General features: G+C 39.3%; 53 protein-coding genes, 1 tRNA gene and 1 pseudogene (1 of these 55 running past the window's edge). 29 read left to right on the forward strand and 26 right to left on the reverse strand.

Annotated features, from left to right (window positions below):
• Positions 1 to 131: 131 nt before the first annotated feature.
• Complete coding sequence (gene bcp / locus ACOB82_RS03145; RefSeq protein WP_448211489.1) at positions 132 to 593, reverse strand: thioredoxin-dependent thiol peroxidase; 462 nt, start codon at positions 591 to 593, stop codon at positions 132 to 134.
• Positions 594 to 669: 76 nt separating this feature from the next.
• Positions 670 to 1,188 carry a glycine cleavage system protein R gene (locus ACOB82_RS03150; protein WP_448211490.1) on the reverse strand — a complete coding sequence of 173 codons (519 nt, stop codon included), beginning with the start codon at positions 1,186 to 1,188 and terminating at the stop codon, positions 670 to 672.
• A 685-nt stretch (positions 1,189 to 1,873) separates the two neighbouring features.
• On the opposite strand from ACOB82_RS03150, the gene bamC reads away from it, so the two are divergent.
• Positions 1,874 to 2,953 (forward strand): outer membrane protein assembly factor BamC, encoded by a 1,080-nt coding sequence (bamC, locus tag ACOB82_RS03155; protein ID WP_448211491.1) that lies wholly within the window; start codon positions 1,874 to 1,876, stop codon positions 2,951 to 2,953.
• Positions 2,954 to 3,035: 82 nt separating this feature from the next.
• Here bamC and ACOB82_RS03160 read toward each other — a convergent pair whose 3' ends face one another.
• The 7 genes from ACOB82_RS03160 to ACOB82_RS03190 all read right to left on the reverse strand — a co-directional run bounded on the left by ACOB82_RS03160 (position 3,036) and on the right by ACOB82_RS03190 (position 9,637).
• A complete protein-coding gene (locus ACOB82_RS03160; RefSeq protein WP_448211492.1) occupies positions 3,036 to 3,248 on the reverse strand; it encodes a hypothetical protein in 213 nt (70 codons plus the stop codon).
• Complete coding sequence (locus tag ACOB82_RS03165; RefSeq protein ID WP_448211493.1) at positions 3,241 to 3,945, reverse strand: M15 family metallopeptidase; 705 nt, start codon at positions 3,943 to 3,945, stop codon at positions 3,241 to 3,243. The genes ACOB82_RS03160 and ACOB82_RS03165 overlap by 8 nt, the downstream gene beginning before the upstream one ends.
• A 58-nt stretch (positions 3,946 to 4,003) precedes the next feature.
• Positions 4,004 to 5,137 (reverse strand): succinyl-diaminopimelate desuccinylase, encoded by a 1,134-nt coding sequence (gene dapE, locus ACOB82_RS03170; RefSeq protein ID WP_448211494.1) that lies wholly within the window; start codon positions 5,135 to 5,137, stop codon positions 4,004 to 4,006.
• Position 5,138: 1 nt separating this feature from the next.
• The gene (locus ACOB82_RS03175; protein WP_448211495.1) at positions 5,139 to 5,483 is read right to left on the reverse strand and encodes an ArsC family reductase; all 345 of its coding nucleotides are present in this window, start codon (positions 5,481 to 5,483) and stop codon (positions 5,139 to 5,141) included.
• Positions 5,480 to 5,878: an ACT domain-containing protein gene (locus tag ACOB82_RS03180; protein ID WP_448211496.1), complete on the reverse strand. Its 399-nt coding sequence runs from the start codon at positions 5,876 to 5,878 to the stop codon at positions 5,480 to 5,482. The genes ACOB82_RS03175 and ACOB82_RS03180 overlap by 4 nt, the downstream gene beginning before the upstream one ends.
• 425 nt (positions 5,879 to 6,303) lie before the next feature.
• Complete coding sequence (gene pta / locus ACOB82_RS03185; protein WP_448211497.1) at positions 6,304 to 8,415, reverse strand: phosphate acetyltransferase; 2,112 nt, start codon at positions 8,413 to 8,415, stop codon at positions 6,304 to 6,306.
• Between the two features lie 22 nt (positions 8,416 to 8,437).
• Positions 8,438 to 9,637, reverse strand: a complete 1,200-nt coding sequence (locus ACOB82_RS03190) for an acetate kinase (RefSeq protein ID WP_448211498.1) — start codon at positions 9,635 to 9,637, stop codon at positions 8,438 to 8,440.
• A gap of 157 nt (positions 9,638 to 9,794) precedes the next feature.
• Between ACOB82_RS03190 and yfbV the strand changes: the two genes are divergently transcribed.
• Positions 9,795 to 10,220, forward strand: a complete 426-nt coding sequence (gene yfbV, locus ACOB82_RS03195) for a terminus macrodomain insulation protein YfbV (protein ID WP_448211499.1) — start codon at positions 9,795 to 9,797, stop codon at positions 10,218 to 10,220.
• Positions 10,221 to 10,282: 62 nt separating this feature from the next.
• On the opposite strand, the gene rlmA is transcribed toward yfbV, so the two are convergent.
• From rlmA to ACOB82_RS03210, 3 genes are read right to left on the reverse strand one after another with little or no spacing between them, the layout of a single operon-like run.
• Complete coding sequence (rlmA, locus tag ACOB82_RS03200) at positions 10,283 to 11,137, reverse strand: 23S rRNA (guanine(745)-N(1))-methyltransferase (protein ID WP_448211500.1); 855 nt, start codon at positions 11,135 to 11,137, stop codon at positions 10,283 to 10,285.
• Positions 11,109 to 11,915 (reverse strand): exodeoxyribonuclease III, encoded by an 807-nt coding sequence (gene xthA, locus ACOB82_RS03205; protein WP_448211501.1) that lies wholly within the window; start codon positions 11,913 to 11,915, stop codon positions 11,109 to 11,111. Before xthA ends, rlmA begins: the two co-directional genes overlap by 29 nt.
• On the reverse strand, positions 11,916 to 13,196 hold the full coding sequence (locus ACOB82_RS03210) for an MFS transporter (RefSeq protein ID WP_448211502.1): 1,281 nt from the start codon (positions 13,194 to 13,196) through the stop codon (positions 11,916 to 11,918).
• Between the two features lie 276 nt (positions 13,197 to 13,472).
• Here ACOB82_RS03210 and ACOB82_RS03215 point away from each other — a divergent pair, with 276 nt between their 5' ends.
• The 4 genes from ACOB82_RS03215 to ACOB82_RS03230 all read left to right on the forward strand — a co-directional run bounded on the left by ACOB82_RS03215 (position 13,473) and on the right by ACOB82_RS03230 (position 17,320).
• Entirely contained in the window at positions 13,473 to 14,189 is a 717-nt protein-coding gene (locus tag ACOB82_RS03215; protein ID WP_448211503.1) for a winged helix-turn-helix domain-containing protein, read from the forward strand.
• Between the two features lie 126 nt (positions 14,190 to 14,315).
• Positions 14,316 to 15,620, forward strand: a complete 1,305-nt coding sequence (locus ACOB82_RS03220) for a HAMP domain-containing sensor histidine kinase (protein WP_448211504.1) — start codon at positions 14,316 to 14,318, stop codon at positions 15,618 to 15,620.
• Between the two features lie 119 nt (positions 15,621 to 15,739).
• Positions 15,740 to 16,282 (forward strand): VC2046/SO_2500 family protein, encoded by a 543-nt coding sequence (locus tag ACOB82_RS03225; RefSeq protein ID WP_448211505.1) that lies wholly within the window; start codon positions 15,740 to 15,742, stop codon positions 16,280 to 16,282.
• Positions 16,283 to 16,480: 198 nt separating this feature from the next.
• Positions 16,481 to 17,320: a hypothetical protein gene (locus ACOB82_RS03230; protein WP_448211506.1), complete on the forward strand. Its 840-nt coding sequence runs from the start codon at positions 16,481 to 16,483 to the stop codon at positions 17,318 to 17,320.
• Positions 17,321 to 17,458: 138 nt separating this feature from the next.
• Here the strand turns inward: ACOB82_RS03230 and ACOB82_RS03235 are convergent, their stop codons facing one another.
• Complete coding sequence (locus tag ACOB82_RS03235) at positions 17,459 to 17,929, reverse strand: YchJ family protein (protein ID WP_448211507.1); 471 nt, start codon at positions 17,927 to 17,929, stop codon at positions 17,459 to 17,461.
• A gap of 33 nt (positions 17,930 to 17,962) precedes the next feature.
• Entirely contained in the window at positions 17,963 to 18,403 is a 441-nt protein-coding gene (locus ACOB82_RS03240; protein WP_448211508.1) for a hypothetical protein, read from the reverse strand.
• Positions 18,404 to 18,616: 213 nt separating this feature from the next.
• On the opposite strand from ACOB82_RS03240, the gene ACOB82_RS03245 reads away from it, so the two are divergent.
• From ACOB82_RS03245 to cobA, 11 genes are all read left to right on the forward strand, one after another.
• Positions 18,617 to 20,701 (forward strand): trypsin-like serine protease, encoded by a 2,085-nt coding sequence (locus ACOB82_RS03245; RefSeq protein ID WP_448211509.1) that lies wholly within the window; start codon positions 18,617 to 18,619, stop codon positions 20,699 to 20,701.
• Between the two features lie 236 nt (positions 20,702 to 20,937).
• Complete coding sequence (locus ACOB82_RS03250) at positions 20,938 to 21,543, forward strand: ANTAR domain-containing response regulator (RefSeq protein WP_448211510.1); 606 nt, start codon at positions 20,938 to 20,940, stop codon at positions 21,541 to 21,543.
• Positions 21,540 to 22,706: a CmpA/NrtA family ABC transporter substrate-binding protein gene (locus tag ACOB82_RS03255; RefSeq protein ID WP_448211511.1), complete on the forward strand. Its 1,167-nt coding sequence runs from the start codon at positions 21,540 to 21,542 to the stop codon at positions 22,704 to 22,706. The genes ACOB82_RS03250 and ACOB82_RS03255 overlap by 4 nt, the downstream gene beginning before the upstream one ends.
• A gap of 478 nt (positions 22,707 to 23,184) precedes the next feature.
• Positions 23,185 to 24,579 (forward strand): CmpA/NrtA family ABC transporter substrate-binding protein, encoded by a 1,395-nt coding sequence (locus tag ACOB82_RS03260; RefSeq protein ID WP_448211512.1) that lies wholly within the window; start codon positions 23,185 to 23,187, stop codon positions 24,577 to 24,579.
• A 42-nt stretch (positions 24,580 to 24,621) separates the two neighbouring features.
• Positions 24,622 to 25,620, forward strand: a complete 999-nt coding sequence (locus tag ACOB82_RS03265; protein ID WP_448211513.1) for an ABC transporter permease — start codon at positions 24,622 to 24,624, stop codon at positions 25,618 to 25,620.
• A gap of 34 nt (positions 25,621 to 25,654) precedes the next feature.
• Entirely contained in the window at positions 25,655 to 26,500 is an 846-nt protein-coding gene (locus tag ACOB82_RS03270; protein ID WP_448211514.1) for an ABC transporter ATP-binding protein, read from the forward strand.
• A 73-nt stretch (positions 26,501 to 26,573) separates the two neighbouring features.
• Positions 26,574 to 27,776, forward strand: coding sequence for an alginate export family protein (locus ACOB82_RS03275; RefSeq protein ID WP_448211515.1), 1,203 nt, complete (start codon positions 26,574 to 26,576; stop codon positions 27,774 to 27,776).
• A gap of 27 nt (positions 27,777 to 27,803) precedes the next feature.
• Positions 27,804 to 30,425: a nitrite reductase large subunit NirB gene (gene nirB / locus ACOB82_RS03280; protein WP_448211516.1), complete on the forward strand. Its 2,622-nt coding sequence runs from the start codon at positions 27,804 to 27,806 to the stop codon at positions 30,423 to 30,425.
• Positions 30,425 to 30,778: a nitrite reductase small subunit NirD gene (gene nirD / locus ACOB82_RS03285; RefSeq protein WP_448211517.1), complete on the forward strand. Its 354-nt coding sequence runs from the start codon at positions 30,425 to 30,427 to the stop codon at positions 30,776 to 30,778. Before nirB ends, nirD begins: the two co-directional genes overlap by 1 nt.
• Before the next feature lie 4 nt (positions 30,779 to 30,782).
• Positions 30,783 to 33,626: a nitrate reductase gene (locus ACOB82_RS03290; protein ID WP_448211518.1), complete on the forward strand. Its 2,844-nt coding sequence runs from the start codon at positions 30,783 to 30,785 to the stop codon at positions 33,624 to 33,626.
• Between the two features lie 34 nt (positions 33,627 to 33,660).
• Positions 33,661 to 34,611 carry a uroporphyrinogen-III C-methyltransferase gene (cobA, locus tag ACOB82_RS03295; RefSeq protein ID WP_448211519.1) on the forward strand — a complete coding sequence of 317 codons (951 nt, stop codon included), beginning with the start codon at positions 33,661 to 33,663 and terminating at the stop codon, positions 34,609 to 34,611.
• 99 nt (positions 34,612 to 34,710) lie between these two features.
• Here cobA and ACOB82_RS03300 read toward each other — a convergent pair.
• Positions 34,711 to 34,787: transfer RNA gene (locus ACOB82_RS03300), tRNA-Val, on the reverse strand.
• Between the two features lie 252 nt (positions 34,788 to 35,039).
• On the opposite strand from ACOB82_RS03300, the gene ACOB82_RS03305 reads away from it, so the two are divergent.
• Complete coding sequence (locus tag ACOB82_RS03305) at positions 35,040 to 36,143, forward strand: OmpA family protein (protein ID WP_448211520.1); 1,104 nt, start codon at positions 35,040 to 35,042, stop codon at positions 36,141 to 36,143.
• A gap of 41 nt (positions 36,144 to 36,184) precedes the next feature.
• Here the strand turns inward: ACOB82_RS03305 and ACOB82_RS03310 are convergent, their stop codons facing one another.
• A complete protein-coding gene (locus ACOB82_RS03310) occupies positions 36,185 to 37,543 on the reverse strand; it encodes an MATE family efflux transporter (protein WP_448211521.1) in 1,359 nt (452 codons plus the stop codon).
• Positions 37,544 to 37,600: 57 nt separating this feature from the next.
• On the opposite strand from ACOB82_RS03310, the gene ACOB82_RS03315 reads away from it, so the two are divergent.
• Positions 37,601 to 38,224, forward strand: coding sequence for a riboflavin synthase subunit alpha (locus tag ACOB82_RS03315; RefSeq protein ID WP_448211522.1), 624 nt, complete (start codon positions 37,601 to 37,603; stop codon positions 38,222 to 38,224).
• A gap of 25 nt (positions 38,225 to 38,249) precedes the next feature.
• Here the strand turns inward: ACOB82_RS03315 and ACOB82_RS03320 are convergent, their stop codons facing one another.
• Together ACOB82_RS03320 and ACOB82_RS03325 are read right to left on the reverse strand one after the other, a co-directional pair.
• Positions 38,250 to 38,456 (reverse strand): CPXCG motif-containing cysteine-rich protein, encoded by a 207-nt coding sequence (locus ACOB82_RS03320; protein WP_448211523.1) that lies wholly within the window; start codon positions 38,454 to 38,456, stop codon positions 38,250 to 38,252.
• Positions 38,457 to 38,576: 120 nt separating this feature from the next.
• A complete protein-coding gene (locus ACOB82_RS03325; protein WP_448211524.1) occupies positions 38,577 to 39,206 on the reverse strand; it encodes an START domain-containing protein in 630 nt (209 codons plus the stop codon).
• 205 nt (positions 39,207 to 39,411) lie between these two features.
• On the opposite strand from ACOB82_RS03325, the gene thrS reads away from it, so the two are divergent.
• The 6 genes and pseudogenes from thrS to ACOB82_RS03355 form a co-directional block, all read left to right on the forward strand.
• Positions 39,412 to 41,322 (forward strand): threonine--tRNA ligase, encoded by a 1,911-nt coding sequence (thrS, locus tag ACOB82_RS03330; protein ID WP_448211525.1) that lies wholly within the window; start codon positions 39,412 to 39,414, stop codon positions 41,320 to 41,322.
• A 55-nt stretch (positions 41,323 to 41,377) separates the two neighbouring features.
• Entirely contained in the window at positions 41,378 to 41,935 is a 558-nt protein-coding gene (gene infC, locus ACOB82_RS03335) for a translation initiation factor IF-3 (protein ID WP_448211526.1), read from the forward strand.
• Between the two features lie 154 nt (positions 41,936 to 42,089).
• Positions 42,090 to 42,284: a 50S ribosomal protein L35 gene (gene rpmI / locus ACOB82_RS03340; RefSeq protein ID WP_448211527.1), complete on the forward strand. Its 195-nt coding sequence runs from the start codon at positions 42,090 to 42,092 to the stop codon at positions 42,282 to 42,284.
• A gap of 15 nt (positions 42,285 to 42,299) precedes the next feature.
• Positions 42,300 to 42,659, forward strand: a complete 360-nt coding sequence (gene rplT, locus ACOB82_RS03345; protein WP_448211528.1) for a 50S ribosomal protein L20 — start codon at positions 42,300 to 42,302, stop codon at positions 42,657 to 42,659.
• A 265-nt stretch (positions 42,660 to 42,924) separates the two neighbouring features.
• Positions 42,925 to 44,028, forward strand: a complete 1,104-nt coding sequence (locus tag ACOB82_RS03350; RefSeq protein ID WP_448211529.1) for a phosphoribosylaminoimidazolesuccinocarboxamide synthase — start codon at positions 42,925 to 42,927, stop codon at positions 44,026 to 44,028.
• 228 nt (positions 44,029 to 44,256) lie between these two features.
• Positions 44,257 to 45,490: pseudogene (locus ACOB82_RS03355) on the forward strand (methyl-accepting chemotaxis protein); the annotation flags it as partial.
• A gap of 143 nt (positions 45,491 to 45,633) precedes the next feature.
• Here the strand turns inward: ACOB82_RS03355 and ACOB82_RS03360 are convergent.
• From ACOB82_RS03360 to ACOB82_RS03370, 3 genes are all read right to left on the reverse strand, one after another.
• Positions 45,634 to 46,194, reverse strand: coding sequence for a hypothetical protein (locus ACOB82_RS03360; protein WP_448211530.1), 561 nt, complete (start codon positions 46,192 to 46,194; stop codon positions 45,634 to 45,636).
• Between the two features lie 237 nt (positions 46,195 to 46,431).
• Positions 46,432 to 47,061: a hypothetical protein gene (locus tag ACOB82_RS03365; protein ID WP_448211531.1), complete on the reverse strand. Its 630-nt coding sequence runs from the start codon at positions 47,059 to 47,061 to the stop codon at positions 46,432 to 46,434.
• 77 nt (positions 47,062 to 47,138) lie between these two features.
• Entirely contained in the window at positions 47,139 to 47,792 is a 654-nt protein-coding gene (locus ACOB82_RS03370) for a DUF1456 family protein (RefSeq protein ID WP_448211532.1), read from the reverse strand.
• Between the two features lie 243 nt (positions 47,793 to 48,035).
• Between ACOB82_RS03370 and pheS the strand changes: the two genes are divergently transcribed.
• The 3 genes from pheS to ACOB82_RS03385 are packed head-to-tail and all read left to right on the forward strand — an operon-like array spanning position 48,036 to position 51,722.
• Entirely contained in the window at positions 48,036 to 49,016 is a 981-nt protein-coding gene (pheS, locus tag ACOB82_RS03375; protein ID WP_448211533.1) for a phenylalanine--tRNA ligase subunit alpha, read from the forward strand.
• A 12-nt stretch (positions 49,017 to 49,028) separates the two neighbouring features.
• Positions 49,029 to 51,428 (forward strand): phenylalanine--tRNA ligase subunit beta, encoded by a 2,400-nt coding sequence (gene pheT, locus ACOB82_RS03380; protein ID WP_448211534.1) that lies wholly within the window; start codon positions 49,029 to 49,031, stop codon positions 51,426 to 51,428.
• 3 nt (positions 51,429 to 51,431) lie between these two features.
• Positions 51,432 to 51,722, forward strand: a complete 291-nt coding sequence (locus ACOB82_RS03385; RefSeq protein WP_448211535.1) for an integration host factor subunit alpha — start codon at positions 51,432 to 51,434, stop codon at positions 51,720 to 51,722.
• A gap of 112 nt (positions 51,723 to 51,834) precedes the next feature.
• Here the strand turns inward: ACOB82_RS03385 and ACOB82_RS03390 are convergent, their stop codons facing one another.
• The 4 genes from ACOB82_RS03390 to queC all read right to left on the reverse strand — a co-directional run bounded on the left by ACOB82_RS03390 (position 51,835) and on the right by queC (position 55,797).
• Positions 51,835 to 52,599, reverse strand: coding sequence for a hypothetical protein (locus tag ACOB82_RS03390; RefSeq protein WP_448211536.1), 765 nt, complete (start codon positions 52,597 to 52,599; stop codon positions 51,835 to 51,837).
• 302 nt (positions 52,600 to 52,901) lie between these two features.
• Positions 52,902 to 53,432, reverse strand: coding sequence for a DUF2937 family protein (locus tag ACOB82_RS03395; RefSeq protein ID WP_448211537.1), 531 nt, complete (start codon positions 53,430 to 53,432; stop codon positions 52,902 to 52,904).
• Between the two features lie 3 nt (positions 53,433 to 53,435).
• Positions 53,436 to 54,878, reverse strand: a complete 1,443-nt coding sequence (locus ACOB82_RS03400; protein WP_448211538.1) for an HDOD domain-containing protein — start codon at positions 54,876 to 54,878, stop codon at positions 53,436 to 53,438.
• A gap of 262 nt (positions 54,879 to 55,140) precedes the next feature.
• Positions 55,141 to 55,797, reverse strand: coding sequence for a 7-cyano-7-deazaguanine synthase QueC (gene queC / locus ACOB82_RS03405; protein ID WP_448211539.1), 657 nt, complete (start codon positions 55,795 to 55,797; stop codon positions 55,141 to 55,143).
• 75 nt (positions 55,798 to 55,872) lie between these two features.
• Between queC and queE the strand changes: the two genes are divergently transcribed.
• Positions 55,873 to 56,547: a 7-carboxy-7-deazaguanine synthase QueE gene (queE, locus tag ACOB82_RS03410; RefSeq protein WP_448211540.1), complete on the forward strand. Its 675-nt coding sequence runs from the start codon at positions 55,873 to 55,875 to the stop codon at positions 56,545 to 56,547.
• 62 nt (positions 56,548 to 56,609) lie between these two features.
• On the opposite strand, the gene pdsS is transcribed toward queE, so the two are convergent.
• Positions 56,610 to 57,671, reverse strand: partial view of a proteobacterial dedicated sortase system histidine kinase gene (pdsS, locus tag ACOB82_RS03415; RefSeq protein ID WP_448211541.1) — the final stretch only. The gene runs 1,128 nt beyond the window's last position; only the last 1,062 of its 2,190 coding nucleotides appear in the window; its start codon lies beyond the right edge, outside the window; it ends in the stop codon at positions 56,610 to 56,612.

Below are 57,671 nucleotides of genomic sequence, written 5' to 3' on the forward strand. Positions count from 1 at the left end.
GGGCTTGGCTATCCGTTAAGTTTTCTAACTCGGTTATCAGCTTTGTAAATTGTGCTGGGATCATGAGTAAACCCTCGTTAACTGTATCTACATACAGTATAGCAACAATTTACGGGAACATAGCCTTTCTATTAATGCTGATTCAAGTAATTCAACACAACTTCATGGTGATCTTTTGTTTTAAATTTATTGAAAACATGTTCGATATCACCATTTTCATCAATGAGAAATGAGGTGCGTACTACACCCATATTTTCACGGCCCATAAATTTTTTGAGCTGCCATACGCCGTAAGCTTCACAAACAGCGTGGTCTTCATCTACTAGAAGCGTAAAGTTTAGTGCTTGTTTGTTCGTAAAGTTAGTCAGTTTTTTTGGCGTGTCAGGGCTAATACCTAAGATCACGACATTAAGTTGTTCTAGTTCAGATTTTATATCTCTTAACGCACACGCTTGAACGGTACATCCTGGAGTTGAGGCTCGCGGGTAAAAGTAGACAAGTACCTTTTTGCCTTTAAATTCAGCTAATGATACCGATTCATCATTTTGATTTTTTAAGGTAAATTCTGGGGCTTTTTGGCCTGCTTCAATCATACTTTATCCTTATATAAATGCTTAAACTTGACGACATGTGTTTTTGTTACGGTAGAAAAAACATCGTTTATCTCTATTATAAATGTTGTTTAGTAATGCAGCCTTGAACATCAATTTGCTGACATAACTCTAAAAAGTCATGTTCAATAATTTCAATACTGGTGTCATTATTTACGGTAAATTCAATACTGGCACTTAAATTATTTGTTTGCGGATCGCTGTTTGATTTCAGCGAAAAGATATCAATTTTTCGGCAAGCAAAAAACGCGGTAACTGCTTTTAAAATACCCGGCTGATCGATACCAGTATACTCTGCAACATAGTGCTGTTTTTCTTCTATCGTAGTGTATCCAGATGTTCGCTTCATCATGGTAATAAGCTCAAGCTCTACTGCGACCTTGGGTAAACGCGCTTCAATTTGATTAATTGCTCTGGCATCACCCTGCAAAAGCATAATTAAGGTAAATTCTTTACCAAATATTGCCATGCGACTATCTAAAATATTGCATTCGCATTCACAAGCTAGGTTTATTAGCTCACTAACGCAGCCCGTTCTGTCTGCGCCCATTGCGTTAAGTACTAAGTACTGAGACATGCTGTTAGATTCCAAATAACGGAAAAGGCGCGCATTGTAGCGTAAATCTGATAATAATTTTAGCGCTGGCAGAAAATAATCTATGGTTGAGCGAAATATATGCACTTGGCATAGTGAAACTTGTATTGATTGATGGTGCTCAGTACTATGTTAAAATTGCAAATTATCGCTGCTTAAGTAATGTTTTAAGTGAGTATAGTAGGGCTTTTTACCGTACAACTGGAACTAAACTTTGTTGTTGGACTCAAAGAAGCCACAATTGAATTGCTGTAAATAGTGCACATATAAAAAAGTGACTCAGCGTTAAGCGCGTACTGTCTGGACTAAATTAGATATAGAGTTTTGTAAACTTGGCAATGACGGTGTAATATCTGTGGCCGAGAATATGTGGTTGACACAAAGGCCAGTGATTGGCACTAAAGCTTAGCGTTTAAGTTAGCCATATCAATATAAGAATATAAGTAAAAGAACAAAAGTAACATAAGTAGAAGTTATAACCCTTCAACTTATTAATTAACATTAAAATTTGTTATTGGTGTCAAATCCGAACTCAGTAAATGGGTCAATACCTAAATTAGTACAATTTTTATGAGCTAATTTACTATTAACACAACTGTCGGAGACCAAGGTATAACTCGTTGAAGCTTAACCTTAGGCCAGTTAACAAAAACCTTCAGGAGTATTAATGAATCGTCGTAGTATTTGTCTTTCCATTTTGGCGCTAAGCGTAGCCTCTTGTAGCAGCGTACGTAATAACCAAGCGTCTGGCGATTTTGATTACGCAACGGCTGAAGACCCTAAACCATTAACGGTACCATCAGCATTAGCGAAGCCTAATTATCATGATGAATATCAAGTTGATGGCAATAAAGTGATTGATGGCCCTATAGGCAAAGATGTTGATGTTAGAGCTCCTTCTTTAGTGTTGCCAATTGCCGCTTCTTCTCGAATTGAAACTGGCAGCGACCAAGCGATCATTTGGTTTGATAAAGTGTTAGAAGATAGAGACTTAAAAACCTTTATTAATGAAGCAGTCAAAGAGTTTTTAACCGAGCAACAGGTTGCTGTTATCAGCGAAAGTGACGATGGTTTAACTTTAGTTAGTGATTGGTTTCATGATGAAGAGTCATCAGGCATTATTTTTGAAAATATTGATGTAGCTGAGAGTAAACGTTTTCAGTTTAATTTAACCACTAAGCCGCATGGGCGCAGTGTTTCTTTGCAAGTCACTATGATTGACTACATGAAAACAGATGCACTAGGCGCTACTAAAAAAGCCGATATTATTGATCAGCACCGTGCTGAAATGGCACTGCTAAATGCGGTAACTGCGAAAGTTGATGAAAAATATCGTAAGCAGCAACGAGATAATCGTTTGTTAAGAGCGAGCCAGAAACTCGTGTCTATTGGCGAAAACCCAGAAGCTGAAGCGGCTTATATAATAGAAATGGAATCGAGCTTGCTGTGGTCAAATTTACCTATTTTCTTTGAGCGTTATGGGTTTACTATTTATGACTTAAATGAAGATAAACAAATTTATTATGTCGAATTTGCCAAACCAAGTGTTAGCTTATGGGATAAGATTTGGGGTGAGGACACACCAATTGTTGAGTTAGAAAACCAACGTTATCAATTTGTTCTATCAGAGCTTGAACAACAAACGGCGCTAACTATTTATGATGAAGAGGGCGCAGCGTTAACCCAAGAAACGCTAGAGTTTATTTTCCCAGTGATGGAGCCGGCGTTATCTTTTAGAGATCTATAACGTTAGAATTTCCCTTGCTTACAATAAAAAACACCGCATATTCGCGGTGTTTTTTATTGGTTAATGAATATTGGTTAAAATGTTAATGTTTGCTGCTGTCGTCATTAGCGCTTTTAAAACTCGCCAATTTACGATCTTCAGGTTTTTTATGAGTACGCGGCAATGTCTCTTTTAAATCGTTTAAGCCTTGTTTACGTAAGGGCTTTTTCGCGGTTTTCTGGACATTACTAAAATTGCCGATAACAAATAAAAATACCGCGACGATAATTAAAATGACAATCCATTCTTTATCCATGACTAAACTCTCTAATATTTAAAATAAATTGCTCAAATAGCTCTGGTAAATACTCAAGAATTGCTTTTTTCCCGGCAATATCAATGTGTGCTAAGTGTTTTGCTAATAATGGTTCAGTTAATACTTGTTGGAAATTCGCTGCAATTTTACCAGAAGATAAGTGCCAAGGCTCCTCAGATATACCGCCACGATATTTATCGTATGGGCGATAAAAGCCGTAATCTTTTGCATATTGATTGAGCCATTGGTTAAGTGGCGCCATCGGACCATTTTCTTGGTATTCCCAAACTTGTAATTGCAGCTTTTCATCGGCTTGAAGAAGATTCGGGGCATAAACATCAATATCAGTGCCCCAATGATGTCGGCTTGCTCCAGGCAATGCCGAAAATAGCATAATTGCTTGAACAATTTCGATTTCGGTCAGGTTAGCAATGTCGACAACTTGTTCATCCAAATTATAAATTGGTAACTCACCGCTAAACTTTTTGTTCCAAATAGCCAGTTGTCGTTTAAAAGAGCGGTAGCTGCTAGCAAGTTCAAGGTTAAGCCCATCTTGTAATGCATGGGCTTTCATTGCGTGCCATTGCGGTATCACTTTGAGATGTAAAAAGTGACCATTCTCGACAGCTTGTACATGATCAGCATGAATACCGAGGACTTGAGCTGAACTAGGGGCGGAAATTGTCGCTTTTGACATAAGTTACTTTTTTTTAAGGTACTAGTTTTAAGTAAATGGCTTTAGTTACTGATAAAAGTTATTTGCATAACACGTTAACCAAGCATTGATAGTAAATATCAGCCAATTTAACTAAGTCATCGCAAGATACACATTCGTTAATTTGATGAATAGTCGCGTTACAAGGACCTAACTCCACAACTTCTGCACCAGTAGGAGCAATAAATCGACCATCTGACGTACCACCTGATGTTGAAAGTTGCGTGGTTTGCTTAGTAGTCTTAAGAATGGCGTTCACGACACCATCAAGTAATATGCCAGGCTCGGTAATAAAAGGCTTGCCGTTATATGTCCACTTGAGCTCGTAATCTAGCTGATGACTATCGAGTATTTGACAAACACGGGCAACAATTATTTCATCAGTTAACTCAGTGCTGTAGCGCAAGTTAAAAAAAGCAGTTAAATGCGCCGGTACAACATTGGTTGCACCAGTGCCTGAGTGAATATTGGTTAACTGGAAACTGGTTGGCGGAAAATAGTCGTTGCCATTGTCCCAGTGAGTGGCACTTAACTCTGCTAATGCTGGTGCTGCAAGGTGAATGGGGTTATTTACATGCTCAGGGTAGGCAACATGGCCTTGCTTGCCTTTAATTAATAATTCACCTGAAATAGAGCCTCGTCGGCCATTTTTAACAACATCGCCAACTTGATGAGAACTTGAAGGTTCACCCACTATACAATAATCAATTTTTTCATTTCTGGCTTCAAGGGTATCTATCACTCTGGTGGTGCCATTAATAAACGGACCTTCTTCATCACTAGTGATCAAATAGGCAATAGAACCTTTATGGTTTGGGTGATCCTTCACAAAGCGTTCGGTTGCCACTAGCATTGCGGCTAACGAACCTTTCATATCGGCAGCGCCACGGCCAAATAACATGTTATTGTGAATAACTGGGGTAAATGGATCGGTATGCCAAAGGCTTAAATCGCCCGCTGGTACAACATCGGTATGGCCAGCAAAGCAAAATACTGGCGAGCTGTTGCCTCTGCGCGCCCATAAATTGGTGGTATCTTCAAATACCATAGGTTCAATGGAAAAATCATGTGACCGTAAACGATTGGCCATCAATTCTTGGCAGCCGGCATCTTCTGGCGTAACCGATTTTCTAGCGATTAAAGCCTGTGCTAGTGCAATAACGTCATGGTTCATATTATTGGAATAACTCAGTATAAAGTTTATCACTAAAACCAACAGATGCTTTATCGCTACTTATGGTGACTGGGCGTTTGATTAGCGTAGGCTCATTTAACATAGCTTCACTTGCTGTTGCTAACGTTAAGTTATTTTTAATATCGTCAGGTAAATTGCGATAGCTAGTGCTGCGCTTATTAATTAACTGTTCCCAAGGCACCTGAGTTAAAAAGTTATCAAGTAACTCTTGGTTAAAACCATCTTTACGAAAATCATGAAATTGATAGGGAATTTGTTGGTTATCCAACCACTTTTGTGCTTTTTTAACTGTATCGCAATTGGGAATGCCATAAAGGGTGATCATAGTGAGTCTCTTAAAATTTTATATTGGTTTGCTCGCAGCGCGCTAATTGCTTGTTCCATATTATTTTCTTTGACTAAGATATAGTCAGTGTCAAAGGTGGAAATAGCGAAAATACTGATTTTTTCATTGGCTAATATTGATGAAATTCTTGATAAAATGCCAGTTAAAGTAAAATCTAATGGCCCAACAACTTCTAAGGCTTGCCAATCGCGTTCTACATCGTCACTTGGCAATTCAAATTCTTGTGGCAACACTACAGATATTTCTTCAAATGTTTTGGCAATAAAATAAATTGGTGCTTCAAAAACAGCTGCTGGCAACTGATTGTCAGGAGCTAGACTATGAATGGCAAAGGTTTGATTAAGCAACTGTAAAGTTAGTGCGTTATTAGTCATAGATTCTCTTAAGGGTAGCGAGCCTTAGCTTTATGTTAGCAAGTTTTAGGTTAAATCTCTAACTAGGGTGTTGACCTTGATAATAACTAAATTACATTTTTAACCGCTTTACTATGAAATTTAGGTTAAAGCGCTATTTATTACTGTCATTTTAGGGGGATAATTCACTAAATGGTAGCAAGTAGCTCTATTTTAGCGAAAAATACTATCCACAAAACCTGTGGGCAACTTTGTTAGCAACACTAGCACAAGCCAGTAACTTATTATATTTTAAGAAAAATAAAGATGGCTTGTTTTTTGATTAGTTTATCTTCATTAAAAAGCCCAATAAAACCGTTAAAAATAACTAATAACTTGCTGGTTCAATCAGTGAATAACAAAAGCACAAATTAACTGTGTTAATTTGTGCTTTGAAAGCGCTTTCGTTATGGATTCGCTTGAATAGCGGTTAACGCTATCGTGTAGACAATATCATCGACTAGAGCACCGCGCGAAAGATCATTCACTGGTTTTGCCATACCTTGTAGCATAGGACCAATACTGATCAGATCTGCAGAACGTTGCACCGCTTTGTAAGTCGTATTACCCGTATTTAAGTCTGGGAAAATAAATACCGTAGCCTTACCAGCAACAGGGCTATTTGGCGCTTTTTTACGGGCAACATTTTCCATAATTGCAGCGTCGTATTGTAAAGGACCATCGATGATCAGATCTGGACGTTTGGCCTTGGCAATCTCAGTTGCTTTAACAACCTTTTCAACATCCGCACCGTGACCTGAACTGCCCGTGCTGTAGCTAATCATTGCTACTTTAGCATCAATACCAAACTTAGTCGCAGAATCTGCTGATTGTATCGCAATATCAGCCAACTGCTCAGCAGTTGGGTCTGGGTTAATAGCACAGTCACCGTAGACTAATACTTGGTCAGGTAACAACATAAAGAATATAGATGAAACTAGGCTAGTACCTTCTGCGGTTTTAATTAATTGCAGGGCAGGTCGAATGGTATTGGCGGTGGTATGCACAGCGCCAGAAACTAAGCCATCAACTTGGCCCAGTTTTAACATCATGGTGCCTAACACCACATTATCTTTCAATTCTTCCCGAGCAACTACGTCAGTGAGTCCTTTATGTTTTCTTAATTCGACTAGCGGTTTAACATAATTTTCAATAATTTCTTTTGGCTCGGTAATCATCAAGCCAGCGGGTAAGTTAATACCTTGTTGCTCAGCAATACGCAGTATTTCTTCTTTATCGCCTAGCAACTGGCAACGGGCAATTTTACGTTCGGCACAAATAGCCGCAGCCTTGATGGTGCGAATATCATTACCTTCAGGTAAAACAATCAACTTATCTGCTCTGCGTGCTAATGCCGTTAGCTTGTGTCTAAATGCCGGTGGCGATAATAAATTATTCTTGCTGATATTGGAGGTAAATTGCTGGAGCCAATGCTCGTCTAAGTGATCGGCAATAAACTGTTTAACCTTTTCTTGACGTTGAATATCATCTTCAGGAATTTCAGGGTTAAAATTCATAATATAACGTGAAGTTTGCCAAGTATCTGATTTTACTGATAATACCGGCAATCCGCCATCTAGCGCTTGCTTACATAGGGTTAACACATGATCGTTGGGCATATAGCCATTGGTTAATAGCAGCGCGCCAACTTTGGTACCATTTAATGCCGATAAGCAGGTGGCAATAATAATATCGATACGATCGCCCGGGGTTACAATTAAGCGGCCTGGCACTAGGTGGCTAACTAAGTTTGCAACCGAACGAGCACAAAAGGTTACGCTGCGAATACGTCTGTGTTCAATATCACCTGCGTTGATAATATCGGCATCTAAATAGTGTGCTATATCTTGCACGCGTGGGGCTATTAAATCATGCTCCCATGGTATAGCACCGAGTAATCTAAAGCTGTCGTATTTAAAAATATCTAATGAATGCCAAATTTGTTCACCGACAGGTGGTAATATTTCATTTTCTCGGGGCAATAACCCGTATTCGTCTTTATCAGGAGAGTTAAACTTATTGATAATACAACCAATGACGCGCCTGTGTTTTATGCCGCCAAATGACTCAGCAGACACTTCAATGCGATCTTCAAATTCACTAATTGAGTCATTATCAGGCGAGGCAACTAATACAATATCAATCGACAATGCTTGTGCGACATCTCGGTTAATACGAGTTGCGTAAGGCTGGCGCTGGGTAGGAATTAACCCTTCAACAATGACAATATCATGTTTTTCATTGAGCTGGCTGTAGGTTTCAACAATTTGCTCTAACACAACTTCCATTTCCCCATCGCCCATTTTTTCTTCGACTACGCTTAATGGAATTGAAGAATCGGAGCTACTAAGGAAGTTATCGTTTGGAGCTGATTTTCGGCGATTGCGGGCTGGTTGTGAAATAGGTTTGTAATGCACAACATTTAACCCTTGTTGCTGACAGGCGTGAACTAAGCCCAGTACGACACTACTTAAACCAACGCCAAAGCCAACTGGTACTAACATTACTTGATGAGACATATATTATCCTTATGAAATCCTGTTAACAGCCTTGAGTAACTGCATAGGTTTGCTTGGCTATAACCCATTCTTCATTGGTTGGAATAACTAATATTGCTGGTGAGGTTTTAGCAGCAATATTTAACGATTTACCAAAACGAGCCTGTTGATTCTTTTGATCGTCAATAGCAAGATTAAGCAAAGATAAATGCTCAATAATTTGTGCTCTAAGGTAATCAGAATTTTCGCCAATACCGCCAGTAAATACCACACCAGTTAATTGCGTTAAACTAGCTGCCATTGCAGCAATTGCTTTAGCAATACTTAAACAAAAAACATCTAGAGCCAATTGCGCATCTTGATTATTATCTTCTAACGCGGCTTGCTCTAATGTCCGGCAATCGTTACTGATCCCCGATACACCTAATAAGCCACTTTGGTTATTTAATAATTTCTCCACTGCTTCAACCGGATAATCAAGGTGGTTGATTAAGTGAAAAATAATACCTGGGTCAATATCGCCACAGCGCGTTCCCATGGCAACGCCCGCTAATGGCGTAAAGCCCATGCTGGTATCTACACTTTTTCCTTGAGCAACAGCGGCAACACTGCAGCCGTTACCTAAATGTACGGTAATAAATTGTGTTTGCTCAATTGGTAAATTAACCATAGCGGCGGCTTGCTGGCTAACAAAGTAATGACTGGTGCCATGGAAGCCGTATTTTCTGATGCCTTGTTGCTGGTAAAGTGCTTTATCAATGGGGTAGGTAAAAGCGACTTTGGGCATGGTTTGATGAAATGCCGTATCAAACACTGCGACCTGAGGCAATTGTTTAAACGCTTTGCTGGCAGCGTTAATACCAATAATATTAGCGGGATTATGAAGGGGCGCTATGCTGCATAATTCCTCTAAAACTAATAATACTTGTTGGTTTATTAAAGTTGGCGCCTGATATTTCTCGCCACCGTGCACGACTCTATGACCAATCGCGAATATAGACGATCTTAAGCCAATTTCATCTAAAAACGGCAATAGCTGATCAAAAGCTTGTTGGTGTTGGTAGGGCGGCTTAATGGCTAATTTGGTTTTGTTGTCTTGAAAATTAAAGGTGATGGTTGCTTGCTCTGTGCCTAAGCACTGCGCAATTCCAGTTAGGCTAGTGTGCTTACGTTCAGTATTAATTAGCGCAAACTTAAGTGACGAACTGCCACAGTTTATTACCAGTATGTTCTTATCAGTCATTTGGGTTACAGCTTGTACAAATAGTAACTACAATATAACCAACAAATAGTGGAATTTCTTTGTTTAAGCGCAAAAATATTGTTGAATTTTATTAACTTAAAAATAGTTTACAGTTTGATACTGTTTTTTTTGCAAACAGTAGTTTACATTTAACTTTATGAAACTAAGTGTTATCGCCCTGATCAAGTTGGGATATAAGTACCTTCAGTTGTGGCCTAATCGCGCTGAATTATCTCAATACTTTCAAGAATATAGTACGGTACAATTTGCTCGTTTGGTGATTAATTGGTCGCCAGGCTTAGCATTATTTTCATTTCTTATTGCTTATGGTCTGCAAGCGGATGCGGGTATCACCACGGGGTTGTTCTATTTTATCTTTTTAGTCTCACTACCTGTCCAAGCGTTAGTAATATTAGGTGTGCAGGCAGATAAAGTGTTGCCACCATCTTTGGCTGCTTGGTATAAAGAAGGAGTTGCTCGTTATAAGCAGCAAGGTGGGGAGATTAAATTATCGCTGCATAAACCGCGCTATTTAGATTTGGCCAAGCTACTCAATATGACTTATCAATCAGCTCTCAAATAGCAGGGATTAGTGAGTAGGTTACAAGTATCAACCATCAAATTAAAAAACAAAAAATGCAGCATTTAGCTGCATTTTTTATATAGCCTAATTAGGAAATCTGCCTGACACTTAAAGTTTGTTTGCTGTGCTAACCAGTGTTTCACTTGTTCTGTGGCTTTAAATGCAAATGGTGTCATTGATAGCAAATTCAGTAAGTCTTGACCGGTAGTTATCGTCATTACATAACTTAAGTGATGTTCATCAACCAATTTAAGGTGTTGAATTGGTTGGCGCGTTTCATCGTGAGCTAAAGCATTATCGTAAATTTTTTGCTTGAGCTCGATTAAATGGTTTTGTGCAGGGGTTACGGTTAACAAATAGCCGCCGCTTTTTAGCACTCGGCTGAATTCATCTTCCAAAATTGGCGCATAAACTGAAAATAGCCAATCAAATGTTTGATCAGCAAATGCCAGTTTAGAAAGTGTACCGACACTAAAGTGGCAGTTTTTATATTTCTTGCCTGCTTTTTTTATAGCTTCTTTGGCAATATCAACGCCATAGACTTGGTTGCTAGCAAATTTATGTTGATGAGTGTAATAACCTTCGCCACAACCGGCGTCTAATACCGTGTAGTGCTCTTGGTTATGTTTACCCTCAATATATTGTTGGTAACGAGCAACAATAAAATCGACTAATGGTTGATAGTAGCCTTGCTCTAAAAATGCGCGTCTGGCATTAACCATGGCTTTATTATCGCCAGGATTTTTTGAATGTTTAAACTGTACTGGCAGTAAATTAACATAATTTTCTTTGGCTAGATCAAAGGGATGATTGTCCTGACAGCGAAAAATATTCGCTGTCAATACCAAAGGGTTCTGGCAAATTGGGCAAGAGTAATGCGGTAACATACTAGTTAAACGTTGACCAAATAGGTGCATGATCAGACGGTTTTTCTATGGCGCGAAGCTCGTAATCAATGTCAGACTCAATACATTTAGTTGCCATCGATTCCGTCGCTAAGACGACATCAATTCTTAGACCGCGATTATCATCAAAGCCACGCGAGCGATAATCAAACCACGAATATTTTTCAGGTAAATCTGGGTGTAATTCTCTAAAAGTATCTTTAAAGCCCCAGTTCATTAGTGTAGCTAACCATTCACGCTCTTCCGGTTGGAAACTACACTTACCAGTTTTTAACCAGCGTTTGCGGTTAACTTCACCAATACCTATGTCTAAATCAATTGGTGAGATATTGATATCGCCCATGATCACAATATTTTCATCAGGCTGGTGATGATCATTTAAATATTGCATTAAATCTTTATAGAACTGGCGTTTATACGGGAACTTTGTTTCGTGAGCAATATTATCGCCTTGAGGAAAATAGCCATTGAGTACTGTCACTTTTTCGCCATTGGCATTGGTTGTTTCCATCATAATCATACGGCGTTGGGCATCTTCATTATCAGTAGGGAAGCCTTTCATTACTTTATCAGCAGGCTGTTTACATAACATGGCAACACCATAATGGGCTTTCTGACCATGGAAATATACTTGATAACCCATTGCTTCTACATCGGCAAGCGGGAATGCTTCATCGTGCACTTTGATTTCTTGTAAGCCAATAATATCTGGTTGGTGTTTAGTGATCAGTGCTTGTAACTGATGCAATCTAGCTCTTAAGCCATTTATATTAAAAGAGATAATTTTCATTTATTGTTCTTGCTCGCTTGAGATAGGGGACAGTTCGGGCGTTAGTTTATCATCGCTTGGTGATGAATTTAAAACTTGTTTAAACGCTAAAGTACTTAATAACACTAATAGACCGCCAAAAATAATGGCGCCGTAGGTATCAATTAACGCAATTAAGCTGCCTAAAATAGCCATAACAACATTCGACAGCGAGAATGTAGCTGTTAGTAATCCCATCAGTTGTCCTTGCCCGATATTATTAAAACGATCAGAGATATAAACCGGAACAAAGCCATTGTACAGCGCGATGGTTACGCCAATCACTCCGTAGAAAACCCACAATAAATTAGCGCTAAATAAGTTGTGCACTAACAAACTTACGCTAAGTAATGATAGTCCGACTAAAGCGCCTTTATTAATCCCGATCATCAATTTAACTTGGGTAACTCCGAATACGCTGGTTATTATCATACAAATAGTGAGTACCGCGGTAATAAAGCCAATATCTGGGCTGGTAAATTGGTATTTTTCTGCAAGTAATAGTGGGTAAAATTCATAAAACGCATTTAGCCCAAGCGTCGCTAAAAAATAGATGATAAATAACTGACGGATTGCCGGCTGCTTTAATAAAGCAAACGAATTGCCTTGTTTAAATAAATGTCGAAATTGTTGTTTAGGTTGCTTGCTTGATAGTTGCCTTTGTGGTGGCAGCTTTTGTGAGGGAAGTAATAACGTAACCAGGATAATCGAGATCACAGTAATAATTGCAGCAATATAGAATACTATGGCTAAGCCAAATGGCTGTAATAGCCCGCCAGCAAGTGGACCAATTAACCAACCAGCATAACCGGTGGCATTAATTAAGCTAAAGGTTCTGGTTTTATCCAATGTTGGTGATAAATCTGCGGCAATGGCTTTGGCAATACTAATATTGCCTTCACAGATGCCGGTAATAAATCGGGTTAGCACAAACACTAAATATTGTTCATTGATAATTGACCAAGCCGAGCCCCAATAACCTAAAGCACTGATGAATAAAGAAATGGATAAGCTTGTTTTGCGTCCCCAATGATCTGACGCAGCACCAATTACCGAACTACCAATAAGTACTCCTAAAGGGTATGCAGCCAGAACAAAACCTAATAATAATTTCGGATTTAGCGAAGCAAATGTAGTTAAAGGGTTAATTTCATTAATAAACATCGGCGCTAAAATTGGATATGGCAGTGCCATGCCAATACAACTAAGCAGCACCACTATCATAGCTGCGGACAGTGACTTTCTTGCTTGGGCAATATGCATGATGGGGGAACCGTAAATATTTAAATGGATGAATCTGCTATTTGTAACAGAGTGTTAATTTCGCGTAACAGCTTGTAGTAACAGTTGTTATATTTTTGTAACTTAACTAAGCTAACCATCGAAAGGTAATCGAAAAGCAAATTTACGAAAATCGCGCGCCATTACAGCAAATATCACTTTGTAAGGCAAAGTAAAATCTTTGTGACTTTACTCGGTTTAACGTGAAGTTAATTGTCACAGTTTAAATGAAAAACTGTTTTATGATTGGAGTGAGAAATGTCAGAAAATAAGTCATCCGTTAAAAAAATCTTATTGGTAGAAGATGATCGCCAATTATCGGAATTGGTTTGTGATTTTTTGTCGGCGGAAGGTTTCCATGTCAAACAAGAGTTTCGTGGCGATACAGTAGCAAAGCGCGTAGATAGCTTTACCCCTGATTTAATTATTTTAGACGTTATGCTACCAGGGAAAGATGGTTTCGCGATTTGTCGAGATTTAAGACCAACATTTAAAGGGCCAATTTTGATGCTAACCGCCAAGGGGACTGATTTTGATCAAGTACTTGGTTTAGAGATTGGCGCTGATGATTATGTTATCAAGCCAGTCGAGCCAAGAGTGTTATTAGCTCGGGTTAATGCATTACTACGTCGTGGTGATTTACCTAAATCTTCCGCTGAAAAGTCAGAGCTAGCTATAGGCCAGTTAATGATTAAGCGTGGGTCACGACAAGTGACGTTAAAGGACGAAAACATTGAATTGACCAGCCAAGAATTTGATTTACTGTGGTTATTGGCTAGTCGTGCAGGTGAAGTACAAAATCGCGATTACATCTACAAAGCGGTCGTGGGTCGAGAATATGACGGTTTAGACCGAAGTGTTGATGTTAGAATTTCTAGGCTTAGAAAAAAGCTGCACGATAGTAATGATACGCCATTTCGTATCAAAACGATTTGGGGGCAAGGCTATTTATTTGTGCCAGATGCTTGGGAATAATTGTAATTAACTCAGCACATTTAACTCAGTACACGTAACTCAGCACATTATCGGCTAAGTTTGCTAAACTAAATTAAGCACTTAGCCGATTTTTATTCCTGTCGCTATTCTAATAACTGGTCTCCTATGAAATCCATCATTAAAGTCAGCCGCTCATTTCTTAGTTTATATTTCTTTATTATCTTATTATTTATTTTTGCGTCTTGGCTAGTTGATGAATTTTGGCGAGGATACCTTCAAGAGGATGTTGAGTCTTATACAGGGTATAAAGTGATGTTACAGGCGATTGAGGATTACGTAGAACGTCAACCTCAAGACCAGTGGCAGGAGATTGTTGCCAGCGCAGCGAAGCGTTACGACATTCCTTTAATATTAGTTAATGAAGATAAACACACCTATTCAGTCTCGCATTATGGTAACGAAGTATTAGTTGAAGGTAATACATATATTCACTACGACGATGATGCGGTAGAAATCCACCATATATTCGATAGTGCCAAAGCAAAAGTAATTTTAGGGCCAACTAAATTACCGACACGCCCTCGTGTTGAGGCTGCTGTTCGGGTGGTGTTATTAATGCTGCTTGCTTTAATTATTTTATGTTGGTTATGGCCAATAGCTCGCGATCTCGATAGGTTACGCAGCGCTACCGATAAGTTTGGTAAAGGTGACTTTAACGTTAGGGTACCAGAAGCGCGTTCAGCATTGGTATCAAGCCTAGTATCTGGTTTCAATGGTATGGCGGACAGAATCAAGCGCTTAATTGAGGCTCACAAGGAATTAACTAACGCGGTGTCACATGAGTTACGTACGCCAATGGCACGTAGTAAATTCGCTTTGCAAATGTTATCTAGCGTCAAAGATGAACAAAAGCGTGAAAAGTACCTTAACCAAGTCAATGGTGATATTCGAGAATTAGAAGCCTTAGTTAATGAGTTACTTGAATATGCGACGCTTGATAGTGATACCCCAGATTTAGACACTAAAACCCAGAATGCCAATGCCTTGATTACTCATCAGGTTGGCTTATTTGAGCAGGTTGGTTTATCCCTAAAAACTAACTTACCAGAAGATCCCGTAAACATTGTAGGTGATCGTCGCTACTTAGAACGCGCTATTAGTAACTTAATTACTAACGCCATTAAATACGGTGGTGGGAAAGTTGAAATTACCTTAACGTCTAATCGCCAATATTGCGAAATTTCTATAGAAGATAATGGCAATGGCATTGCAGATGAATTAAAAGAAACAATTTTTGATGCTTTCTCGCGTGGAGAACAAAGTCGTAATAAAGAAACCGGAGGCTTTGGCCTAGGGTTAGCGATTGTCAAACGTATAGTAAATTGGCATAACGGAGAAATTTTTATTCGAGATAGTAAACTGGGGGGCGCCTGTTTTGTGTTAATGCTGCCGCTAGCAAAGGTTGATTAAAAAACTAGCGTAGGTAGCTAGCGTAAAAACAGAAGATAAAAAATTTAAAAATAACCGTAAAGCCAACTAACTTTTTGCCGATAACTAAATTGTAAGTAGTAAATTATCGGCGTAATTCCTTGTTAAATAAAAGTCCAGTTAGAGAAAGTCAATTACTGAGCCATGAATTGCAACTTGATGAGTCGCTTAATACAAGCATTCATCAAGCGCGACGGGCGGATTTTTCATTGTTACTGGCAATGCTAACAGACGATGTATCTGCCCACAGTCAGTTTCAACTTCCTAAAACTGTAGACGATGAAATCACTGTTGATGATGCAAAACTACGACGCTTATTTGATTTACCACATCCTCAAGCGCTTGCATTAAATGAACTAAAAGACATCGATCAATTTAATCAGGCAGAACAAATTGCTTCTGGTTTAATGACAGCCATTAAGTTAAATGACGCGCTTACGCCTAAACCATTGTCATTTAGAAATGATAAAACCCACATCGATAGCAATGTAATGGCCAACACCAGCATTCATTGTCAATACCGAGCAGAAACTGGTGCGCAGCAAACAGAGCGCCAACCAATGAATGCTAATGAATGGCTTAAAGCAATTCATGACGGCTTAGTTTCAAATCAAGTAGCGCAAAACACACCACTGGTTGCATAAATTATTGTCAGTTCCAATTAAGCCGTTGCATCTATGCCATCATTTTAATAAAAATTGATTACGCGTTACTAATTTGTAGTAATAAATTTCATTAAAACATTTAAATTTATTAACTAATCCAAATACTTATTGACGAGTTGAGTTCAACACGCTCTAATGAAAAAAGTTGAATTTATTTTCAAACGGAGCACGTTGATAATGAAGTCTTGGTCGTTATTGATATTATTAGTAGCGGTAAAAGTTAATGCTCAGTTAAGCGATGGCAGCACTTTATTTACCTTATATCAATCTTCCGCTGAAGAAGAAGGGTTATCTACTGAGTCAATTATTTTTGACCTTATTAAGGAATCTCTTCAAGGCATTCAATTTAGCCAAGTACATGCAGGTGTAGCTAGAAGCTTAAAAGCATTAGAAAGCGAAGCCAATGTCTGTATTCGCAACGTCGTGAAAAACCCAGAACGTGAATCTGTACTTTATTTTTCCTACCCGCAAACTATCTTTTTAGGTTTAAAAGCTTATTTTAGTCCCGGAGCTTATAAACGGTTAGCAATAGATGATGGTAAGCCCATTGATATTGGCAACTTCGTTACCAAACATAATCTAATTTTGGGGGTAGATCGCGATCGCTCTTACGGAGAATTTATTGATAACGAAATTGCCGCGATTCCGGCTAAAAATAAATTTGTTAAATCGGGTAAAGAAAATGAATCGCAAATGGCTAAAATGTTATTGACCAACCGTATTGATGTCTGGTTGGAATATCAAAGTGTGATGTCATTCAACCACAATCAGTATGCGCAAAATTTGCCGTTGCATGCATTGCCGTTGATTGGTGTTGACCAATATATTACCGGACACTTAGCGTGTAAAAAATCACCAGCGTCATTATTACTAATTAAGCAAATTAATCATCGCCTGATCGAGTTATACTCAGATCCACGATTTTATCAGGCTCATGTACAATTTATTGCCAGTGATTTAACAACGGTGTTTGATCAAGCATTTAAGCATGCGCTTGAACCATTAAAAGGCAAGTAAAAGCTAATTAGTAGCCAAGTAACGCCAATCTCAACAATTTACTACACTTTTTAATCTTTAATTAGCTAGGGCGTTACCAAAACTAATTCAATAATAGTTGTCGGCTTTAGAACTCAGACAACTAAAATATTTTGTACATTAGCGATTGTTACCACAACACTTTTTATACTTTTTACCGCTATGGCAAGGGCAAGGATCATTACTGGTTAGACTAGTGATTTTTTCGTGGGTAATAATAGTACCGTCGACGTAGCGCCATTGATTCTTTTCTTGAGTAAAATTTGAACGTTCTCGCATTTCAATAAGCTGGTGGTTGTTTAAATAAAATGCAGAAAACTCAATGGTGGCAGGAGTTGAATTTGAATTGGCTTGATGAATGATTAATTCAATCCATTGATTTTCTTCTGCCCAAGCTTGAATGTCTGCCAATGAATGAGCTGATTGTTGACTACTATGATAGGTGGCCAAAATATATTCTGCTTTATTTAATGCATAAGCCGTAAACCTTGAGCGCATTAACGCTTCCGGGGAGTGTGCATGCTGTTGTTGCTCTATAATTGGTAAACAACACATCTCTAACGCAATATTTGAGCAACATGGGCATTTCATTTTTTGATATTCACTTTGGATTTAATACGGCTGTTAGTGTAACTTTTTTGTTTGATTTAATAAAACACAATGGGTTTTTCCTAATGCAGCACACTGCTCAATATGATTGATTTGTTGCGCATCTAATTGTGCATTACAAAGTACTAAAGCTGCACAGTTTCCTTTCAATAACGTTTTTTCAATATTAGCCTGTTCTACATTTACTTTATTAGCATGTACCCAAAGCATTTTCGCGCCTTTAGATAGCGGATTGTCATGGATAAGCTGCTGAGTATGCTTATCTGAACTTATCACCAACACCCATTTATTACTTTCTTGGTAGCGGTGGCTTAAGTTAATAATGGCACGTTGGATATCATCAGTATTTTCTACTGTTTGTTTATCTAGCCATTGGCGTAATTGGTAATCATTTAATTCAATGCTTTCTAATCTATTGATTTTATTGGAATTGCTCTTAATGTTGTAAACGTTCATATTTAACCCTTATCAATACTGTATGGATGTACAGTATATTGATAAATTTAATAAATCAAGCACTTTGTGAAGAAAATTTACACAATTTAAAAATTCAACTAATTTGTTTAAACCTCGTGATTTGAATAAATACCTGTTCTAAGCACCTTGGCACTTTAATCCTGTTGTAGAATGCATTAATGTGTTGGCAGTTTATTATGTAGGGAATAATCAATGAAAAATTTGGGTTTAATCGCAGTTACGGCGATGACTTTGAGTAGTTTTCATTTGAATGCAAAAGAAATCAATCCCGTTATTCAGCCGAAAATTGTTGGAGGCCAACCAGCAACTAGTGGCGATTGGCCGTGGATGTCGGCATTAGTTTATACCAATGAACAAATAGATACTGACTTGCGTTTTGGCAATGATAGTTTCGATTCAGCGGGGTTTAACTATACGCCAACAGGAAATGTAACTGGAGAACTAGTTGATTGTGGTATTGGTGATAATGTCTGCTCCGGTGCACAAAATAAAGTTTGCTTGATCGAGCGTGGCGAAATTAACTTCTCGGTAAAAGCTGAAAACTGTCAAACTGGTGGTGGTGTTGGTGCAATAATTTACAACAATGAACAAGGCCAGATAAATGGCACATTGGGCGATGAATTTTCTGGAACCATACCTGTTATTGCTGTCACTCAGCAAGTTGGCCAACAACTGTTGTCAAGTTATTTAGGGAAGATAGCTGAGGTGTCAGTGGAAGTTCTGCCGATTATTGCCCAAGACTCGTTTTGTGGGGCAACATTTATTGGTGATAAATGGGTGCTAACAGCTGCCCACTGTTTAGATGAAGCCAATTTATCACAATTGAAGGTGAATGTAGGGGAATATGACTTAAGCGATGGCGCCGAAAATGCAATTGCCGTTAAGCGGGCATATATGCATCCTGACTTTGATAATATCTCGCTTGATTATGATATGGCGCTAATAGAATTAGTGACTGCCGTAGATACGCCAGCTATCAGTTTGGCAACGAAAGCAACGGTCGATGCCGCTGCAGCTAATGCAGACCCAGCAATTGTCATGGGTTGGGGAGGTCGCGTTGGGTATGAACCTGGCGAAGGACCCACTGGTTCATATCCAGATGTATTGCATCAAGTTGAATTGCAGTTAATGACCAACCAACGTTGTAAAACTGTGTTAGCTAATTCCTTATTCGGTAGTGGTACCAACACTGAAAACACAGGTATTACAGAGCGCATGATTTGTGCCGATGTAGCCGCTGGCGGCAAAAGCTCATGTCAGGGTGATAGTGGTGGTCCACTTGTAATTAATACCAATGAAGGTTGGCAACAGGTTGGTGTTGTTAGTTGGGGGTATGGCTGCGCAGCGAAAGGCTATCCTGGTGTATTTGCCCGCATTTCTGAATTTCAACTATGGATTCAATCGATCACTCAAGGTATTGCTGTTGATCAGTTAATTGATTTACATGTAGTGCCAGTAAGTAGCACGCAAGAATTTACTGTAACACTAACCAATAATACGTTGGAAGATGCGCAATTAAGTTTTCAAATTACCGGCGATGATGAATTCTCCATCACCAGCGATAGCTCAAATCTATGCCAACAATTAGCCGCTGGTGATAGCTGTGAGTTAGCGATAAACTTTTTAAGTAGTGCTGCAGGACAAAGTGAAGCGACATTACAAATATCGAGTCTAAACGGCAATATTGCTGCCAGTCAGAGCCGATTAGTCGCTAATGCGATTAGTTCATCAGCTGTAATTGAAAATGCCTTAATGAGTAATAGCGATGTTACTTGGTTCAGTGGCGGTAATAAACCATGGCAAACATCGGTAACGGGCGATATTGAAAGCGGTAATATCACCCATGAACAACAAAGTATTGTTATGGCGGTAATTAACGGTGAAGGTGAGATCAGTTTCGAGTGGTCTGTTTCATCAGAAGAAAATGTTGATGCACCAGAAGACCCGTATGATGCGCTTTATTTATATATTAACGGTGAACAATATAGCTTTATTTCAGGTGAGGTTGAATTTACTTCAATATCATTAAACCTGACTGGCGAAGAAAACTATTTAACCTGGATTTATTATAAAGATCCTGCGGCATCAGAAGGGGAAGATAAAGGTTATTTGCGTAATATTCAATTTACCCCAAAAGTAGATACTCCCGATCCGACGCCAACACCAACTCCTAGCCCAACCCCCGACAAAAGCTCTAGCTCTTCTGGCGGCAGTATGTTTTGGCTATCCATCGTTGCTGTAATAGCATTATTTAGAAAACGTGTGAATTTTAGTTAAGTTAGCTAAGTTGATATCAGATATTGTTAAGTGATAAAGCCCGCTATAAGCGGGCTTTATCTTATGGGCATTTTGTTTCACCAAAATAAGGCAACAATGCGTTGATATAGCGCATTGTATTTAAATTCAACGTTATTGATTTAAGTAACACATTGTTTTTAAATTGGTTTTATTGTTGGTATGTTACTTGATTTAGATACATTAACTACCTGATGTTAAACCGCTGTAATGAACACATGGAACGCCATTATCAAACTGAATTAAGCGTGTTGCTTATAGAAAACAATAAACTAAAAGCACAAGCCTTAATAGAAGCATTAGATAGCTCCCAATATTGTATTAAACATGTTGCCACTACAGGCATGTCTTTACTCAAGCAAGTAGAAGCGCTGCAGCCAGATATTATAATCATCGACATTGAATCGCCAAGTCGCGATATTCTCGACAGTTTAAGTGTGATTTCTGATGCTAATCCAAAACCTGTGGTAATGTTTTCCCAACAAGGTGACTCTGAAGTAATCAAGCAATCTGTAAAGTCAGGCGTAAGTGCATATATTGCTGGTGGAGTTAATATCGAACGAGTGCGCTCAATTTTAGATACCGCTTTAGCACGCTTTAGTGAATTTCAAAGTCTTAAACAAGAATTGGTTAAAACGAAACAAAAACTTTCGAGTCAGCGCGCAGTAGATCAAGCAAAAACTTGGTTAATGGAAAGCCAAAAATTAACTGAGCATCAAGCCTATCAGCGGATCCGTAAAATGGCGATGGATAATGGTCAGAAAATTGAAGATGTCGCCCAAAATATAATCTCATTCGCGCAAATGTTGGAGAAATCATCATGACACTTATGCCATTCCAGGATATGTCTTCCCAAAATATGCCCGCTCAAAAATTTGCCATAGAAAAGTCGACCTTAGCAATAGGTTTTATACCGTTAACCGATTGTGCGCCATTAGTGATAGCACAAGAAAACGGCTATTTTGCTGAACAAGGATTATCAGTGAGTTTACACAAGCAATTTTCTTGGGCAACACTGCGCGACAAGTTACACATTGGTGCCTTAGATGCCGTTGAATGTTTAGCGCCAATGCCACTAGCAAGTACGCTTGGCTTAACTGGCGAGCCGGTCAACGTTATTGCACCTATGGTGTTAAGTCAAAATGGCAATGGAATTACTGTATCACTAGCGCTTTTTGATGAAATACAGCAATTAAACTTAACGACAGCATTGACTTTTCCTCTAGCGGCTAAATGGTTAATTCCCGTTATTGAGCAACGAAAACGAATTGGCGAAAAACTAAAATTTGCCACGGTTTATCCTCATAGTTGTCACTACTACCAATTAATGAGTTGGCTTACGCAAAGCGGTATCAGTAAAGAAGATGTTGATATTGTTATTATTCCGCCGGCAAGTATGGTTGATGCACTACAAAGCGGTGATATAGATGGTTTCTGTGTGGGGGGGCCATGGAATGCAAAAGCTGTGCGAGATGGTATAGGTGTGACGGGTATTACCTCATGTGATGTTTGGCCTGATATGCCAGAGAAAGTATTAGCAGTTACCCAATCATGGCAGCAGCAATACCCAGAAACGACTAAAGCACTAATTGTTGCTTTGCAAAAAGCATGTAACTGGCTAATAGATGTTGCCAATCGCTTTGAAGCAGCAAGATTACTAAGTCGAGAACAGTATTTAGGCGTTGAGTTATCCGTTATCGGTCCATCCTTAATTGGTAGCTGCTTGGTTCATCATCAAATGTCACCGCGAAGCATTCCCCGCTATAACCGGTTTGCCGTGCTACTTGAGCAATCATTGGCACAAACAAACGAGCAGTCAATTAACCGGCCAACTGTGAAGCAGGGAAGCTGGCTGTTATCGCAAATGATAGAGTTTGGCCATAATGGGCAGCTTGAGTCATATGAAAAAACGGATCTAGCAAGTATTGTTGATCAAGTTTTTCGGGAAGATATTTACCAAAGTGCCAAACAAGTTATGCTGGAATAGAGCATCTGTTAACAGATTAAATAAAATTTGTTCGCACTATTTTTGCACCAGTTGTGGACAAGTAATGCGCTATAACGATGCAAAATGTACACAGCTAAATAAACTAGTTTTAATTTAAAACACGTTAAATTTCTTTATTTACAATAGGATATATGTTTTTTGTTAAGTTGGCACTAAATCTGTATTACTAAAAATGTATTCGATAAGAATGCCTAAGAAGCAATCTAGTTTTGAGGCCAACTTGGGCTAACGCTAATAAATCAAACTAGAAGTAAAAATTTAAAATTAATAATAAATAAATTAATTAATTAGCTTAACCGACGATGGTATTGCTAATTAAATATGTAAAGTAAACATAGAAAAGACAATTTATTTACTGATCTATTGGCAAAGGTGTCATCAAGATTGGTTTGGCAATGTAGCCCGCAGGCGACTGATTATTTCAGAGCGCAGCGGGCTTTTTTATTGGGAGAAATTTATGTTTAGTCGTTTATTTAACGCACCCGCAAAACTCTATAGCAGTGTATGTTTGGCTGGTGCCTTAACCTTGAATGTCTTAGCTATTAGCGCTGAAGCGCAGCCATTAGGTTATCCAGAAAAAGAAGAATTAACCTTTGGCTTTATTAAGCTAACCGATATGGCACCTATTGCCATTGCCTATGAGCAGGGTTTTTTCGAAGACGAGGGTTTATATGTCACCATCGAAGCGCAAGCTAATTGGAAAGTGTTACTTGATGGTGTTATTGATGGCCGATTAGACGGCGCTCATATGCTTGCAGGACAACCGATAGCTGCGACTATAGGTTATGGTACTAAAGCCGAGATCATTACGCCGTTTTCAATGGATTTAAATGGAAATGGTATTACCGTTTCTAATGATATTTGGCAGCAAATGAAAGCCAATATTCCTAAGCAAGCAGATGGTAAACCGGTTCACCCAATTAAAGCAGATGCTTTAAAGCCAATTGTTGAAAGCTATGCTGCCCAGGGTAAACCATTTAACATGGGCATGGTTTTCCCTGTTTCTACCCATAATTATGAATTGCGCTACTGGTTAGCCGCAGGTGGTATACACCCTGGGTTTTACGCACCTCACAAAGGTGACACATCAGGAAAAATTAACGCACAAGCACTATTATCAGTAACGCCACCACCACAAATGCCTGCTACGTTAGAGGCAGGTACAATTTATGGCTACTGTGTTGGTGAACCGTGGAACCAACAAGCAGTATTTAAAGGCATTGGCGTGCCTGTGGTTACTGACTACGAAATTTGGAAAAATAATCCGGAAAAAGTATTTGGTATCACCAAAGCGTTCGCAGAGAAATACCCAAACACGACGATTCGTTTAACTCGTGCATTAATTCGCGCAGCCAAGTGGCTTGATGAAAATAACAATGCTAATCGCCCAGCCGCGGTAAAAATTCTAAGCCAATCAAATTACGTTGGTGCGGATTACGAGGTTATTGCCAATAGCATGACCGGCACCTTTGAATATGAAAAAGGCGATAGACGTGCGGTGCCAGATTTCAACGTATTTTTCCGTTATAACGCCACTTTTCCTTATTATTCAGATGCTATTTGGTACTTAACGCAAATGCGTCGCTGGGGACAAATCAGTGATGATAAACCGGATAGCTGGTATGTCGACGTCGCCAAAAAAGTCTACCGTCCAGATATTTACTTACAAGCTGCACAATCGCTGGTTGATGAAAAATTAATGTTAGCGTCAGATTTTGCCGAGGTGATGGATGAAGATGGCTTTCGATCACCACAAACTCACTTTATCGACAACATAGTGTTTGATGGCACCCAACCCAATGCTTATATCAATAAATTTACTATTGGCCTTAAAGCTGGCGACAAGATTTAGCCAAATATTGATTCACGCTAAGTAAATAACAGGAAAAGTACAATGACCACCTTAATCGAAAAAATGATGACATCTAACGCTAAGTATTCATGGTTGGGATATGTCCAATTACTACTCAGTCAAAAGTTACAGCGCTTTTTGTTACCGGTTGTTGGTATCGTTATCTTTTTATTATTGTGGTCTTTTGCCGCCAGCAATATTGATACTTCGTTAGGTAAGTTTCCTGGACCGTCTGCGGTCTATAGCCAAATGGGTAATCTTTACCAAGAGCACAAAGCTGAACGCGAAAAAGAAACAGCGTTTTATCAACGTCAACAAGCACGAAATGAACAACGGTTAGCGGCTGATCCCAATTATCAAGCGAAAATCCGTAGCTATACCGGCAAAGAAACTTTCCTCGATCAAATCGCTACTAGCTTAATAACCGTGATGAGCGGTTTTATCTTAGCGGCGTTAATTGCTATTCCACTGGGGATTGCCGTTGGTTTAAGCCATAGCTTGAATACGGCAATAAATCCTATTATTCAAATATTTAAACCTGTTTCACCGTTAGCGTGGTTGCCTTTAGTCACTATGGTGGTCAGTGCGGTTTACGTGACACCTGATCCGCTACTGGCTAAATCATTCGTTAACTCAATGATCACTGTCACTTTGTGCTGCATTTGGCCAATGGTAATTAACACCGCAGTGGGAGTATCAGCAATTAATGAAGATTGGGTCAATGTTTCTCGGGTGCTAAGACTACCTAGCCTTGTTCATGTCCAAAAAATTGTATTGCCAGCTGCTGTTCCTGCAATTTTTACCGGCATGCGTTTATCACTTGGTATTGCTTGGATGGTGTTAATAGCTGCGGAAATGCTGGCGCAAAACCCTGGTCTAGGCAAATTTGTTTGGGACGAGTTTCAAAATGGTAGCTCGCAATCACTGAGCCGCATTATGACAGCCGTTATTGTCATTGGCTTTATTGGCTTTGCCCTTGATAAGTCGATGTTGCAACTACAACGACTATTGTCTTGGGATAAATCGAGCGCCCAGCGTTAACTGGCACTTTTAGGAATTAATAAGGAATTAACACATGAGCACACTGTTAGAAATTAGCCAAATTGACATGGTATTTCCAACGCCTAAAGGTGATTTTACCGCGCTAAAGAATGTCGATTTATCAATTAAAAAAGGCGAGTTTATTTCATTAATTGGCCACTCTGGTTGCGGAAAATCAACGGTTTTAAATGTTGTTGCCGGGCTTTATCAGGCAACCAAAGGCGGTGTTTTACTTAATAACAAAGAAGTCACTGAGCCTGGGCCGGAGCGTGCTGTTGTCTTTCAAAATCATTCATTGTTGCCTTGGTTAACGGCTTATCAAAATGTTGAGTTAGCGGTTAAGCAAGTATTTAAAAAGACCATGAACGCTAGGCAAATGAAAGAATGGATTGAGCATAACTTAAAGTTGGTGCATATGGATCATGCCATGCACAAACGCCCTGATGAAATCTCAGGGGGGATGAAACAACGCGTAGGCATTGCAAGGGCACTTGCTATGCAGCCGGAAGTGTTACTTATGGATGAACCGTTTGGCGCGCTTGATGCGTTGACTCGCGCTCATATGCAAGACTCCTTAATGGAAATTCAGGATTCATTAAATAACACAGTGATCATGATCACCCATGATGTCGATGAAGCGGTTTTACTCTCCGATCGTATTGTCATGATGACTAATGGGCCGGCAGCAACTGTTGGTGAAATATTAAATGTAGGCCTACCAAGACCAAGAGATCGATTGGCACTGGCTCAAGACCCCACTTATAACCAATTGCGGTCAGCGGTTTTAACTTTCTTGTATGAAAAACAACGCAAAGTTGAAGTCATGCCAGCGAATAGCAAAAGTAAAAATAACGTTAATAAAACGAGTAATGTTGCATGATTTTCTATACTCAATAGGCAGTGAATTAAATAACAACTTATCGATAAACGATTTAATGATCAAAGGAATAACCATGAAACATTATCCACATCAGCACATTTTTACGCAAACAATGTTAGTCATTAGTATGTTAATGGCAGGAATATCAACCGCTAGTTATGCCCAAGATGACGCAAAAGTGAAGCTCGATTTTCGTCTTCGCTATGAAAGCGTTGAACAAAAAAATCCATTGAAAGATGCCGATGCCTTAACGCTTCGCACTTTGTTAAGTTATTCAACAGCAAGCTTTAACAATATCTCGGGCTATGTTGAATTTGAAGACTCTAGAGCCGTTGGTATTGATGATTACAACGACACTTTAGGGCACAAGCCGAACTACTCAGTCATAGCCGATCCGGAAACTACGGAATTAGATCAGGCCTATGTTCAATACAAAGCATCAAACTGGTCAACAAAACTTGGTCGCCAAGTTATTGCGCTAGATAACCAACGTTTTGTTGGTCACGTTGGCTGGCGCCAAGATAAACAAACCTTTGATGCTTTATCAGTTAATTATCAAGCGAGCGCTGCGGTTAATTTAACCTATGCCTATGTCAATAAGCGCAATCGCATTTTTGCCGAAGATAAAGATCTGCACGTAAAAGATCATCTAATCAACCTTACATACAAAACAAATGGTGTTGCCCTTACTGGTTATGGCTATCTATTAGAGGTTGATGAAGGTGTCTCTAACAGTCTTGATACATACGGTGTGCGCTATAGCGGTAGCGAAAAATTTGCCAGTGGTAATTTAATTTATGCACTGGAATGGGCGACACAAGAAGCTAAATCAACCGGTGCTAATTTTGATGCCGATTACCAACTTATCGAACTGGGTTATGGCGTTGAAGGGGTAACCATTAAAGGCGGTTATGAACTGCTTGGTAGTGATGGCGGTGATTATGGCTTCCAAACACCACTAGCAACATTACATGCGTTTAATGGCTGGAGCGATCAGTTTTTATCAACACCTAAACAAGGGCTTCGCGATATTTACGCTTCCGTTTCAGGCAAGGCTTATGGCGGGAAATGGGCAGTGTTTTATCACACTTTCGATGCTGATAAAGCCACGGATAACGCCGATGACTTTGGCGATGAAATCAACGCATCTTATCAAACAAGCTTTAATAAAACCTTTTCTGGCGGCATTAAATACGCGTCGTATTCGGCTGGCGATTCTGCCACAGGCAAGGTGGACACCGATAAGCTTTGGATTTGGGTAGGCGCTAAGTTTTAGCGCGCTAACTAGCACTAGGAGAACCTTATGTCGGATCAATTAAATGTCGTCGTTATTGGCAACGGTATGGTTGGCCATCACTTTGTTGAACAACTGGCAAACTTACGCCAGTCGGTCGAGCATATTCAGATCACAGTATTGTCGGCAGAAAGCCGTCTTGCTTATGATCGCGTGCACTTGTCAGAATATTTTGCTGGCAAATCAGCAGCTGAGCTGGCATTAACCGATGAGTCGATTTATCAAGACTGGCAAGTTAATTTTAAACTCAATGCCAAGGTCACAGCGATTGATAAAGTGGCTCAGCAAGTAACCACGCAAGCGGGTGAAGTCATTTCATATGACAAATTGATTATGGCAACTGGTTCTTACCCTTTTGTGCCACCGATCCCCGGGGGAGATCAAGCGCATTGCCTTGTCTATCGAACAATTGACGACCTGGAGTCGATTGCTCAAAGTGCGAGTAGCAGTAAAGTTGGCGTGGTGATCGGTGGCGGTTTATTAGGTTTAGAAGCGGCAAACGCGTTAAAGCAACTGGGTTTACAAACTCATGTAGTTGAATTTGCGCCGCAATTAATGGCAGTGCAAGTTGATCAAGGCGGCGGCCGCTTTTTAAAAGATAAAATTGAAGCACTTGGCGTAAAAGTACATACCTCAAAAGCAACTAAAGTTATCGAACAAGGCGAGCACTGCCGTTATCGATTAGTGTTTGCTGACGGTGATGTGCTGGAAACAGATTTAATCTTATTTTCAGCAGGTATTCGACCATATGATCAGCTGGCCAGAGCCCATGACCTTGAAATAGGTGAACGCGGTGGCATTGTCATTGACCAGCATTGTCAAACCAGCGATCCAAATATTTATGCCATTGGCGAATGTGCGCTGTTTAATAATATGATTTATGGTTTAGTAGCGCCAGGGTATACCATGGCAAAAGTTGCGGCGAATCATATTATTAACCCCAAAACTGAGCAGGTATTTGCTGGCGCAGATATGAGCACAAAATTAAAGCTGATGGGGGTTGATGTTGGCTCAATTGGTGATGCCCATGCTAGAACGCCAGATGCCCAAATTTACTGTTATGAAAATCAACCCGCAGGCATCTATAAGAAAATTGTTGTCTCAGCAGATCAAAAGTTACTGCTAGGTGCGGTATTAGTGGGTGACAACAGTGAGTATGATACTTTGCTGCAATATATGCTGAATCAACTTGAATTACCTGAAGCACCAGAAGCATTAATTCTTCCTATGGCAGGTGATAAGCCGACATTAGGCGCTGATGCCTTGCCTGATTCGGCCACTATTTGTTCATGTTTAAATGTGACTAAGGGCGATATTGTTGCTGCTGTTGATAATGGAGCGACTTGCGTAAGTGAGGTTAAAAGTTGCACTAAAGCCAGTACTGGTTGTGGAGGTTGTGCGGCGTTACTTAAAAATGTCGTAGATAAAGAGCTGGAAAATCGCGGTGTTGAAGTTAAAAAAGATATTTGTGAGCACTTTGCTTATTCCCGTAAAGAACTTTATGACATTGTAAAAGTAGAAAAAATTACGCATTTTGATGAGCTGATTGATAAACATGGTAACGGTTTAGGCTGTGAAATTTGTAAGCCAACCGTTGGCTCTATTTTAGCGTCGGTGTGGAATGATTACATTCTGGATAAATCAAAAGTCGCGCTTCAGGACACTAACGATAACTTCCTTGCCAATATGCAAAAAGACGGGACTTATTCGGTTGTACCTCGCATTCCAGGCGGTGAGATTACCCCTGATAAATTAATTACCATAGGTCAAGTCGCGAAAAAATATAACCTTTACACCAAAATCACCGGTGGTCAGCGCATTGATTTATTCGGTGCTCGAGTTGAACAACTGCCTGAAATTTGGCAAACCCTGATTGATGCAGGCCTTGAAACTGGTCACGCCTACGGCAAAGCGGTGCGCACGGTTAAATCTTGTGTCGGTAGCACTTGGTGTCGTTACGGCGTGCAAGACAGTGTCGGTATGGCGATTGACATTGAACATCGCTACAAAGGCATTCGCGCGCCCCATAAAATTAAATTTGCCGTGTCTGGCTGTACGCGAGAATGTGCGGAAGCCCAAAGTAAAGATATAGGTGTTATTGCCACCGATAAAGGCTGGAACCTTTATGTCTGCGGCAATGGCGGCATGAAACCTCGTCATGCTGACTTATTTGCCACTGACTTGGATGATCAAACATTAGTGCAATATATCGATCGTATTTTAGCGTTTTATATTCAAACCGCTGATCGCTTACAACGCACCTCAGTGTGGTTGGAAAATATGGAAGGTGGTTTAGATTACTTAAAACGCGTAGTAATTGATGATCACTTAGGTATTTGCCAAGAACTAGAAAACCAAATGCAGCATTTAGTGGGTAAATACCAGTGTGAGTGGAAAACAACATTGGAAAATCCTGAAGCGCTTAAACGTTTTCGTCAGTTTGTTAACTCAGATAAAACCGATGGCAATATTCAATTTGTGACTGAGCGCAGTCAAATACGACCGGCAACCGTTGACGAAAAACGTAGTGGCAACATTCAAAATGCGTCATTACCAATTAATGAATTAACTATTCCTGTGGTTTCTGTCCCTTTAAATTCTGTGCCCGTAGTAGAAATGGAGGGCGAATAATGACCCTAAATAATAACTGGATCACTGTATGTCATGTTGACGATCTTATTGATAATGCCGGCGTTTGTGCCTTGGTAAATGAAAATACCAATCATCAAATTGCAATTTTTAGTGTGCCTAAACAACCTGAACGCGTATTTGCCATAGATAACTTTGACCCACTCGGTCAAGCCAATGTGCTTTATCGTGGAATTACTGGTTGCGCAAGTGGTGAGCCAGTAGTTGCTTCTCCTCTTTATAAACAGCAGTACTCACTGAAATCTGGGCGTTGTATGCAAGAAGAGGTATCCATCAATGCTTATCCTACACGTATTGAAAATCAAGCTGTGCAAGTGTTGTTAGCCGGGAAGTAATCATATGTCTGAGCCAATTGCGAAGTTTCTACCTAATACGCCAGTTAAAACAAATGGTGTAGTGCAATCAACCTGTGCCTATTGTGGAGTAGGTTGTGGTGTAGATATTAGTTCAAGCAATGGCCAACTTAATGGTATTGCCGGTACGCCAGAGCATCCGGCTAATTTTGGTCGTTTATGTGTTAAAGGCTCGCATTTGCTCGATACCATAGATCTTACCAACCGCCTACTTATACCTGAAGTTGGCGGACAACAAGTGAGTTGGTCGCAGGCTTTTAGCGAAGTAGCAGATAAGTTTCAATCGATTATTAATCGACATGGCAAAGACGCCGTCGCGTTTTATGTTTCAGGGCAGTTATTGACTGAAGATTATTATGTCGCCAACAAACTAATGAAAGGTTATATCGGCAGCGGCAACATTGATACCAATTCACGATTGTGTATGTCATCAGCGGTTTCTGCTTACAAACGGGCATTCGGTGAAGATGTCGTGCCGTGCAGTTATCAGGATATTGAACAAACCGATTTAATTGTTTTAGTTGGCTCAAATGCCGCATGGACGCATCCGGTAATTTTCCAGCGAATTGAGCGCGCCAAGCAAATCAATCCTGATTTAAAGGTCGTTGTAATTGACCCTCGTCAGTCTGAAACCGCGCAGATGGCTGATCTCCACTTATGCCTTGAACCGGGGGCTGATGCTGGGTTATTTAATGGTTTGCTGCACTACCTAATTGAACATAACGTAATTGATCAACTTTTTATTGAGCGAAGTACTGAGGATTTTGAAAAATGCCTTGAAGCGGTTAAGACGTGGTCAATATCGAAAACCGCAGAGTTTTGTGGTTTAGATACTTTAACCTTAAGCAACTTTTATCATTTGTTTTCTCAAAGCACTAAAACCGTCACTTTGTATTCAATGGGCATTAACCAATCTAGCTCTGGCGTTGATAAATGCCATGCCATTATTAATGTTCACTTAGCGTCGGGCAAAATTGGTAAAGTTGGCTGTGGCCCTTTTTCTCTTACCGGTCAACCCAATGCTATGGGCGGGCGAGAAGTAGGGGGCTTAGCAAATCAATTGACTGCCCATTTAGATATTGAAAATATTGAGCATCAACAAATTGCCCAAAACTTTTGGCAATCGCCAACGATTGCCACCCTGCAAGGGGCAAAAGCTGTTGATTTGTTTGATCAAATTGACCAAGGGCAAATTAAAGCCGTTTGGATTATGGCAACGAATCCCTTGGTGAGTTTGCCTGAGCGCAACAAAATAAAGCGGGCACTTGAACAATGTGAATTTGTTGTAGTGTCTGATTGTGTTCAGGATAACGATACTTTGGCATTGGCCGATGTAAAATTACCGGCAACACCCTGGCTTGAAAAAAATGGCACAGTGACTAATTCTGAGCGTCGAATCTCTCGCCAGCGCAATGCGGTTTTACCAGCGGGTCAGGCAAAGCACGATTGGCAGATTATCTGCGGTGTTGCCAAAGCAATGGGCTTTAAAGGTTTTGATTTTCAACACCCATCTCAAATATTTACTGAGTTTGCTGCGCTTTCTGGTGTAGATAATTTGGGTGAAAGTAAATCTGCTAAAGGGAGCTCAGGTGAAACAAAATCTAGCTCAATTCGGCGCTTATTTGATATTTCTGGTTTAGCGAATTTATCGCAGCAGCAATATGATAATTTATCACCTATTCAGTGGCCGGTAACTGAAGCCAATCATTACGGTGGTGGCCAATTATTTGCACAGGTTAATGCAAAAAGTCAGTTTAGTACGGAATCAGGACGAGCAAAGTTTTTTCCGATTACTCCACAATTACCTGTTCAAAAGACCTGCGCGCAATTTCCTTTAGTGCTTAACTCCGGTCGTTATCGAGATCAATGGCATACCATGACTCGCACAGGTAAAGCCTCGTCACTTACCCAACATTTAGCCAAACCGTATATAACGATAAACCCAAAAGATGCGGCTAATTTATCGTTATCAAATAACGATATAGTTAAAGTCAGTTCGTCAAATGGCGAGATAACCGTGCCAGTAACTATTTCTGAGCGTGTGGTTGCTGGGCAATGTTTTATGCCCATTCATTGGAATCAGCAATTTGCTGCCAGTGCCAATATCGCTAACCTATATGGTAGTGCAGTTGATCCCATTTCAGGCCAGCCGGAAGCTAAATTTGTTGGTATCAATATAGAGCGTGCTGAATTTAATCAATTTGTCGATTTCTATATTGCCGATGAGCTGCTCGCAAAAGCGATAGATTCGCCATACTGGCTTAAAACCAAATTAGCTAATTGTTGGCACTATCAAGCGGCGGATGTTATTGAAACTAGTTCGCTACTTTCGAAAGTTAAAGACTTGGTAAGCAAAGAGGTTGAATGGCTGATACAGTCAAATACCCAAGGTGTAAATACATGTTTAGTTGCTATGGCAGAGCAGCAATTAGTTGCGGTTGCATATATTTGTGAAAAACCGTTTACGGATGCCAAAAGCGGGTTAACTGAAATCTTTGCTAAACCAGTATTGAACTTGGCAGATGTTCAAGAGCTATTGCGCAGTAGCTCTGAGAGTTCAATGCTGAGTTCGCGCAAGGTATGTAGCTGCCACTCAGTATATGAAGCTGAGATTATCGGTCAAATTCAACAGGGCAATGCATCAGTGCAATTATTAGGTGAACAATTAAAATGTGGCACTAAATGCGGTTCATGCAAACCTGAGCTACAGGCATTAATTAATCAACATGGCCAATTTAGACATGAACCACATAACCTTGAAACCCTAGACGTTAACGGAAAGAGCCAAGATGCTCAAACCATCCCATTAACTTATATTGCTAATGCATAAGCGCTTAAAGCCGTTAGCGGCTAAGGAAATCACCATGAACACTTGGCCTGAATTTGAACCATTCGTATGGTTAAAAAAAACGTTTGGCTTTCACTTTAGGTATTACTTTGGCGATAAGTTTAACGCTAATTTATTTAAAAATAGGCAAATCAGAAATAGTAAGTTCAACCCAAAAACTTCGCTCAATAAATCTAATCACGGTTACGTGATCTTTGTCGGTGGCGGCTCAGGTGATGTCGAATTACTAACACTAAAAGCAATTAAGGCTTTTGAACAAGCGGATGTCGTATTAGTTGATTGGTTGGTTAACCCAGAGATCAATCAATATATTCCGCAAAATGTAGAGCGGATATTTGTTGGTAAAAAATGTGGTCACCACTCAATGAAACAGTCAGCAATATCTTCGTTAATTTTACGCTATGCATTGCAAGGTAAAACTGTGGTTAGGTTAAAGGGCGGCGACCCTAGTATCTTTGCTAGGTTGGCTGAAGAAACTGAGCTACTTGCCACATACCAAATTCCATTTCAAATAGTGCCGGGAATTACCGCGGCCAGTGGCTGTGCAGCTTATTCAGGTATTCCGCTAACGCTGCGAGACTGTGCATCCTCTGTGCGTTTCGTAACCGCGCATTTGCAAAATGAACCAGAGCACAATCGACAGGGCGCATGTAACTGGCAACACCTAGCTCAGGATGATGGCACCTTAGTGTTTTATATGGGGCTCAATCGTATTAGCATGATTGCTGATAAGTTAATGGCTCATGGCATGGCCGCGTGCACACCAATCGCTGTTGTAGATCAGGGGACTAGCGCCAATCAAAGCATTTGTTGTTCTACGTTAAATGCCATTTCAAGTGAGGAAAAAATCAATACGTTTACAGGACCCGCGTTAATCATTGTCGGTGAAGTTGTTAGTCATCGGGTAGCTGTTGATTTATCCTTGGTTACACAAACACCCGCTAATACTGGCGTTATTTATCGTTAATTTGATCGATAGTGGCATTGAGTTAACTTTCTGATGAAAACGCCAGTGATTAAAGCGCTAATACGAAAAAAGCCGCATTAAATGCGGCTTTTTAGAATGTGGTGGGTGCGACTGGAGTCGAACCAGCGACCTCTTGCATGTCAAGCAAGCGCTCTAACCAACTGAGCTACGCTCCCAAGCGTTTACTACATTTCCGGTCAAGAAATAACAGTCAATGTACAACGGAGCGCTATGTTAGCTTCGCTGATTGGATGACGCAAGCATTTTTCAACAAAATCTTAGTCATTCTAAGTTGTTCGCCTACAAAGTGTCCATCTTTGCTAAAATTTAATCTATATCAACTAAAATGTGCTCATTGTTAAATTAATGTAACAATAGGTGCTATACTAGCTAACAAAACACTAAATCAATGATTCTAAGGGAATAATATGAAACATATTAAGCGTTCATTGCTGACACTGGCACTTATTGCAACCTCAAGCTCATACGCATTTGCACAACCAAATGCCGAGCTATTAACCGGCCAAATTTACGGCGGTGGCCATTATAGTTTGTTTAAAGCTGATGATGAGCGACTCAAAGTTGGTGGCAACAATGCATCAAGTTTAGATGACGGTGATGGCTTTGGCTTAGACTTGGGTTATCGCTTCTCTGTATATAATGAATTACGTATTCAATATACCGACTTATCAATTGATGCCCATGACAATAATTTTGGCAAGCAAGATGGCTCATCGGTCGCTATTGATTTATTGCATTTTCCAAGTAAGCAAAATTTATATTTGGTGGGGGGCTTCAAAAATATTGATCTAGAAGACAAAGAAATTTCTGCCAATATTGGTATGGGTTACCGACATTATTTTACCAACCGATTTGCTGCTTATGTAGAAGGCAAGGGCCATTATCAACTTGAAGATCGATATAAAGATTGGACAGCGACCATAGGGTTAATCTACTTCTTTGGTGAGAACCAACCTAAAGCAGCTAAAGCGGTAGAATCGGCAAAAGTTGCGCCTTCACCAGCACCTGTCGAAGTCGATAACGACAGTGATGATGATGGCATTTTAAATCATATTGACCAATGTGCTGATACGCCAAAAAGTCACTATGTCGATAGTGTTGGCTGTACTGTTTATACCGAAGAAGTCGACACCATGGAGCTGGTTATTTTATTTGACAATAACAGTGATGAGATCAAATCAAACTTCAACGTAGAGCTAGAAAAAACAGCAGACTTCTTAAATCGTTATCCTGACGTTGAATTAACTATTGAAGGTCACACTTCAATTGTAGGTACTGAAGATTATAATCAAAAATTGTCTGAGCGCCGTGCTAAAGCTGTGGTCGATCGTTTAGTGAGTGACTTTGGTATTAACCGAAGCCGCCTTACTGCAATTGGCTATGGCGAAACGCAATTAATTAACCCTGACAATACGGAAGTTGCTCATGCTGAAAACCGTCGTATTATGGCAACGATGTCAGTAAAAACAGAAAAAGAAGTGGTGGTAAAACCTATTCCTTCAGAAAAATAACGCTTTTTTACCGTGAGTGATAACGAAAGATTAGAAAGCGCCTAAGCACTTTCTAATCTTTTTTGTATTAAGCGTAGTCGCATTGCGAGTAATATCGCCGCAGTGGTCAAACCGGAAATAAAACCAATCCAAAATCCGTATGGGCCAATAGGGTCAATAACCCAATCAGTTAAACCTAGAATTAATCCTATCGACAGGCCGACAACCCAATAAGCAACAAAGGTTATAACTAAAATTGCCGTAGTGTCTTTATAGCCGCGTAAAGCGCCGGCAGAAATTACCTGGATTGCATCAGAAAACTGAAATAACGCCGCTAAAAACATTAAGCTGGCGGCTAAACTAATTACCGCGTGCTCGGTAGTGTATATAGTGGCTATTTCGGTTTTAAACAAAAGGGTAGCTGTTGCAGTAACAACGGCAATCACTAAGCCGAGCATTACTGAGTATGAGCATATATCTTTAGCTTGTTGATATTGTTTATTACCCACCGCAAAGCCTACTTTGATGGTAACTGCCATCGCTAAACTTAGTGGCACCATAAACACCAAACCAGAAAAGTTAATAGCGATTTGATGACTTGCCACAACTTCAGCGCCAAACGGCGCTAAAATAATGGCAACAACTGCAAATAAACTTACTTCAAACAGTAATGAAAAAGCAATTGGTAACCCAATTGATAAAATGCTGGTGATTTCAGACCATTTTGGCCAGAAAAAACGTTCAAATAAATGCGCCTGTTTAAGGTGTTTAGAAAAATAGGTGTAAATCAGCATTGAAATAAACATTGCCCAGTAAACCAATGCGGTAGCTAAACCACATCCGGCACCACCAAGTGCAGGCATGCCAAATTCGCCATAGATAAAAATGTAATTTGCTGGAATGTTGATCAATAAACCAATGATACTAATGATCATCGTCGGGCGCGTGTGAGATAAACCTTCAGAATAGTTCCTTAAAACAAAATAAAGGCAAAAGGCAGGACCACCCCAAACGATATAATCTAAGTAATCGAACATTAATGCTTTTAATTGGGGCTCAAGCGGCACTTGCGGGTAAATTGCTGGCGCAATAATGTAATTTAATAGTATTAGTGAGCCACCGAGAAATAAGCCTATCCACGCCGTTTGATAAGTAGCGCTAGCTACTTTATTAAACTCATTGGCCCCCGCATATTGAGAGACAATCGCGGCAAGCGCCATCATAATGCCAGAAATAGTTAATATAGCCGGCAGCCAAACACTACTCGCAACCGCAACTGCCGCCATATCCGTCGCACTAACACGCCCAGCCATTACGGTATCGGCAAAACCCATTAAATTTTGGATAAGTTGGGCAATAAGAATGGGGTAAGCCAATTTAAGTAAACTTTTTGATTGACTAATAAATTGAGATAACTGCATGAATTATTCGCTGGTTATTTGCTAATATATCGGAAATTTTTATGAGTTGGATCATATATGTTTACTGGCATAGTGCAATCAAAAGCCAAAGTTTTATCGGCAAAAATTAGTAACGGCATTTGTCGCTTAGTCATAGAGGTTGAGAGTAGTGTTGCACAGCAACTTACATTAGGCGCTAGTATCGCGATAAATGGTACCTGCTTAACGGTAGTAAGTTTTGAAGCACTACCTGAAAATACTACAGAAATTCACTTCGATGTGATTGATGAATCGTTACGCGTAACTAACCTTTGTTATTTAAAATCAGGCGATTATGTTAATTTTGAACGTTCGTTAAAAGTGGGTGACGAAATAGGCGGACATCAGGTTTCAGGTCATGTTCATTGCCAGGCGAAAGTTGTTTCGATAGTGAAAAATCAAGATAACTGTGAAATTAACTTTAAGTTGACCGATCACAATAATCGTTTTTTATTTGAAAAGGGCTTTATTGCAATTAACGGTGTGAGCTTAACGATAGGGCAAGTCAATGATTGTCAGTTTAATGTTTACTTAATTCCAGAAACACTACTGAGAACAAATATAGGCACGCTGGTTGAAGGGAATTTGGTTAATATTGAATTTGATCAACAAACCATAACGATAGTAAACACGATTGAGCGAATGAATCTGCAATTGAAGTAAATTCAAACCAAAGTGTTAATTCAGGTTAAAAGAATTGCTCATCATCAGCGTCAATGGATAATTCAACATTTTGCTGAAGTTCATTAATGTGCATATTTAAATGAATGTCACGACAACAAGCGGGGCATTCATCGTAATAGTTTTGATCACCAGCGCTTGTATCAAGCTCAATATGTAAATGATGCCCGCAATGTGGACACTCAATGCGCATTTTCTGTAATTCGTCCATCATTTCACACCTCTGTTAAGTGCTCATGTTTCTTAATTAATTATGGCTTAAAATACAGGTTCTGCGAGCTTTTGCTAAGTGGCTGTTTTTATTTTCTAAATAGCGGATAAAACCCATATCTATTTAGTGGGGTGGTATATGTGGCTCGTAAATTTCTGCTATTTGGAACTGTTGCCATTTCGATATTGGCAATAACGCTTTTATATTTCGCATGGTTTTCCAAACAGAATCGATGGTGAGCTGATTTACTAACCAAGCAGGAATTGCCCCATTGGGATCGACGTTAAATTGATAAGTAATGTCAATAAGTCCGCTATCTGCAACTGGACGAATTGTCCAATGAGCGTATTCAACCGTCACTCTTACAGAATTATCTATCGGGGCTATAGCCGTACTTGCATCAGTAACATCAATTTCTATCGAACCATTATCCAATTGAATGTACTTGCTTCTAATAACCATATCTCTGGGCTTTACCGGCCAAACACTGTTAAATTTCGTGATAAAGATATTTTCATTAGGTAAAACCTGCTCAATAAGCTCAGCATGGTTGGCGCTGTCTAACCACGTAGGGATATTAGGGTAGTCCTGTAAAAATAATAGAAACCCGGATAATGTTGATTTGACTTGCAATGACGCTTTGACTGTGACAATTCGCTGATCTTTTTGTTTATCTTTATAAATTTTAATCTCGTCACTAGTTCTCACTAATTGCCAATTAAATTCACTTGCCGACAGCGTAAATGTAGACAAAAGCAGCACATTTAATATAAATGCACGACATATTAGGTTAAAAACATTGGGTGAAGGTAATATAGTCATTGAAAAAGCTGCCGATTTTCCCTATTCTTCATGGCTTATTTTTATTAAACCACATTTGTATTAAATTTGTGGTTTTTCTTGAACGAATTAAACAAGCGGCGCTTCGTGTGTGTCGCCACTGTAAAAAGGAAAATTCATGCCTGTAATTACTCTCCCTGACGGTAGTCAACGCTCATTTGAACAAGCTGTATCTGTAATGGATGTGGCAGCTGATATTGGCCCAGGTTTAGCCAAAGCAACATTAGCTGGTCGCATTAACGGTGAACGTGTTGATGCGTGCGAATTAATCACAAAAGACTGTGAGCTACAACTTATCACCGCAAAAGACGAAGACGGTTTAGAAATTATTCGTCACTCATGTGCTCACTTATTAGGTCATGCAATTAAGCAACTTTGGCCAAACGTTAAAATGGCGATTGGCCCAACAATTGACAATGGCTTTTACTACGACGTTGATTTAGACCAGCCATTAAATGATGATGATTTAGCTAAGCTTGAAAAGCATATGCTTGACTTAGCTAAAACTAACTATGACGTAGTGAAGAAAACTGTTTCATGGCAAGAAGCACGTGATACTTTCGAGTCACGCGGCGAACCTTACAAAATTGAAATCCTAGACGAAAACATCGACAAAGATGATCGTCCAGGTTTATATCATCACGAAGAATACATTGATATGTGTCGCGGCCCTCATGTGCCGAATATGAAGCATTGTCAGCATTTTAAATTAATGAAAGTCGCAGGCGCTTATTGGCGTGGCAACTCTGACAATAAAATGTTGCAACGTATTTATGGTACTGCTTGGGCAGATAAAAAAGCACTTAAAGCTTATATTCAACGTCTTGCCGAAGCTGAAAAACGTGATCACCGTAAAATTGGTAAAACATTAGATTTATTCCACTGGCAAGAAGAAGCGCCAGGAATGGTGTTCTGGCATAACGACGGTTGGACAATTTACACTGAGTTAGAAAAGTTTGTTCGTGAAAAGCTTCATGAATATGACTACGACGAAGTGAAAGGTCCTTTAATGATGGACCGTGGCTTATGGGAAAAATCAGGTCACTGGGATAAATATGCCGATGCCATGTTTACTACAGAATCTGAAAAACGTGAATACGCAATTAAGCCAATGAACTGTCCAGGTCACGTACAAATCTTCAACCAAGGGTTAAAGTCATATCGTGACTTACCTCTGCGTATGGCAGAGTTTGGTTGCTGCCACCGTAATGAGCCATCAGGTGCGCTGCACGGTTTAATGCGTGTTCGTGGTTTTACTCAAGATGATGCCCATATTTTCTGTACAGAAGATCAAGTACAAAGCGAAGTCACCAAATGTATTCAAATGGTTTACGATGTTTATAAAACGTTTGGCTTTGAAGATATTATCGTTAAGTTATCAACACGCCCTGAAAAGCGTATTGGTGATGATGCAATGTGGGATAAGGCCGAAGAGGGCTTAGCGCAAGCGCTAAAAGATCTTGGTATTGCCTTTGAGTACTTACCAGGTGAAGGGGCGTTCTACGGCCCTAAAATTGAGTTTACCCTGTTAGACTGTTTAGGTCGTAACTGGCAGTGTGGTACAGTGCAACTTGATTTTGCCTTACCTAATCGTTTAGATGCCAGCTATATCGGTGAAGATGGCGAACGTCATATTCCGGTAATGATCCACCGTGCAATTTTAGGTTCACTTGAACGTTTCATTGGTATTTTAATTGAAGAATATACGGGTAAATTCCCTGCGTGGTTATCACCAATTCAAGCAACCGTGATGAATATTACCGACAAACAAGGCGAATATTGTCAAAAAGTTGTTAATAAATTAAAAGAAAATGGCTTTAGAGCAAAACTAGACTTGAGAAATGAGAAAATAGGCTTTAAAATCCGCGAGCACACTTTAAAGCGAGTTCCATATCTTTTAGTCGTTGGTGACCAAGAAATGGAAAATGGCGAAATCGCCGTTCGTACACGAAGTGGCGAAGATTTAGGAAAAATGTCTGTGGATGCTTTTATTGAAAAGCTAGCTCAAGAAGTGAAATCACGGGTATAAACCTTTTTACACACAGGCATAAATGAGAAACTATGCCTGATTTTTGTTTAGTTCTTTGGAGGAACAGACTATTAAGAATGGTCAAAAAGGCGGTCAAAATGAACCGGCACATCGTTTAAATGAATTAATTACAGGTACAGAAGTACGTTTGATTGGTTTAGAAGGCGAAGCAATGGGCGTTGTTTCATTAAATGAAGCAATGGATGAAGCTGAAAAAGCAGGGGTTGATTTAGTTGAAATCAGTCCGACAGCGAAACCACCAGTGTGTCGCGTAATGGATTACGGCAAGTTCCTTTACGAAAAAGCCAAAGAACAAAAAGAACAGCGTAAGAAGCAAAAACAAATTCAGGTTAAGGAAATTAAATTCCGTCCTGGTACAGATGAAGGCGACTATCAGGTAAAACTACGCAACCTGAAGCGCTTTTTAGAAGGTGGTGACAAGGCTAAGGTAACATTACGTTTCCGCGGTCGTGAAATGGCCCACCAAGAATTGGGGTTAGATCTTTTAACTCGCGTTAAAAACGATTTAGAAGACGTTGCAACGGTAGAATTCTTCCCGAAAAGGGTTGAAGGTCGCCAGATGATAATGGTTCTAGCACCAATTAAACGATAAGTATTGGTCTGAAAGTGTTAGCGCGGAAGTGCTAACCACCAACATTATCGTAAAGCAGTAATTAAGGCCTGCAAGTAAAACACGAAGTACTTTACTTAATGATGTTTTCGCCTTGGTTACTAAATATTAACGGCATAAATGCGGAGTAATATTCATGCCTAAAATGAAAACGAACAAAGGTGCTGCTAAGCGCTTTAAGCCAACAGCTAACGGCTACAAATTCAAGCAAGCTGGTCTTCGTCATATCTTGACTAAGCGCCGTACAAAAGTTAAGCGTCATTTACGTGCTAAGTGTCACGTTGCCGCTTCTGACATTAAGTCAGTTAAACAAATGTTACGTCACGCTTAATAGGAGATATAGACAATGGCAAGAGTAAAACGCGGTGTAGTTGCACGTCGTTCTCACAAGAAAATCTTAAAGCAAGCTAAAGGTTACTACGGTGCTCGTAGTCGCGTTTATCGCGTTGCTTTCCAAGCTGTAACTAAAGCTGGCCAATACGCATACCGTGACCGTCGTCAACGTAAGCGTCAATTCCGTCAACTTTGGATTGCTCGTATCAACGCAGCATCTCGTCAAAATGGTTTGTCTTACAGCCGTTTCATTAACGGTCTTAAGAAAGCTTCTATCGAGATCGATCGTAAGATCTTAGCTGACATCGCTGTATACGATAAAGCAGCTTTCACTGTTTTAGTAGAAAAAGCAAACGCTGCTTTAGCTGCTTAATTACAGTTAAAAAGATGTAAGAGGGTGGTCAGTTTGATCACCCTTTTCTTTTTCTGAGGATAAATTTGTAGGCTGGGTACTTTAATTTCAAGAATTTATTCATTTAATTTTGATTGATGGAATAAAACGAATAGATTTTTATAACTTGTCATTCCGCATTTGATGCGGAATCTCCTGATATTTCGCAGAGACTCGCTTTGTAATTGGGAGATACCGATATACATTGGTATGACGATGATAGGTGACTTTTTATAAGGTTTTGAACATGAGTCTTGCAGATCAAGTGTTAGCGGTAAATGATGATTTACCTATTCGTACCGACAAGCCAGTTCACAGCGGTAAAGTACGCAGTGTTTATTGGTTAACTGAGGCTGATAGCCGTCGTTTAATTGAAGAAAAAGGCTACGATGTACCGGCTGATACGCCATTGGCTATTATGGTGATTAGTGATCGTATTTCAGCGTTTGACTGTATTTGGCATGGTGAAGGTAATGTTCGCGGTGTGCCTGGCAAAGGCGCTGCTCTAAATGCCGTATCAAACCATTGGTTTAAACTTTTTAAAGAGAATGGCTTAGCCGATAGTCATATTCTTGATATTCCTCATCCTTTTGTTTGGATTGTACAAAAAGCCCAACCGGTAATGATTGAAGCGATTTGTCGCCAATATATTACTGGCTCTATGTGGCGCGCTTATGAAAAAGGCGAACGAGAGTTTTGTGGTATAGAATTGCCGGAAGGCTTAACCAAAGACAGTAAATTACCAGAGCTTTTACAAACGCCATCAACAAAAGGAATTTTAAAAGGAATTCCAGGTGTGCCAGAAGCGGATGATGTGAATATTACCCGCAAAAATATTGAACAAAATTACCAAGCATTTAATTTTAAATCAGCTGATGATATTGCATTGTATGAAAAGTTGTTAACTCAAGGCTTTGATGTGATTTCAGCAGCGTTAGAAAAAGTTGGACAAATCTTTGTTGATACTAAATTCGAGTTTGGTTATGTCAAAGATAAAAATGGTAATGACAAGCTGATTTATATGGATGAAGTCGGGACACCAGACTCATCTCGTATTTGGGATGCTGAGCAATATGCTCAGGGTAAAGTCGTTGAAAACTCTAAGGAAGACTTTAGACAATTACTGCTTAATTATTTCCCAGATCCAGATATCTTATTAAACAAAGAGCGTATGGATGAGCGAGTATTACTTGCTAAAAACAACGAATTACCAATAGATGTGTTAATGAAGGTTTCACAAACCTATATAGGAATTGCAGAAAAAATAACGGGTGAAACTATTACGTTAAGTGCAAATCCTAAGGCTGAAATTATTGATGTGTTGAAAAATCACTATCAACTGATCGATTAATTAAAGCCATTACACAAAGCTACTTATAAGAGCCAACACGAAAAATGTTGGCTTTTTTTTGTGTTTTTTATATGAATTGCTCTATAACTAACTTATTGTTTTTGAAAATTATTGTTTACTACTTGTCAGTGTCTGCCTAAATAAAAATAATCAGGAATGAGCTATATGACGAATGCCCCAGAAACTAGTGAAACAAAAGATATACAAACGCTAATTTCTACCGTCGATGCAATAAATCGTGTGCAGGCGGTCATTGAGTTCAATGTAGACGGCACCATAATTGATGCAAATGATAATTTTCTTAATGCGATGGGCTACCGGCTTGATGAAATTAAAGGTAAGCATCATTGGATGTTTGCAGAAACGGAACTAGCAAATTCCACGGTATACAAAGAGTTTTGGCAAAAGTTGAATAAAGGAGAATTCGACTCTGGTGAATATAAGCGTTTAGGTAAAGATGGCAAAGAAGTGTGGATTCAAGCTTCGTATAACCCTATTTTAGACATGAACGGTAAGCCGTATAAAGTCGTAAAATATGCGACTGATATTACCGCACGAAAACTTGCCATTGCAGCAATTAAAGAATCCATAATGTTGATGGCTAAAGGTGACTTAACCACTACAGTTACCGCTGATTTAGATAGCGAGTTTAGTGTTTTGGCAGAATCTATGAATTCATTACTTGCTAATTTAAATGGCATGATGACGACAATTCGAGAGGCTGCCGATAATGTATTTTCTTCATCACGTGAATTAGCGCTGAGTAATAGCGATTTAAGAGCACGTACAGAATCTCAAGCATCTAGCCTTGAACAAACAGCATCAGCTATGGAGTAATTAACTACAACTGTTAATCAAAATGCGATCAGTGCTGCTGATGCTACTAAGCTATCAACACAAGCAATGAATAAAACCAGTGATGGTAAAAATGTCGTTAATAATGCCATAGGTGCGATGAATGCTATTGAGAAATCCAGTAAAAAAATTGCCGATATTAATAAGTGTGATAGATGAAATTGCTTTTCAAACTAATTTACTCGCGCTAAATGCTGCGGTGGAAGCAGCTAGAGCAGGCGAGCAAGGTCGTGGATTTGCGGTTGTTGCCAGTGAAGTTAGAAACTTAGCACAGCGCAGTGCCTCTGCAGCCAAGGAAATTAAAGGCTTAATTAATGATAGTGTTGAAGCAGTTAATCAAGGTAGTAAATTGGTTGATGATACCGGTGCAACCTTTACTGATTTAGTGGTTGCTGTGCAAGAAGTCGTTAATATGATTGCAGATATTGATGTTGCGAGCAAAGAACAAGCAGCAGGTATAAGCGAAGTTAGTGGCGCTATTTCACATATGGATAGTATGACTCAGCAAAATGCTGCGCTAGTTGAAGAGGCAACTGCTGCCAGCAAATCAATGGAAGAACAAGCACAAAGCCTGCTTGAACAAGTGTCTAATTTTAAAACATTATAAGGCGCAATAAGAGTCAAGTGCCCTAAAGGATTGGGCTGTTAGAATTGAGCGGTAAAAAATAAAATGACCATAAACCCCGTAAAAACGGGGTTTAAACTTGTATGCTTGAGCCATTTATAAAATTGCTGGCTTTAATTTAAAAGTTAATGCTTATGATTAGGCATATGCATTTTGCTGTTATCAATTGGGATCATAATGTGAGCGTAAGGTGTATCTCCCCACATCACATAAGGCCCACCTTGTGATGGATCATCTGTAATACCCTTTAACATTGTCTTGGGCACAATAATCATTAAGTGAGGCCCAGTCTCAACATAATCTTCAGCATTTTTATGATCATGATGATATGGATCTGAATTGCTTACTCCTGCGCCGAAATCACCTTTAAGCATATAGGATATGCCGATACTGTCAGGGGTAAACTCCGCCTTTTTACCTAAAGCGTTAAGTGCTTGCATCCAAGTCTTGTCATTACAAATTGGGTTTTTATCGCCTGGCATTACATCGGGCAGGCAAGTCCAATCATTACTTCCCTGTTTTAATATAGTGCCATCGGTATCCATAATCGTGGCATCTGCGCTAATGGTGCTAGGCGCTGCTGCCATCGCACGTTTAATTTTGACTTCATTTGATTCACCAGCATGACTAGTTAGTGAACTAGCAATTATAGTCAGCACTAATACTAAATATTTGGTTCGTTTCATCTGTCGATTCCTTATTTTAGGTTAAATGTCCTGAGGAATTCGCAGGTCAACAGGGCTGTTTAAGTATAGAGTGAGGAAGGAAATTTTGCTTGTTAGCTAGGAGTAACAGGAATTTTTGAGTTTAGATAAATGTAAATTAACAGTGTTATTGAGTAGGAATATTAACCTAATTAGCCCATTTAAACTTGAATTACCAATTCTGAGGTTTACTTCTAATTAGGTTAATTTAACTAACGTTTAAGCAATTTTGCTTGGTGATGTGGCAAATATGCTAAAAGGCAGAGGCTCTGCAAGTAAGCTATCGTCTACTTGTACATGATAAAAACCAAGATGCTGAAAATATTCATTTAACTGCTCAAGCGTTGTCTCGTCATTGTTTAAATCTAGAGCTTGATAATAAGCTTGAGTTTGTGGACAGTCGATTTCATCAGCATCAACAAATTGATGCATCGGTAAACTCATTAGCCAAATAGATTGTGCTTTGGTGTATTCATTAACGATTGCGTTTAACAACAAACGGCTAACCCCTTGTTTACGCATTGATGGAGTGACACTGATTGCTTCAATCATAATATGAACTCTGGCTTTTTTCGTATCAGCTGTAATATCAAGTTGTTCGCATAATTCTGGGTTTAGGTTTTGACCCTTGAAAAATAGCGTTAACGGAAGCTCCCAGTCACTAGGGTTACTAGCGGTTATGCTTTCAATACTTTGTTTAGCACCACGATGTTTATTTAGGGTAATAATTTCTAATTCAGCTTTAGCGACTAGCTCGCCTGCATCATTGAACACGTTAACATCTTGGGCAAGTTGCCATTCAAAAGCATCTTTAATTTCAGGTTGTTCAAATTTAACGATTAAATTCATAGTGTTAGTTTAGCGTTGTTGGCGCTTATTCCTTGTGTTTGTTTACTAGCCGATTAGATGTAGCTATCAACTATTGATTATTTTTTCCAAATATCTTCGGGTTTAAGTTTTAATACCGTACGTTTTTCTTTATTTGCTGCCGGATTATGATAAACCTCGCCACTTTTTGGGCGAGCACCTTGCTTATGTGTATTCTCTTGTTTAGGTGCTTTGGTTTTATTTTTTGTTACATCTTTATTTGCATTTGTACTATTGCTATCAGCACTGTTTTTAATTGGACGATATTTAACTTGCAGGGCATTGAGCAGGTTTCTTAACACTTGATCTTTACATTCGCGATAATGCTTATGATCAGCTTTACGAAAAAATGCGCTAAGCTCGGACTTCCCTAAATTAAAACCTACTTGTTTGAGTAGTGCTAAAATATCTTCTGCTTGCAATGATAAGGCAATTTTAAGCTTCACTAAAATCAGGTTATTGTTTAGCTTTTTTTCATTAACCGGTGTTTCACCGTCTTTTTTGCCTCGTTTTTCAATGATTAAACCATTCAAAAACCCTGAAAAAACATGGTCTGCCAACGCAACTTGATCTTTATCATCATCTTTTCTTAGCCAGTTGTTTACTTGCTCTTTAGTAGCGCCCACGTCAGCTAAGGCAAAAATATCGCACATTTTTTTGTCAGAATAATTAAAGCAAAATCGTAAGCGACGGAGAATATCGTTGTTAGTCACTAAAAGGTTCCGGAATACAAATAAAAATTGGCTGCATTTTAGCATGAACTGTAGTTATTTGGTTACTGGATATGCCTTGTGAGATAAAATAATTATGCTCAATGAGCGCATTTAAGCTTATTTGAAAAAATATCGATAAAAACCCTTGTATTACCCTACATTTCTGCTGCTTTTTTATGTAGAATCATCACCCATTTTTTCAGATAAAGTCTATCCAAAGCTGTAACGCTTTTAGAGGAACTCATGAACTTAGACGATATAATTTTACAGGCCGAGCAAGAAATCGCTCAAGCATCGTCGCCTGCCGCATTAGATGAAGTTCGCGTAAGCTACCTTGGTAAAAAAGGTGTGTTTACCGAGAAAATGAAAGGCTTAAGCCAGTTACCAAAAGAAGAAAAACCTAAAGCTGGTCAAGTGATTAATATTGCGAAACAGCAAGTACAGAAATTATTGACTGAGCGCGGCGAGTTCCTGCGAGCAGAAGAAATCAAAGTAAAATTAGCGGCTGAATCTATTGATGTAACTTTACCTGGCAACACTAGCGAAATTGGTGGTTTGCATCCGGTTACCCGCACAATTGAGCGTATCCAATCGTTTTTTGGTGAGTTAGGCTTTGAAGTAAAAGCTGGCCCTGAAGTGGAAGATGATTTTCATAACTTCGATGCGTTAAATATTCCAGAGCATCATCCGGCACGTCAAGATCACGATACGTTCTACTTTAACCCTAAGTTAGTATTACGTACGCAAACATCAGGCGTACAAATTCGTACTATGGAAACAGAAAAACCGCCATTGCGTATTATCTCTCCAGGTCGCGTATATCGTAACGATTATGACCAAACTCATACGCCAATGTTCCACCAGGTTGAAGGTTTATTAGTGGATAAAGATGTGAGCTTTACCCATTTAAAAGGCATTTTGCATGACTTCTTACATAACTTTTTTGAAGAAGATTTAGAAATTCGTTTCCGCCCATCATATTTTCCATTTACTGAACCATCAGCAGAAGTTGATGTAATGGGTAAAAATGGCAAATGGTTAGAAGTCTTAGGCTGTGGCATGGTACACCCAAATGTATTGAAATCTGTTGGCATTGACCCAGAAGAATACACTGGTTTCGCATTTGGTATGGGTGTAGAGCGCTTAACAATGTTGCGCTATGGCGTGAATGACTTACGTTCATTCTTTGAAAATGATCTTCGTTTATTGAAACAATTTAAGTAGGACTAACAAGTAATGAAATTTAGTGAATCTTGGTTAAGAGAGTGGGTTAGTCCGAACAACTCTTCTGAAGAATTAGCCCATCAAATTACCATGGCTGGCCTTGAAGTTGATGGCGTAGACCCTGTTGCCGGTAAGTTCTCCGGTGTGGTTGTTGGTGAGGTTGTTGAATGTGGTCAACACCCTGATGCAGATAAACTGCAAGTGACCAAAATCAACGTTGGCAGTGCCAGCGAAGATGGTGAGCTACTAGACATTGTTTGTGGTGCAAAAAACTGTCGTTTAGGGTTAAAAGTAGCGGTTGCTATGGTTGGCGCGGTTTTGCCGGGCGATTTTAAAATTAAAAAAGCCAAGCTACGTGGTCAGCCTTCATTTGGTATGTTGTGTTCTGAGTCTGAACTTGGCTTAGCTGAAAGTTCAGGTGGCATTATTGAGTTGCCACTAGATGCGCCTATTGGCCAAGATATTCGTGAATATCTTGATTTAAATGACGTAACCATTGATGTCGATTTAACGGCTAACCGTGGTGACTGTTTAGGCATAAAAGGCCTAGCTCGTGAAGTGGGTGTATTAAATAGTTTAGAAGTAACAGCTCCTGCTATCTCTGCGATTGCGCCAACTATTGACGATACGCTAGAAATTACGCTTTCAGCACCTATAGCGTGTCCTCGTTATTTAGGTCGTATCATTAAAAACATCAATTTAGATGCAACTACACCGTTATGGATGGTGGAAAAATTGCGTCGTTGTGGCGTGCGCTCTATCGACCCAGTAGTTGACGTAACTAACTATGTGTTACTAGAGCTTGGTCACCCGATGCACGCTTTTGATTTAGCAAAAATCGATGGCAAGATTGATGTTCGTCTAGCAAATAAAGAAGAAAAATTAACGTTATTAGATGAAAACGAAGTAACACTATCAGAACAAACACTAGTGATTGCTGACGATAATAAATCATTAGCAATGGCGGGTATTTTTGGTGGTTTGCACTCAGGTGTAACTGACGAAACACGTGATATTTTCTTAGAAAGCGCATTTTTTGCGCCACTGGCTATTTTAGGTAAAGCCCGTCAATACGGTTTACATACTGATGCGTCACACCGTTATGAACGTGGTGTTGATCCAGAGCTTCAACGCGATGCTATGGAGCGAGCTACTCAGCTATTAGTTGATATCGTTGGCGGTGAAGTAGGTCCAATCGTTGAAGCGGTATCTGACGAGCATTTACCTCAGCCGCGCGAAGTAGAATTACGTCGTGCAAAATTAGATCAACGTATTGGTATTAGCATTGAAACTGATAAAGTCACTGAAATTTTAACACGTTTAGGTTTTTCAGTTGCATATAGCAATGATGTATGGACAGTAACAGTTCCTGCATACCGTTTCGACATTTCAATTGAAGTTGATTTAATTGAAGAAGTAGCGCGTATTTACGGCTATAACAATATTCCAAATGTTGCGCCAATTGCTTCACTGTCAATGAGTAAACATCAAGAAAGCAACTTACCATTGACTAAATTAAGACAAGCATTAGTAAATCGCGGCTACCAAGAAGCGATCACTTATAGTTTTGTTGATCCAAAAGTACAGGAATTATTGCATCCAAATCGTGAAGTAATGACCTTACCACACCCAATTTCATCAGAAATGTCGGTAATGCGTTTAAGCTTATGGACAGGTTTACTACATGCAGTAAGCCATAACCAGAACCGTCAGCAAACTCGTGTTCGCTTATTTGAAACCGGTTTACGCTTTATTCCTGATGAAAGCGCTGAAAATGGCGTACGCCAGGAGCAAATGATTGCTGGTGTTATTACTGGTTCTCAACAGCAAGAGCATTGGAACCTGCCAAAAGCTGCAGCCGATTTTTACGACCTTAAAGGTGATGTTGAAGCGTTATTAGCGATTACTGGTAAGTCATCCGAATTTACCTTTGCAAAAGCCGAAATTGATGCCATGCACCCAGGACAAACAGCCGCCGTTTATAAAAATGACGAGCTAATTGGTTACATTGGTACCTTACATCCTGAATTAGAAAGAAAACTTGGCTTGAACGGCAAAGCATTAATGTTTGAATTATCATTAGCTCAAATTTTAGACTTAAATGTGCCGCAAGCGCGCGACATTTCTCGCTTCCCATCAAACCGCCGTGATATTGCCGTGGTAGTTGAAGAGCAAGTTGAAGCAAAAAAAGTGTTACAACTCATTGAAAAGGTTGGCGGAAATTATTTAGTTGATCTAAACTTGTTCGATGTATACCAAGGTAAAGGTATCGAGCCTGGTTTTAAGAGTTTAGCCATTGCAATGATCTTGCAAGATAATGAAAAAACTCTTGAAGAAAAAGAGATTACCGATGTGGTAAATCGAGTGGTCGATACATTAAAAACTGAATTAAATGCATCACTGAGGGATTAAGCAATGGCGCTAACCAAAGCAGAAGTCGCAGAGCACCTTTATGAAAAAGTCGGGTTAAGTAAACGCGATGCTAAAGATATGGTGGAAGTGTTTTTCGAAGAAATACGTGAAACCTTAGAAAAGGGCGAACAGGTAAAATTATCGGGCTTCGGAAACTTTGATTTAAGAATGAAGAGTGAACGCCCAGGCAGAAACCCAAAAACCGGTGAAGACATTCCGATTTCAGCGCGTAAAGTTGTAACTTTTAGACCTGGCCAAAAACTAAAAAGCCGTGTCGAAGATGGTAATGGTTAAATTGTAATAGTTAATAAAAGTAACTATTACAATGATGTAAAAGGCTGCTATTGCAGCCTTTTTTGTTTACTCGTTTAAATCGTATCTTGTAAATATACGCTCATTTATACCATTAAGAGTCGATATCTACTTCGCCTTTAACTTCTGAAATAGATAAACCACCAGAGCCAGAATCAATGATTTTTAACGCGCCTGCGCGGTTGACTTCAATGCCTCCTGAACCATCATCAATGGTAACTTTGCCAGTTACATCTGTAGCGGTAAGTTCTCCAGAACCGTCGTCAATTTCTACATTACCGTTTACGTTTGAAACGGTCAAACTGCCAGAGCCGTCTTCAATTTCTACATCCCCTTGAATGTTTTTAACGACTAATCCACCTGATCCGTCATCAATAGTAACCTTGCCATTAATATTTTCAATGTGAGTTGAGCCAGAGCCATCTTTAAGGTTTAACCGGTTATTTATATTGAATATTTCAATATCACCAGAGCCATCATCAATATCTAACATCAGACTAGCAGGCATAGTGATTGTTAAATTAATTGATGGAGATGAACCTTGCCAAAACCCCGAATGAGAATTGTGTTTAGCCACTAAGTATGCGGTATTGCCAGAGCGGTAAAGCTCAAGAATATAGTCCTTATCGACAGTAGTTTGAATATCTGCTTTTACTTGGATATCGGTAACGGAGTCGTCACCTTTGATGATTAATGAACCTGCACCTGCATCGATATCAAATTTGTTAAGTGAGCTTGCATCAAGCGCTAAATTCTCATCTAAATGCACATCTGCTGATTGGGCATTAACGGCAATCACGCAGCCATTTAATGCAAGTGTAAGCATTGATAACGAAAGAAGTTTTGCGGTTTTTTTCATTGTAATTATTCCATAGTGTTTTTTCGGTTGATAACTGTTAAACAAATTTAAGGCCAATACTTAACTTATTGATAAATAGGCTTTAAGTTTTTTGTAGGTTTGTTTGATTAGTGAACTTCACTAATTATTAGTCGTTACGTCAGCTAATTTGGTTTAAATGAAAATTAAGTATTATTTAATAATTGCTTAATAAATCTAAAATTTTGGTAGGACTGATTATTCTTTTAATGATTAATCAAGCTAATAGCTTAATGCTTAAAACAAAATCAGCACTAAAAACTGCAGACCATGTGGTGCTAATGTTAAATAACTTTCGATTTGCGGTTAAAGCTTAAGCCAAATAAGTGTTGTAAAAACCAGCTGATAAGCATTCTTAGCCAAACTAAAACAAACGCTAAAATCGCACCCGTAACTAACGCCTGAAGAGTTAATGGAACGGCAAGTTGATAGTAACTGAGCACAACTTGTGCATCGTCTACATCAATGGTTTGTATTAAATGCATCACTTGTTCAATGTAAGACGATTGATTTAAGCCATTAATATTTTCTTGCAGCGTATTATGGCGAGTTACTAGATTTGCGACTAATTCACCAGTCTGGCTAATCGCTGATTTGCCACTAGCTAGGTAATCGTTAATTAACAGGCTAAGATCGCCTTTATACATTTGATCAGCAATTTTTTGATAACCAGCTAAGTGCCAATCTGACTCACTGAGTTTCCCAACTAAATACTGCTTATATTGTTGAATAAATTCAGGCAATTGCACTGCGATAATAAACCCTAGGGTAAATAAGCAATAATCTATGCATGCAGTGATTGCCTTCAATAGCATGAGTTATTTACGCCCAGAGGTCATGGTTAAGCACATATTTAAATGCTGAATGAAAAAACAGAACTTATTAAAGTCATTATCAGTGATCATTTTTTCTGAAGTTCGTTCAGCAATAATAAAGCCAATGGTTTTATGCTCTATCGCAACTTTAGCTATTGCTAGCTTTCCCTGTTGAAATAATTGATAGGTTGGCCCTGTTAAATTGGCTTGTTTTAATGCCTCATCGCTATTAATTAACTTAGTGCCTTGATTAGACAGTAGTTGAATGAATAAATTATCAGCATTTACCAGCGGAATTATTGTACGGTTATAAACGTTGTCACCTGAACGGTTGAAGCGATAACGGCAAATCATTTGCTGTTTATCGCTAGAAAGCAAATAAAAAGAAGAGAAGTCAAATGACAATATATGATTGATTTGCTTTAGCGTGTACTCCAAAAACTGGTTGATATCGCTTTTATCAAACGCCATTGTTGTTAACTGCTGGATTGCCTGCAGTTGCGCGGCATCTTTATTGACTACTTCATTAATAGTACTAGATTCCTGCTCTAACTGTGCCTGAGTAGGTAGGCCTTTGATGTATTCAGATAACATCTGAGCACCGTACGAAGAAATTAACTCAATCGACTTATTCTGAGTATGCTTGATACGGTGAAATAATTGCCGTTCATTTACCCCCATTAAATCGGTGATTTGTTTAATGAGCTCATCAAACTCATTGGCTGTGGGTGGAGAATCAATAAATTGCGCCAACTTATCTGCCAAATAAATAACCTGCATTTCTTTGGTTCGATTTTCTGGATGGTCTAATGATTTAATTAATAAATCACTTAAATTCCATTGTTTAGCTAAGCCAACACTAAGTTCATCGAAACTCATGCCTAACAGTTCTTTACAGGTCTGACTGTATTTACTTTTAGGTAAGTTAACTAAATTCGACAGGTCGAGGTTAAATTCTTCATCTAAACACCAAAATGCTGTTTCGCCGATACGTCTAAGCATTGCCGCTAAATAGACTTCTTCTTTTGTATCGTCGTTATATTCAGGCAACATCATCTTAGCGAGTTGTCCTGCGTAGAACGAGGTGGCCATTAATCGTTTTATTTTGTTGTAGACCGACAGTTCTAGCTTTTTGTGTTTAATTAAGCTGTCGATAACTTTAGAAGTTAAACAGATATTTTTTACTGTGTGAATACCTAGAACTACGGTAGCTCGAGATACCGTAGTAATTTTATTAACTCCCATACGAGGAACACTATTGGCTACTTTAAGTAAACAAGTAGTGAGTGCCTGATCATTTAAAATAGCTCGACTTAGCATAGGCAAAGAAGAAACATCATCATTAGCAAATTTATCTAATAATTTTGCCGTAGATGTTAGGGCGGGCAGTTCCTGTTGGGAAATTAACTCTATCCAGTGTTTAGGCGTTGGTGTTTGTTTAACCAAAACGTTACCTTTGATTTAACCTTTACTCATTCAATTGTCATAACTAAAGCGTAACTTTGCAAATATTAAATCTGATTTTTATCGATAAGCGCTTGAAAGTTTGACGGTTTGGCTAAATTATAGCCAAATAAAACGGGAGATATTGGATTATTTGATTTGACATAACTAGCGCGTGTGACCATTGCAGTATAAATTTCGTTGTCAAAATCATACCGCAACGCTCAACACGCTTAAATCGGCTGGCTCAAATAGGTAGATAGAATTATTCGTAAGCTAGCGGATCGGTTGCTTGGTTATCGCGAAACGCTTCCAAACGTTCTTGGCAAGCCCCACATTTACCACATGCTTTTTCTCGACCATTATAGCAAGTCCAAGTTTGGCTATAATCTAAGCCCATGCGAATACCATCGGTTAGAATAGCTGTTTTACTTACTTCTAGATATGGGCTAAAAATTTCTACAGGTTCATAGTTAGCTATTTTGCACACTTCATTCATTTTTAGCACAAACTCAGGACGGCAATCTGGGTAAATGGCGTGATCACCTGAGTGGGCGCCATAGTAAACTTGTGATGCACCAACGGAAACCGCATAACCAACGGCAAGTGACAATAAAATCATATTACGATTGGGAACAACCGTTGATTTCATGCTTGCTTCTTCGTAATGGCCTTCTGGTATTTCAATGTCGTCAGTTAACGAAGAACCCGCTAATAATTGATTAATCGCAGAGATATCAATTATTTTATGTGGTACGCCTAATTGTTGACACACAGCTTTGGCATAATCAATTTCTTTGACATGACGCTGCCCGTAATCAAAGGTTAATGGGTAAACAGCCTTACCATCGGCTATAGCGCGATGCAGTACGGTAAATGAGTCCATGCCGCCTGAGTATATAACAACAACTTTTTCCGTCATTTATTGTTTCTCTTAAGGTATAATCTGAAATTATTGAAATTTTACTTGATATAGCCGTTTGGCTAAAGCGAAAGCATGGCATTTACATACAAAATTAATGAAATTTTTGAAACCTTGCAGGGCGAAGGCTCTTTTACCGGACAACCGTCTATTTTTATCCGTTTGCAAGGCTGTCCAGTGGGCTGTTCGTGGTGTGATACGAAACATACTTGGGAAATAAAGCCAGAGCTAGCAATTGAAATTCACGATGTATTAGCCAAATCTTCAGAATCAGAGCATTGGGCTGAGCAATCAGTAGACGATATTTTAGCGCTTATAGCTAACCAAGGTTATAAAGCTAAGCATGTTGTTATCACCGGCGGTGAGCCATGTATGTACGATTTAACGCCATTATGCGCTGCGCTGGAAGATAAAGGTCTATCTACACAAATCGAAACTTCAGGTACTTTTGATGTTCAAACTACGGACAAATGCTGGGTTACGGTTTCTCCCAAGGTCAATATGAAAGGTGGCTACCCAATATTAGCGCAAGCTATGGCTAGAGCTAATGAAATTAAACACCCTGTAGCGACTGAGCAGCATGTTGATGACTTAAAAGCCCTGCTTAAAACATTTAATAGTGAACATAAACCGATTTATCTTCAGCCAATTAGCCAAAAACAACGTGCAACTGAATTAGCCATTCAAACCTGTATTGATAATAACTGGCGTTTATCAGTGCAGGTTCATAAATATATCGGTATTGAGTAAGTTATTAATAGTTAAGCGTTAACCAGCCAGATTGATTGTGATTAACGCTTAACTTTTACTTATTACTGGTTAGCTAATGGCAAAATTATCGTCATTTGAACGCCATCTGGCTGATGGCAATTTTGCGCAGTGATACTGCCACCATGATACTCACAAATAATTCTCGCAATAAACAAACCTAAACCTAAATGCGGCAGCGAATTTGCCTGTTGCGTTGAAGCCGCTTGATTATCTTTTCGAATAGATACCATAGAATTAAAAAGTTTGTTTTCCATATTTTCGGGCAATAATTGACCATTATTTTTAATCGTGATTTGTAATTGTTGGCGAACCACCATAAAAACAATTTCAATTTGCTGATCACAACTAAATTCAACCGCATTTGAGACGATTTTCTCTAGCATTTGAGCAAAATGCTCTGGTGAGCCAATAACCATTGCATTCTTGGTTAATGCTTGAAATGAAAACTCGATATTAGGGTAAATTTGTTTATAGCCACTTACACAGCTATCGACAACTTCATAAGCATTAAATAACACCGCTTGATTGTGTTGTAGCAGCTGCTCGACTCGTGTCGCCTCAGTCATACTGGTAATAATATGATTTAACCGACTAATGCCGGATTCTGCTCGTTGAATATAAGGCATAGCTTGTTCAGGAACCGGGTACATTGCTAGGTTTTCAAGTGAAGTTCTTACTACCGCGATGGGGGTTCTTAGCTCATGTGACAACCTAGACGATAGGTTTTCTAAGTACTGATTATATTGTGTGAGCCGCGCTACAGCGGTTGCAAAGCTTCGTGATAGATCGCCAATTTCATCATTACTATTTACTTGTGGAAACGCTTTTTTAACGCGGCCATGTTCATCAATGGCAATTTCTGCTTGGTTTCTAAGTTGTCTGATACGGTTAGAAACGCGTGAAGCAAAAAAGAAGAAGCTAATGGTGCCGACTAATAATATGGCTAGAATTGAAGTGAATAGTTGCTCTAGCGCTTTATTTCTTAGGGTTTTAATGCCATTTGTTGTTTCTTCAACAATGACGGCGCCCTGAACTTCGCCATCAATATATATTGGGTAAGCGGCTGAAAGGATCACCGCTTGTTTATCGGTACTTAGGCGCCA

The sequence above is a fragment of the Colwellia sp. MEBiC06753 genome (genome assembly GCF_053470325.1).

Coding starts and splice junctions, on each gene's coding strand:
- bcp (WP_448211489.1), bottom strand. CDS start 593: ATGATTGAAGCAGGCCAAAAAGCCCCAGAATTTACCTTAAAAAATCAA.
- ACOB82_RS03150 (WP_448211490.1), bottom strand. CDS start 1,188: ATGTCTCAGTACTTAGTACTTAACGCAATGGGCGCAGACAGAACGGGC.
- bamC (WP_448211491.1), top strand. CDS start 1,874: ATGAATCGTCGTAGTATTTGTCTTTCCATTTTGGCGCTAAGCGTAGCC.
- ACOB82_RS03160 (WP_448211492.1), bottom strand. CDS start 3,248: ATGGATAAAGAATGGATTGTCATTTTAATTATCGTCGCGGTATTTTTA.
- ACOB82_RS03165 (WP_448211493.1), bottom strand. CDS start 3,945: ATGTCAAAAGCGACAATTTCCGCCCCTAGTTCAGCTCAAGTCCTCGGT.
- dapE (WP_448211494.1), bottom strand. CDS start 5,137: ATGAACCATGACGTTATTGCACTAGCACAGGCTTTAATCGCTAGAAAA.
- ACOB82_RS03175 (WP_448211495.1), bottom strand. CDS start 5,483: ATGATCACCCTTTATGGCATTCCCAATTGCGATACAGTTAAAAAAGCA.
- ACOB82_RS03180 (WP_448211496.1), bottom strand. CDS start 5,878: ATGACTAATAACGCACTAACTTTACAGTTGCTTAATCAAACCTTTGCC.
- pta (WP_448211497.1), bottom strand. CDS start 8,415: ATGTCTCATCAAGTAATGTTAGTACCAGTTGGCTTTGGCGTTGGTTTA.
- ACOB82_RS03190 (WP_448211498.1), bottom strand. CDS start 9,637: ATGACTGATAAGAACATACTGGTAATAAACTGTGGCAGTTCGTCACTT.
- yfbV (WP_448211499.1), top strand. CDS start 9,795: ATGAAACTAAGTGTTATCGCCCTGATCAAGTTGGGATATAAGTACCTT.
- rlmA (WP_448211500.1), bottom strand. CDS start 11,137: ATGCACCTATTTGGTCAACGTTTAACTAGTATGTTACCGCATTACTCT.
- xthA (WP_448211501.1), bottom strand. CDS start 11,915: ATGAAAATTATCTCTTTTAATATAAATGGCTTAAGAGCTAGATTGCAT.
- ACOB82_RS03210 (WP_448211502.1), bottom strand. CDS start 13,196: ATGCATATTGCCCAAGCAAGAAAGTCACTGTCCGCAGCTATGATAGTG.
- ACOB82_RS03215 (WP_448211503.1), top strand. CDS start 13,473: ATGTCAGAAAATAAGTCATCCGTTAAAAAAATCTTATTGGTAGAAGAT.
- ACOB82_RS03220 (WP_448211504.1), top strand. CDS start 14,316: ATGAAATCCATCATTAAAGTCAGCCGCTCATTTCTTAGTTTATATTTC.
- ACOB82_RS03230 (WP_448211506.1), top strand. CDS start 16,481: ATGAAGTCTTGGTCGTTATTGATATTATTAGTAGCGGTAAAAGTTAAT.
- ACOB82_RS03235 (WP_448211507.1), bottom strand. CDS start 17,929: ATGAAATGCCCATGTTGCTCAAATATTGCGTTAGAGATGTGTTGTTTA.
- ACOB82_RS03240 (WP_448211508.1), bottom strand. CDS start 18,403: ATGAACGTTTACAACATTAAGAGCAATTCCAATAAAATCAATAGATTA.
- ACOB82_RS03245 (WP_448211509.1), top strand. CDS start 18,617: ATGAAAAATTTGGGTTTAATCGCAGTTACGGCGATGACTTTGAGTAGT.
- ACOB82_RS03250 (WP_448211510.1), top strand. CDS start 20,938: ATGGAACGCCATTATCAAACTGAATTAAGCGTGTTGCTTATAGAAAAC.
- ACOB82_RS03255 (WP_448211511.1), top strand. CDS start 21,540: ATGACACTTATGCCATTCCAGGATATGTCTTCCCAAAATATGCCCGCT.
- ACOB82_RS03260 (WP_448211512.1), top strand. CDS start 23,185: ATGTTTAGTCGTTTATTTAACGCACCCGCAAAACTCTATAGCAGTGTA.
- ACOB82_RS03265 (WP_448211513.1), top strand. CDS start 24,622: ATGACCACCTTAATCGAAAAAATGATGACATCTAACGCTAAGTATTCA.
- ACOB82_RS03270 (WP_448211514.1), top strand. CDS start 25,655: ATGAGCACACTGTTAGAAATTAGCCAAATTGACATGGTATTTCCAACG.
- ACOB82_RS03275 (WP_448211515.1), top strand. CDS start 26,574: ATGAAACATTATCCACATCAGCACATTTTTACGCAAACAATGTTAGTC.
- nirB (WP_448211516.1), top strand. CDS start 27,804: ATGTCGGATCAATTAAATGTCGTCGTTATTGGCAACGGTATGGTTGGC.
- nirD (WP_448211517.1), top strand. CDS start 30,425: ATGACCCTAAATAATAACTGGATCACTGTATGTCATGTTGACGATCTT.
- ACOB82_RS03290 (WP_448211518.1), top strand. CDS start 30,783: ATGTCTGAGCCAATTGCGAAGTTTCTACCTAATACGCCAGTTAAAACA.
- cobA (WP_448211519.1), top strand. CDS start 33,661: ATGAACACTTGGCCTGAATTTGAACCATTCGTATGGTTAAAAAAAACG.
- ACOB82_RS03305 (WP_448211520.1), top strand. CDS start 35,040: ATGAAACATATTAAGCGTTCATTGCTGACACTGGCACTTATTGCAACC.
- ACOB82_RS03310 (WP_448211521.1), bottom strand. CDS start 37,543: ATGCAGTTATCTCAATTTATTAGTCAATCAAAAAGTTTACTTAAATTG.
- ACOB82_RS03315 (WP_448211522.1), top strand. CDS start 37,601: ATGTTTACTGGCATAGTGCAATCAAAAGCCAAAGTTTTATCGGCAAAA.
- ACOB82_RS03320 (WP_448211523.1), bottom strand. CDS start 38,456: ATGATGGACGAATTACAGAAAATGCGCATTGAGTGTCCACATTGCGGG.
- thrS (WP_448211525.1), top strand. CDS start 39,412: ATGCCTGTAATTACTCTCCCTGACGGTAGTCAACGCTCATTTGAACAA.
- rpmI (WP_448211527.1), top strand. CDS start 42,090: ATGCCTAAAATGAAAACGAACAAAGGTGCTGCTAAGCGCTTTAAGCCA.
- rplT (WP_448211528.1), top strand. CDS start 42,300: ATGGCAAGAGTAAAACGCGGTGTAGTTGCACGTCGTTCTCACAAGAAA.
- ACOB82_RS03350 (WP_448211529.1), top strand. CDS start 42,925: ATGAGTCTTGCAGATCAAGTGTTAGCGGTAAATGATGATTTACCTATT.
- ACOB82_RS03360 (WP_448211530.1), bottom strand. CDS start 46,194: ATGAAACGAACCAAATATTTAGTATTAGTGCTGACTATAATTGCTAGT.
- ACOB82_RS03365 (WP_448211531.1), bottom strand. CDS start 47,061: ATGAATTTAATCGTTAAATTTGAACAACCTGAAATTAAAGATGCTTTT.
- pheS (WP_448211533.1), top strand. CDS start 48,036: ATGAACTTAGACGATATAATTTTACAGGCCGAGCAAGAAATCGCTCAA.
- pheT (WP_448211534.1), top strand. CDS start 49,029: ATGAAATTTAGTGAATCTTGGTTAAGAGAGTGGGTTAGTCCGAACAAC.
- ACOB82_RS03385 (WP_448211535.1), top strand. CDS start 51,432: ATGGCGCTAACCAAAGCAGAAGTCGCAGAGCACCTTTATGAAAAAGTC.
- ACOB82_RS03390 (WP_448211536.1), bottom strand. CDS start 52,599: ATGAAAAAAACCGCAAAACTTCTTTCGTTATCAATGCTTACACTTGCA.
- ACOB82_RS03395 (WP_448211537.1), bottom strand. CDS start 53,432: ATGCTATTGAAGGCAATCACTGCATGCATAGATTATTGCTTATTTACC.
- queC (WP_448211539.1), bottom strand. CDS start 55,797: ATGACGGAAAAAGTTGTTGTTATATACTCAGGCGGCATGGACTCATTT.
- queE (WP_448211540.1), top strand. CDS start 55,873: ATGGCATTTACATACAAAATTAATGAAATTTTTGAAACCTTGCAGGGC.